Genomic DNA, 57257 nt, shown 5'->3' on the forward strand with positions numbered 1-57257 from the left:
CAGCCGAACGAGGCGTAACGTACGTCACGGACGCCGGCGACCCCAAGGCAACAGAAGGCTCCGTCGTCATCGAAGTCGGCGCAGCCTCCCTGTGCGGCACGGACCGTGAACTTTACGAATGGACCCCCTCCGCCCAGGCCTTCAACCTCAACCTCCCGGTCATCCTCGGCCACGAAGGCGCAGGAACCATCGTCGAGGTCGGCCCCGGAGTCAGCGGACTGAAGGTGGGCGACCAGGTCGCCCTCGAAAGCCACCTGACCTGCGGCCAATGCTTTCCCTGCCGCACCGGGGACGCCCACACCTGCGAACGCACCGGCATCCTCGGCATGCACATCGACGGCGTCTTCGCCGAATACGCCGCCGTCCCCCAGGACATCTGCGTCAAGCTCCCCACCGGCCTGTCCCTCGAATCCGGCGCACTGCTCGAAGCCGCCGGCGTCGCCGTCCACGCCATCCAGCGCGCCAACTACTCCGTCGCCGGCAGGGCAGTACTCGTCAGTGGCGCAGGCCCCGTCGGCCTCGTCGTCGTGAACCTGGCACTGCTCATGGGAGCCTCCCACGTCATCGCCGTCGACCCCAACCCCTACCGCCGCGCCCAAGCCGAAAAGCTCGGCGCGACCGCCCTGCACCCCAACGACGGCATCGTTGAGCGCTGCCGCGAACTCACCGGCCGCCGCGGCGGATTCGACGTTGCCTTCGAATGCTCCGGAGCCCCCGGCACCCTGACCACTCTCTTCGAAGCCGTCCGACGCGAAGCCACCGTCATCACCGTCGGACACCCCAGCCGCCCGGCAGAGGTCGACATCGCGGCCTACATCAACAAAAAGGGCATCACCCTGCGCGGCATATTCGGCCGCAGGCTCTGGGAAACCTGGGAACAGAGCCTGCTGCTGCTGAACTCCGGAAAGCTCGAGCTCGACTGGCTCATCACCCACCGCAAGAAGCTCAGCGAGATCGACGACGCAGTGGAACTGCTCACCGGCGACGCCTGCAAAGTCCTGCTCATCCCTGGCCTCGGCTAACCCCACAAGCAACGGAACTGACGGACCGAACCGCAGTTCCCAACCACTCAGCTATTCAATAGGAGAAATCAATGTCGATTCCCATCAAGAAAGCTCTGGAGAAGGTCCCCGGCGGCATGATGCTGGTGCCCCTCGGCATCGGCGCCGTCATCCACACCCTGGCCCCGGACGCTGGTAAGTTCTTCGGATCCTTCACCGGAGCCTTCTTCACCGGCCTGGCGCCGCTGCTCGCCGTGTTCTTCGTCTGCCTCGGCGCCACTCTCGAGGTCAAATCAACGCCCTACATCCTCAAAAAGGGCGGCGTGCTCCTCGGCTCCAAAATCCTCTTCGCGATCCTCATCGGCGTGATCGCCGGGCGCTTCCTCGGCGAGGCCCCCATCGACTCCGGAATCCTCGCCGGCCTGTCCACCCTCGCGTTGGTTGCTGCCCTTAACGACACCAACGGCGGGCTCTACATCTCCCTCATGGGCCAGTTCGGCCGCAAGCGCGACGCTGGCGCCTACTCCATCCTGTCCTTGGAATCGGGCCCCTTCCTGACCATGGTCACCCTTGGCATCGCCGGCCTGTCAGCCTTCCCCTGGCAGGCACTCGTCGGCGCCATCCTCCCGCTGGCACTGGGCATGCTCCTCGGGAACCTGGATAAAAATATGAGGAGCCTCCTGGCCCCACTGGTACCGGCCATGGTCCCGTTCCTGGGCCTGGCCCTCGGCCTGACCATCAACCTCAACGCAGTCGTTGAAGCAGGGCTGCTCGGCATCGCACTCGGCCTGTTCGTGGTCTTCGTCGGCGGAGCAGTGCTGCTCCTCGCCGACAAACTCACCGGTGGCGACGGCGTCGCCGGCCTCGCCGCAGCAACCACCGCCGGCAACGCAGCCCTCGTCCCCGCCATCATCGCCACAGCCAACCCTGTCTACGCCCCGGCCGCCGACCACGCCACCGTCCTCGTGGCAGCATCAGTCGTCGTCTCCGCTGTGCTCTGCCCGATCGTAACGTCAGCATGGGCAAAAAGGGTGCAGAAAAGGGCCCGTCTCCAGGAGTCAGACGACAACTCCCGCGAACAGGAGGCACCAACCCCCAAGCACGCAGGTAGTACTCCGGAACTGACCTAGCAGTACTAAAGGAAATGAGCGGGGCGTGCACAGAGCACGCCCCGCTTCCTTACATCCACATCTGTCACAAATGCCGCCAGCCAAGGCGGCAGTAGGGACGAAAGGCGTCCCACCTGAAGCTGAGCGCCAGGCGGAAACCAGTAAGAAAGGAACAACAATGATTGCGGACGCCCAAATGGCTGACCTGTCTACGGCGGCAGTCGGAGCCGGCCCATTGAGCTATCACAACTGGGTCCACTTAAACCCCGGCGACCGAGTGATTGTGAAACGACACGGATTCGCTCCCGAACAAGGCACCTTGGACGAAATCAGCGAGGACGCCAGCTACTTCTGGGTCTGGATCGACGGCCAAAGTCGAATCCTGATCTTCTACGGCGACGGATCCACCATCCACAAACAGCTTGGCTAGAGGTTCCCTTCGCATTCCTGGGTGAGTACCAAGGCGCGTCGGTTTGCCAGCTCACGGGGGAGGGTCATGGCTGCGACTGCTCGGCGCACCAGAGGAAGTCGCCCGGGCCATCCTTTTCCTGGCAAACCCGGACAACCTCACCGGCACATCCCTGGACGGGGCAGGCGGAGCCCACTCGGTTACCCGGGAGCGGCTCCGCGCACTGGGGCTCACGTCGTCAGCCCGGCAGTATGACCTGAACTTGGTCCGTGATGTGTCTTGACGTAGGAAGTTGCTGCTCTAGACGGATGCTCCATATGTACGTGAGGGTAGCTCGACAGCAGATGTCAGTTCGTCCAGGGTCGGCGGGTTCGCCCCAGGGCGCTGCACGGTGATCGCCGCTGCTGTGGCTGCGGTGCGTCCGAGTTGCTCCAGGACGGTGGGGGCGAAGCCCTCGGTGCCGCGGGTGAGGAGGCCCATGATGAGCGCGGCCATGAAAGAGTCACCGGCGCCTATGGTGTCCGCGACTGTGGCTTTGACGGCGGGGATGGTGATGCGTGCGTCCGGGGAGGTGAACTGGGAGCCTTCGGCTCCCTTGGTGATCACTGCCAACCCGGCGCCCAGTCGGAGGATGTGGTCAGCGGTTTCCTCCAATGTTCGCCGGGGGTAGAGCCAGCGGGCGTCCTCGTCGCTGAGTTTGACGACGTCGGTCAGGGAGACGAGTTCTTCAAAGATCCCTTTCGCTTCGGCGTGGCTGCCGAGCAGGGAGGGCCTGATATTCGGATCGTAGGTGATGGTGGACTGCGTGTGGGCTTGTTCGAGCAGGGCTTTGACCGCACCGGCCCCGGGGTCCAGGAAGGTGGCTATGGAACCGGTGTGCAGAATTTTGGGAAAGCAGGCGGGCGTAGTTGTTGGCAGGTCCCAGTGGATGTCGAAGTCGTATGCGGCGGATCCGCCGGGTGCAAGGGTTGCGGTTGCTGTTGCCGTGCGGGTGAGGGATTTTGATCCGGGCAGGAGAGCTACTCCTGCCCGCCGGAGGTGGTCCTCTATCGATACTCCCCGGGCGTCGGGTGCGATGGCCGTGAGCAGGCCGGTATGCACGCCAAGACGTCCGAGTCCGTAGGCCACATTGGCGGGAGATCCGCCGGGATGCTCCACCTGGCTGTCCGGGGTGGTGACCACGTCGATCAGTGCTTCACCGACAACGACGGCGTCAAGGGGCTTCTGGGCTTCTTGGCGGGCTGCTTTGGGATGTTCCATGCTTTGCCTCTCGGGGCAGGAGTCGGGGTCATTTGGCGGTCGTGGTCGGACTGCGGAAGGCGGCGCCGAGTCGTGGGTCTAAGGTCTGGCTGTGAGTTTCAAGGGCGGGTAAGGAAGGACTCGACCTTTTCCGGGTCCCTCTCGACCACGGGGCCGAGGATCCCATCGGCTTCTGCGAGCAGCTTCGGGTCCAGCCTTGCCCCGGACGCCTTCGTGTTGTCGACGAGTTGTTCGGGGCGTGAGGCGCCGACAATCGCCGCGGACACGTTGGGGTTTTGCAGTACCCAGGCGACGGCGAATGCCGACATGGACAGTCCGGCTTCCGCGGCCAGCGGCAGGAGTCGCTGGACGCGGGTGAGGATGTCGTGGCCAAGAAAGCGGTGGTCATCCTTGAGCTTTCCGTCGGGGCCGCGGAAACGGGAGCCCTGTGGAACTGCTTGCCCGGGTGCGTATTTGCCGGTGAGGACTCCCTGGGCGAGGGGAGACCAGCAGATTTGTCCAATCCCCAGGTCCTCGCTGAGGGGGGACAACCTGTGCTTCGATGACGCGCCAGAGCATGGAGTACTGGGGCTGGTTGGAGACGAGCTGAACGCCGTGTTCCTTTGCCAGGGCAGCCCCGGCGCTGATTTCGTCGGCCGTCCATTCGGACACTCCGATGTAGTGTGCTTTTCCGGCCCTGACGATGTCGGCGAAGGCCTGCATGGTCTCTTCCAGCGGCGTCTCGTAGTCGTAGCGGTGTGCCTGGTAGAGGTCCACGTAATCGGTCTGGAGCCGGCGAAGGGAGCCGTTCATTGACTCCATGATGTGTTTGCGTGAAAGGCCGCGGTCGTTTCGGCCTTCCCCGGTGGGGAAGTAGACCTTGGTACAGATTTCAACGCTCTCGCGCCTGACCCCTGCAAGTGCCTCGCCGAGAGTTGATTCCGCCCGGGTTCCGGCGTATGCGTCGGCGGTGTCGAAGGTGGTGATTCCCAGGTCCATAGCCTGCTGGACACAGGCTGTGGCGGTGTCCTGGTCGATTTGCTCCCCGTGGGTGTACCAGTTGCCGTAGGCGATCTCGCTGAGGTACATTCCGGACGAGCCAAGCTTGCGGTATTCCACTACGCGTTGTCCTGTCCGACGGCAACCAGCTGTAGAAGTGCCTCGGCTGAACCGTTGGCGGAGAACAGGGTGATGGCCGTTTGGGCCGGGTCCGGGAAGATCAACTCGGTAAGAGTCACGAGGCCGTCCTGCGCGAAGACCTCGACGGAGCAGTGGTCAATAAAGATCCGCAGCGAATAGGTACCGTCCAATGCCCGCAAGGGTGCTTTGCTGACAGAAGGAAATGCCGGGTGGAAGCCGGAGTCGCCGGAGTTCGTCCGGTCCAGCACCAGTTCGCCCGCTCCAGGGCTGATGCTGATCCGGGTACCGGAGGAACCGGCCGCTCCGTCAGTTGCGCCACGGACCACGAGACCGAACTCGTCGGCCGTTCCGGGCGTAAAGGTGACGTCGACCAGCTGCACTGCTGCGCCGCCGTCGACCGCCACCGTCCCGCTCAGGGACACCCACTGCGCCGGCCCGGGCAGCGACTCTGCGGTGCACTCGGGGGCTGGCTGTTGCACAAGCCGCGGCTGTCCGTCCACCATGGCCAAGGAAACTTCCCGGACAAGGCTCATGGGGCTGCGCCAGGGTGAGGTGGGAATCTGGTTGGCATATTGCCAGTTGTTCATCCAGCCGATCATGAGCCTGCGGCCGTCCGGGACGTTGCTGAAGGACACGGCAGCGTAGAAGTCCCGGCCCCAGTCCAGCCACTGGTACTGATCTACCAGCCCGGGGTCCTGCATGCCCTCGGTGAGGGTCGTTTCGGAACGGAAGCTCACGCCGTCGAACTCTCCCACGAAGTACTGTCCGGCGGAGCCCCCGTTGGGGCCGCCGGGATTCATGTTCACGGTAAGGACCCATTTTGTAGTCCCGGGAAGACCGTCGACCGGCAGCTCGAAGAGGTCGGGGCATTCCCAGATCCCGCCGGTGCCGTTTGCCGGACCGAATGTGCTCAGGTAGTCCCAGCTCCGGAGGTCGTCGGAGCGGTAGAGAAGCACGGCGAAATCGTGGGCTTCGACGGCGGCCATCACCCAGTAGCTGCCGGCGGGGCCGTTGTAGCGGAAGACTTTGGGGTCGCGGAATTCGGGGGAGTTCCTGGTCAGGACAGGGTTGCCCGAGTATTTGGTCCAGGAGTAGCCGCCGTCGATGCTCCAGGCGAGGGACTGGGCCTGGATGCCGGGATGGGCCGAACCGGGCTTGTAGGCACTGGTGTAGATGGCCACCAGTGGTGCAACGCCTCCCACGCCCAAACCAGAGGAATTCCCATGGTCCACCACGATGCTGCCCGAAAAGATCTCCTCGATGTCGTCACACGGGATGGCGACCTGATGCTCTTCCCAGTTGACGAGGTCGGTGGAGGTGGCGTGCCCCCATGACATGTTGCTGTGGACGTTCCCGAAGGGATTGTTCTGGTAGTAAAGGTGGTAAATGCCCTCATGGAAAACCAGGCCGTTGGGATCGTTGAGCCAGGTGTCCTTGGCCGTGTAGTGCATCGCAGGGCGATAAGCCTCAAGGGTGGGCGCAACGGTGTTCATGGAGCAGGTCTCATTTCATGGATGTGGCCCGTTCGCGTGGGGCCGGAAAATTTTAACGGGGCAGGCCGGGGACCGGGCACGGACGTTCCGTGCCCGGTCCGCTGTGGGAAATCAGATGGTCAGGAGTTGTCCTTGAACCGGTCGTATGCCTGCTGGTACACGTCGATCATTGTGTCGACGCCGACGTTCTTCAGCTGCGAAACGTAGCCGTCCCACTCCTGGTCGATGCCGCCGGAGACAATCCATCTAGCAGTGTTCTGCTTCACGAGAGTGGCAACGTCGGTCTCAATGGTGCTGATCTGCTGGAGTTCTTCGTTGGAGAGCGCCACTGGCGGGTATCCATCGTTTGCGGGGAACGGCTTGTAGTTTTCTTCAACCGTCTTCTGGCGTTCAGCGGCCCGGGGCTCGGGCGCTACGACTTTCTGGAAGTTTTCTGCGGTGTTGGCCTTGGGGCCTCCCGGTGCCACTTTTTGGCGTCGTTCGCCTTCACTCGTACCGGCCGGCGCAGGAATCTGGGTCAGCAGGCCGGTTGCCGGGTCTTTCTGCAGGGTCTCGCCGATGGGGCCCCAGTTGGCCTGGGCTGACTGGATGGGGTCATAGAGGTTGTCGGCCCAGCGCATGGTTGCGGCGGGGTACTTATCGGCCCGGGTGATAGCGAAGGCTCCGCGGGCAATTTCCTGGTTGTTGGACTGGCTGGCCAGCCTCTTGCCATCCACCCCCTCGAGCACGGGCAGCAGTTTGTAGTCGCCGGCGCGGTCAGCACCGACCATTTCCTTGATTTCCCACCAGACGAAGGAGCCGAGGTTTTCTGTTCCGGCCTTTCCCTTGGCCAGGTAGGCCTTGTCATCCTGCGAGAAGGATTCGGGATCGATCAGGCCTTCCTGGTACCACTGGTGCAGGGTCTGGATGGCTTTCTTGTAGCCGTCCTGGGTGGCCGTGTAGATGACTTTGCCGTCCTGGACGATGCGGTGGTCCATGTTGTCCGGAACCCCGCCAAGAGCTGCGATGAGGTCGACGATGTCCCCGCACCAGGAATTGGGCATGAAGCTCAAGGGGATGGTCTTGCCGGTGCCGGAGGCATCCTTGGTTTTGAAGGCGAGCAGGGCGTCGTGCAGTTCGTTTACGGTCTTCGGCATCGGGATGCCGAGCTTGTCCAGCCATGCGGTATTGATGGCCATCTCGTTGGGGAATTGGACCAGGCCGAGTTCCTCGATGGAGGGCAGCGAGTAGATGTGCCCGTCCGATGAAGTGATGGCGGCCTTGATGTCCGGCCGGGCTGCGAGGAGCTTGGAAAGGTTGGGTGCGTTCTTCTCGATCAAGCCTTCGAGCGGAATGAGTGTGCCGTTTGCCGAGTAGGTGCCGATTTCGGCGTCGGTGAGGCCGCTGTTGAAAAAGGCGTCAGGGAGGTCGCCGCTGGCGAGGATCAGGTTCTTCTTTTCCTTGAAGACAGTCTCCGGGAGGTTCTGCCAGTCGATGTGGATGTTGGTGTCCTTTTCCCACTGCTGCACCAGAGTCATGGTGCTGTAGTCGGGAGCGAGGGCGGTCTTTGTTCCGGAGAACTTCAGGGTCAGCTGGTTCTTGACGATGGGGAAGCCGGTTTCCTGGAACCCGGCTTCTGCCGAGGAGTCCTTGATGTCGCCGGTTCCCTTGGAGTTGCCCGAGCATGCGGTGAACAGCATCGTTCCTGCCATGAGGGTGCCGAGGATGGCGAGTTTGCGGCTTGTAGCCATGGGTCGTTTCCTTTTCTGGTTTGCGGGGGAGGGGGGATAACGGCGGAAGGTGGGTACCGCCGTCGGTCATTAGCGTCTGGTTCCGGGGCCTAGCTCTTGACGGCGCCGATCATGGTGCCTTTGGTGAAGTGTTTTTGCATGAAGGGCAACGCAATCATCAGCGGCAGGCTCGAGACGACGATCATGGCGTACTTGGTCAGCTCACCGATGCGCTGCGCGGCGGCGTAGGACTCGATGTCGCCGCCGGTGGTGCCGGCGGAGGAGACATCGGACTGGATGAGGATGTTTCGCAGCACGAGCTGCAGGGGGTATTTGGTGTCGTCGTTGAGGAAGATCAATGCGTCAAAGAACGAATTCCAGTGCGCCACCACATGGACCATGATCATGAGCATGATGAGCGGCTTGGACAGGGGGAGCACCATCTTGAAGAAGAAGGTGAAATCGTTGGCGCCGTCCATCTGGGCAGCTTCCCGGAGCTCCCCGGGGATGGTGTTCTCGAAGAAGGACCGGGCGATAATCAGGTTCCAGACTCCCACTGCCCCTGGCAGCACGACTGCCCAGACAGTGTCCAGCATGCCCAGGTCCCGCACTACCAGGTACTTGGTGATCAGACCGCCGTCGAAGAACATGGTGATGACGAAGAGCAGCATCAGGAACTTCCTGCCCGGCATGTCCTTGCGGGACAGCGCGTAGGCACCGAACAGGATGGTGGTCACGCTGATCGCCGTCCCCAGGACCGTGTAGATGACCGTGTTGCCCAGGCCATTCCAGATCCGGCTGTCCGCGAGGATCCGCTGGTATCCCTCCAGCGTGACCCCGGAGGGGAACAGCCATACTTTGCCTTCGTAAACGGCGTTGGGATCGCTGATCGAGGCGATGACGATGAAGTACAAGGGATAGACGACGGCGACGATGGACAGCGTCAGGATGGTGACGGACGCGACGTTGAAGGCGGAGTCGGCCCATTTGTCGCGGAACGACGTCGTCCGCCTGCGAAGGGGTTGGGGTTGATTGACGGGGGCCGGGGCGGCCACGGTTTCGGTGTTCAGGGACATGACGGCATCACCACAGGGTTGCTTGGTTGGCCCGGCGCGCTACCCAGTTGAAGGTCAGCAGCAACACGAGGTTGAGGACGGAATTGAACAGGCCAATGGCGGCCGAGTAGCTGAACTGCGCCTGCTGCAGGCCTGCGTGGTAGACGTACGTTTGGATGATTTCCGACGTCGGCAGGTTCAGGTTTGTTTGCATCAGCAGGGCTTTTTCGAATCCCACGTTGAGCAGGTTCCCGATGGCGAGGATGAACAGCACCGTTATGACGGGCTTGATGCCGGGCAGGTCGACGTGCCGGATGCGTTGCAGCTTGGAGGCGCCGTCAACCTTGGCGGCGTCGTGCAGTGCGGGGTCGATCCCGGACAAGGCAGCCAGATACACGATCATGGAAAAGCCCGCGTTTTGCCACACATCTGAAATGACGTAGACGGGCCGGAACCACTCCGGGGAGCCCATGAAGAAGACCGGTTGGCCGCCTGCCAGTTGAATGGCGTTGTTGACCAGGCCCGACCGCGGGGAAAGCAGGACGAACATGATGCCCACAACGACCACCGTCGAGATGAAGGCCGGCGAATAGAGCACGGTTTGGGTGAACTTCTTGAACCGTTCGCTCTGGAGTTGGTTGACCAGGAGCGCGAGGATGATCGGAATGGGGAAGGCCAGCAACAGGCCCAGGACAGCGATCCAGAGGGTGTTACCAACCACCTGGCTGAACTGGTAGGAGTTGACGAACCGAATGAAGTGCTGCAGTCCTACCCAGGGGCTTCCGGTGAATCCATCCACGGGGTTGTAGTTGCGGAAAGCTATTTGTACCCCGTACATCGGCCAATACTTGAAAACGGCGATGTAGAGGAGCGACGGGATTAGTAATACGTATAACTGCCACGCCCTCGCCACTCTCTTCAGGCGCAGCGAAAAGGCCTTCCGTTGGCGCGTTCGAGCCGGGGACGCCGGGGGCGCTGCCGGCGTGGGCCGAGCCAGGACGCGGCTCATGGCTTCTCCTTTGGATGTGTCACTGAGTTCCGTTCAATCAGCGGGCAGGTCATGAACTCGACCCGCCCGTCAGGTTCGGCGCCCTGCAGGATGAGGTCAACGGCACGGCGCCCCATCTCGACAAAAGGCAGCTCTAGAGTGGTGAGTCCCGGCCTCAGGTGCGGGGCCAGGGTCTCCTGGTTGTCGAAGCCGACGATGGATACATCGCCGGGGATCGAAAGGTGCAGCTCCGCGGCGGCCTGGTAGGCCCCCCACGCGGTGCGGTCATTGGCGCAGAAGATGGCGGTCGGAGGCTTGCCGGATGTCAGCAACTCCGTCGCATAGGTGAAACCGTCGTCTTCGTTGCCGGTGCCGAAGCGGACCAGCTCCGATGAAACCGGGATGCCGGCCTCGGTCATTGCCTTGGTGTAACCGTTGAAGCGTCCCACGGCTGCGGGGAGTTCACTTTCCAGGGTTTCGATGTTGATCATCGCTACCTGCGTATGTCCGGCTTCGATGAGGTGTCGGGTGGCGGTGTAACCCCCCAGTTCCTCATCCGGGGCGACGCTGGGAAGGCGCAGCTTTCGGTCCTGGGAATTCAGCACCACGGAGGGGACGGCCTCCAGCGCTTCGGGGACATCGAGCCGGCGGTGGTACATCCCCGCGTAAACGACGCCGGCAACCTTGTAGGAGAGCATGGAATCCAGCGACGCTGATTCCAGTGCCTTGTCTCCGCCGGTGTTCATGGTCAGCAGAAGCAAGCCGTCTTCCCATGCGCGTTCCTGTGCACCTTCAATGATCTTTCCTGCGAAAGGTGTGGTGGCAACGGCGTCACCAAGGAACCCGATGATTCCGGAAATGCCTTCCCGGAGGGTTTTGGCGTGGGCGTTAGTACGGTAGCCAAGCTGCTGCACCGCGTCCTTCACCCGCTGGCGGGTTTCGTCCGAGAACCTGGAGCCGGACGCTGAATTCAGGACCAGGGAGACGGTGGCCTGGGAAACTCCTGCGGCAGCCGCCACGTCATGCATGGTGGGTCCGGAGTGGGGGCGGGACCGGGCCATGGGCACCTCCTTGGGCCATTGGTTATTCGTATCAGTTATTCGTATAACCGACAGAAAGAACAGTAACGTGCACCACACGGCGGCGTCAAGATGTTACTTATTCAGCCTGCACGCGGTCCCAGTGGTTGCAGGGCATGGAATGTGGGAGGCGGCATACTCATCCCAAGCAGGCCCGACTCTCATTTCTGTGTGCGTTGGCGGTAGTGCCGCGGGGTTTCTCCCGTGTCGTTGAGGAAGTGTCGGTTGAAATTGGAGAGGTTGGTGAAGCCGACTTCATAGCAAATGTCTGACACCGCCTTATCGCTCCGCTCGAGCAGGCGCCGGGCATGTGCCAGGCGCAGTTTCCGGACCAGGTCACTGAAGTTCTGGCCGGTGGCGCGCTTGAAGTACTTGGAAAAGGTGGGCTCCGGCATCCCCACTAGGGCAGCAGCCTCGGACATCCGGACGCTGCCGGAGTGATTGCTGAACACGTACTCCAGGACAAGGTCGACGACGGCGGCGGCCTGTCCGTCCAGCTGCGGCCTGAACCATTCTTCCGCAAGATACCGGCGGTCACCTTCCGGCGCCGCGGCAAGGAGTGCGAACAATTCAAACAGGTGCTGGAGTCGCTCCAGGCCTGTGGTCTGGCCCATGGCCTCAATGGCCGCCGCCGCTGCCACTGCGGTTTGTCCCAGGAATTCGATGCCACGCGCTGACTGTTCGAGCAACGGACGGACCTCGGCCAGCTCGGGGACCACGCCGGCCGCCTGCTCCACCCACTTCCCGTCGAACTGGATGACAGCGTCCCGGTTCTCCAGTACTTCGCCGGGCTCAAGGTCGCTGACCCAGTCGTGCGGCAGGCCAGACCCCACGATCGACACGTGGCCGGCCTCAAAGGTGCCGATGTGGTCGCCGACGATGAATTTTCCGGTGCCTTTGCGGATGAGGTGGATCTCGTACTCAGGATGGTAGTTCCACCGCGCCAGCGGGCTTGGGTAGCTGTGCTGGTGCCACCGCACCGAGTGGTTGGGATCCGGGGGAATGACTTCGCGGTTGGCCCGCATCCCCAGAAGTCTTTCGGCCAGCCGGGCAGTCGCTTCCTCGGCATCATCCACTGTGGCCATGGCAGTCTCCGTGTATCCGGTGGTTATGAATTTTGGACAGCATCCCCTGCGCCCTCACCAGCGTACCGGCTGATGAGGCTTATCAAATCGGAAAATAAGTATCAGAAACGGGCAACGGTGACGCTAGTTGTGGCACATCCCGCACACCTACAGTTGAGGAACAAGAGCACGGCACCGGGATTCTGGAGGCCGGCCGCACACCAGACCGGCACCCTGACGCAGCAGTCGGGTGCATCTGCCCTGAATCTTCCTGAAGAACAAAGGAGTCCTTAATGCGCCCGAAAACGCGCGCTGCCGCCCTGTCCGCCGGAGCCCTCTGCATCGCTCTGGGCGCCACCGCCTGCACAGGTGCCGGCGGAGGCAATTCCGCCGGCAACCCCAACAGCATCAACGTCCTGATGGTCAACAACCCCCAAATGGAGGACCTGCAGAAGCTCACCGCAGACAACTTCACCAAAGAAACCGGCATCAACGTCAACTTCACGATCCTGCCGGAGAACGACGTCCGGGCCAAGATCAGCCAGGAGTTCTCCAGCCAGGCCGGTCAATACGATGTCGCATCGCTGTCCAACTACGAAATCCCGTTCTATTCCGCCAACGGCTGGCTGGCACCGCTGGACAGCGTGGCCAAGGACCCCGGCTTCGACCAGGCGGATATCCTCCCCGCTTACACTGCTTCCCTCACCGGTACGGACGGCAGGCTCTACGGCGAACCGTTCTATGGTGAATCGTCCTTCCTGATGTACCGGCAGGACATCCTCGAGGCCAAAGGTCTCACCATGCCGGACAAACCCACCTGGGACCAAGTGGCCGACATCGCGGCGAAAGTAGACGGCGCAGCACCCGGCATGAAAGGCATCTTCCTGCGCGGCCAGCCCGGCTGGGGCCAGGTCTTCGCGCCCCTGACCACAGTGGTGAACACCTTCGGCGGCACCTGGTTCGACAAGGACTGGAACGCCCAGGTCAACAGCCCGGAGTTCGCCGCCGCCACCGAGTTCTACACCAACCTGGTCCGCCAACACGGTGAAGCAGGAGCCGCCCAGGCAGGCTTCACCGAGTGCCTGAACAACATGAGCCAGGGCAAGACGGCCATGTGGTACGACGCAACCTCGGCCGCGGGTGCCCTTGAATCCGGCTCCTCTCCGGTCAAAGGCAAGATCGGCTACGCCCAGGCTCCCATTAAGGAGACCAAGTCCTCGGGCTGGCTCTGGACCTGGTCCTGGGCCATGCAGGCGGCCTCCAGGAAACAGGATGCCGCCGGGAAGTTCGTGGCCTGGGCCAGCTCCAAAGAGTACGAACATCTCGTGGCGTCCAAGCTCGGCTGGGCCAAAGTCCCCTCCGGCAAACGCGTCTCCACCTATGAAAATGCGGAATTCCAGAAGGCTGCCCCCTTCTTCACCGCGGAGCGGTTCGCCATCGAGAACGCCGATCCCAAGAACCCGGGCACCCAGCCGCGACCCGCCGTCGGAATCCAGTTTGTGGGCATCCCCGAGTTCGCTGCCCTGGGCGCCAACGTTTCGCAGGGCGTCAGTTCCGCCATCGCGGGGCAGACAACGGTGGCTGACGCTTTGGCCAAGGGCCAGGACGCCGCCCAAAAAATCGGCAACAAGTACAAGTAGCACCAACCGAACCGCAGGAGAATCCCATGACTACCGCAACGGCGCGTATCTCCCGATCGGGACACACCGCAGCCAAACCCACACGACGTGCGCCATCCCGTGAACGCGCCATGGCCTGGGCACGGCGTGCGCCGCTGCTCCCGGCCCTGATCTTCCTCATCGTGGTAACCCAGCTTCCTTTCGTGGTGACGTTGTTCATCTCGTTCCTGAACTGGAACAGCCTTAGCCCCAGCAAGACGGCCTTCGCCGGGCTGGAAAACTACATCACCGTCCTCACCGACCCGGACCTGCGGCAGGCGATCTTCACCACCATCGTCCTCACCGTCTCCGTGGTGCTCGCCAGCCTGCTCATCGGGCTGGGCCTGGCCCTGCTGCTGGACAAGAAGTTCCTGGGCAGGGGATTGGCACGAACCCTGCTGATCGCACCCTTCCTGGTGGTCCCCGTGGCTGCCGCGCTGATCTGGAAGCACGCCCTCCTGAACCCCGCCTACGGGCTGATTAACGGCATCCTCACCTGGCTCTGGTCGCTTTTCGGCAGCAGCGCCGCCCCGCAGCTGGACCTGCTGTCCCAAGCACCCCTGGCAGCCGTCGTCGTCTCCCTGGTATGGCAGTGGACGCCGTTCATGATGCTCATCCTGCTCGCCGGTTTGCAGTCGCGACCCATGGACACAGTGGAAGCGGCCCAAATGGACGGCGCCACACCTTGGGCGATCTTCCGGCACCTGACCCTGCCACATCTGCGCCAGTACCTGGAACTCGGCGGTCTGCTCGGCGCCATCTACATCGTGCAGAACTTTGACTCCGTCTTCACCCTCACCGCGGGCGGCCTGGGCACCGCCAACCTGCCCTACGCCATTTACCAGACGTTCTACTACGCCAACGAATACGGCCTGGCCTCCGCAGCCGGCGTCGTGGTGGTCATCGGCACCATCATCGTGGCGACCTTCGCACTCCGCACCGTCTTTTCACTCTTCAAGAAGGAGGCAGCACGATGAGCACCCTTACCCCCGCTGCACCGCAGAGCACCCCACCCCGGCCCACAGCGCTGACCACCGGTAACCGCAAGCGCGGTAAAACGAAGATGGACCCCACGCGCAACAACACCGCCGCCGGTGTCGCTGCGTGGCTGCTGGCCCTGCTCTTTGCATCCCCCGTGGTGTGGATGATCCTGACCTCCTTCCACTCCGAGACGGATGCGGCCACCAATCCGCCGTCGATTGCTGCAAGCCTGACGTTGGACGCCTACCGGGAATTCTTCGGCGAGACGTCCGGTGTCAGCCCGTGGCCGTCCCTGATCAACTCCGCCACCGCATCCATCCTGTCCACGGTCCTGGTCCTGGTGCTGGCCATCCCCGCCGCCTACGCACTCTCCATCCGGCCGGTGAAGAAGTGGACCGATGTCATGTTCTTCTTCCTCTCGACGAAGATGATGCCCGTGGTGGCTGCGATCCTGCCGCTTTACCTGTTCGCCCGCACTGTAGGGGCACTGGACAACATCTGGTTCCTGATCCTGATGTACACCTCCATGAACCTGCCCATCGCGGTGTGGATGATGCGGTCCTTCCTCGCCGAGGTTCCCGAAGAAATGCTGGAGGCGGCCCAAATCGACGGCGCCAACCTCCTGCTGATCCTGCGCAAGGTCATCGCCCCGGTCGCGATGCCGGGCATCGCCGCCACCGCCCTGATCTGCTTCATCTTCAGCTGGAACGAACTGCTCCTTGCCCGCGTCCTCACCGGCGTGGTGGCGGGCACCGCCCCGGTCTTCCTGACCGGCTTCGTGTCCGGGCAGGGGCTGTTCCTCGCCAAAGTCTGCGCGGCCGCCGTCGTCATTTCCCTGCCGGTGCTGTTCGCCGGTTTTGCCGCCCAGGACAAACTCGTCCCGGGCCTCTCCCTGGGCGCTGTCAAGTAACGTGCACGCCGCTTTCGAAAGGATCGCTCCGATGACAACTCCCACAACCCGGTTCCGCCCCCACGCCCACGCGAAACTGCCCGCGACCATGCGGGCCAGCGTCCTGAAGAGCCAGGGCGACATGTCCATGGAAACCTTGCCGCTCCCGCAACCCGATGCGGACCAGGTACTGGTGCAGGTCGCCGCCGTCGGTGTCTGCGGCAGCGACGTCCACTACTACGAGCACGGCCGGATTGGCCCCTACGTTGTGGACCACCCGCTCATCCTGGGCCACGAACTCTCCGGCCGGATCGCCGCCGTCGGCAGCTCCGTTGACCCCGCCCGCATCGGCCAGCGCGTCGCCGTCGAACCCCAACGGCCTTGCCGTACGTGCAAGCAGTGCAAGGCCGGCCGCTACAATCTATGCCCGGACATCGAGTTCTACGCCACCCCGCCGGTCGACGGCGCGTTCGCCGAGTACGTGACCATCCAGTCGGACTTTGCCTACGACATCCCGGACAGCGTCAGCGACGAGGCTGCCGCCTTGATCGAACCTCTCTCCGTGGGTCTCTGGGCTTGCGAACGCGCAGAGATCAAGCCCGGCAGCAGGGTCCTGATCGCCGGAGCCGGGCCCATCGGCATTATCGCCGCCCAAGCCGCCCGCGCCTTTGGCGCCACCGAAATCTACATCTCCGATATCGCCGAGGACCGGCTCGCGTTCGCCCTCCAGCACGGCGCCACGCGCGCGCTCCATGCGAAGACCGACAGTGTGGAAGGGCTCGACGTCGATGCGTTCATTGACGCCTCCGGCGCACCCCAGGCAGTCCGCGCCGGGATCAAGGCAGTGGCACCCGCCGGCCGCGTCATCCTCGTGGGGCTCGGAGCTGACGACGTGGAGCTGCCCGTCTCCTACATCCAGAACCGGGAGATATGGCTCTCTGGCGTTTTCCGCTACACCAACACCTGGCCGCTGGCCATCCAGCTCATTGCTGACGGGAAAGTGGACCTGGACATCCTCGTCACCGGCAAATTCACCCTCGCCCAGTCAGAAGAGGCACTCAAGGCCGGCAAGCAGCGTGGCCAGCTTAAAGCCGTGGTCTACCCGGGCCGCTAGATCCATGCTCCCGGGACTGATGAAGAGAACTGCGATGAAGCAAGCCATGACCGATACCGGACCCACACCTGCGCGCCTACCGGCTGAACGGGGAGCCATCGTCACCGTCATTGGTGAATCGCTTGTCGACGTCATCCGTGGAGCCGGACGGACAACTCCGGCCCGGGTACACGCGGGTGGGAGTCCCCTCAACGTCGCAGTCGGGGTGGCCCGTTTGGGCTTTGCCAGCAATTTGGTGACGCACTACGCCGATGATCAGTACGGTCTCATGATCGAAGAGCACCTCCAGTCCAACGGCGTCGCGGTGATCAGGGGCGGCAGCGCACCGACGTCGACGGCCACCGCAACGTTAGGTGCCGGCGGTGCCGCCGCTTATGCGTTCGACATCAGCTGGGACCTGGCGGGGGCAACACTGCCTGCATTGGCCGCCGTCGAGACTTCCTCCCATGTGCACGCAGGATCAATTGGGGCTCTACTGGGGCCAGGGGACCAGGCCGTCCTTGGCCTTCTCGAGGCGGCGGGGGAGAGGGCAACGATCAGCTACGACCCCAACTGCCGGCCGGCCATCAGCCCGGATGTCACCGCAGCTCGTACACGGGCGGAACGGTTTGTGGCGGCGAGCGACATCGTTAAGGCCAGCGACGAAGACCTGGCCTGGCTGTACCCCGACCGCAGCCCGGAGGAAAGCCTTGCAGCCTGGCTGGAACTGGGACCGTCCTTTGCAGCCCTGACCCGGGGCGCCGCTGGCCCGGTCATCATCACCCGGCGGGCGCGCATTGAAATGCAAGCAGAACCCGTCACCGTGGCTGACACCGTGGGCGCCGGCGACTCTTTCATGGCCGCTGTCATCGCCGGCCTTGCCCAGCTCGGAACGCTTGGGGCAGCCGGAAGACACCGCCTGCAGACTCTGGGCACGGACGAGCTCCATGCCCTGGCCGCATATGCCAACCGGGCCGCCGGGATCACCTGCTCCCGGCCGGGAGCCAACCCTCCCCGTACCACTGAACTGGGACGGCTGTCAGCCGCAGCACCAGTGCAGTGACTTGGGCTGTGCGTGTGAGTGTAAGCGCAGAACCGCGTCCCTTTAGGCGGTGGGGGTTTTGAGTTGCGGGTAGAGCTCTACGATGCCGGCGCTGAGGCCGGCTTTGACGCGTGCTGATGCCTCGTCGGCGAGCACCTCGTATTCACCGGCTTCGAGGGCGTCGAAGACTCGGCTGACCATGACTGCGGGCGGGAGCTTGGGGTCGGTCGTGTGCGCGGCCATCGCGGTGTCCACCCATCCGACGTGTACACCGAGGACGTGCACGCCTTCGGGGGCGAGTTCGAGCCGCAGGGCGTTTGTGGCTGACCATAGGGCTGCCTTGGAGACGCTGTAGACGCCAGCCGTTGCATACCAGCTCAGGAGCGAGTGGATGTTGACCATCGCTGCTGCTTCCTGTTCTTTGAGCAGGGGTGCGAAGGCGCGGGCCAGGCGGAGCGGGCCGAAGAAGTTGGTTTCGACGTTGGAGCGGATCTCGTCTTCCGGCAGGGTGAGCAGGCTGGCGCTGGCGGGGGAGGCGCCGGCGTTGTTGATGAGCACCGTAATATCCTGTGCTGCTTCTGCCGCTGCCCCGATGGAGGCAGGGTCTGTGACGTCCAGGGCGAGGGGGATGATGCGGTCGTCGTCCCAGGTGCGCGGGTGGCGGGCGGTGGCGTAGACCTTGGAGGCGCCGCGGGCGAGAGCTTCGCGGACGAATTCTCTTCCGATCCCACCGTTTGCGCCAGTGATGAGGACGACTGCGTTGTTGAGGGAAGTCATGGCTGGTTGCCTTTTCTATGAGGGTGCCCGGGTACTGAGGAGTTGTGCCGCCTAAGGCAGCGGCCAGTAGGGCGGTCAGGCAGGGAGGATGGCTGCTACTTGGTCCCGGATGTCGAGGATCAGGTCGTCGGTGGACCGGGACGTGTTGGTTGACGCTGCCATGGTGAGGAACATGATGGCGGAGACGGTGCGGGCAAGTGTGGCTGCAGTTTCGGGGGACCTGCGGCCGTCGCGCTGCAGCACGTCGGCGATGGCTGCCTCAGTCCCAGCAGCGAGGGTGAGTGCGGCATGGTGGTGCGGCTCGTTTGGGTCGCCGAAGACCATCTCGCGCAGGTAGGTGCGTCCGTTATGGACCTGGGTCCGGTTGCATTCCACCACGGGCCGGACGATAGCCATGACGGCGTCCAGCGGGGCGCTGACCTCGGCGGCGCCGGCCGTGCCCTTGGCGAGGGCATCGGCATAGGCGGAGTTCTGGACGAGCAGCAGCAGCTCGCCCTTGCTCTTGGCGTACAGGAACAGGGTTCCCGCGCCGATGTCGGCTTTCTCCGCGATTTGCTGGGTGGTGACATCGTCGATGCCATGTACGGCAAAGAGTTCACGGGCCGCCGCCGTGATGCGGTCAAGCTTGGCCTGCTTGTTCCGCTCCCGCCGGGAGACGGGCTGGGAAGCGGGATGCATTGAGTGAGGTTCTCCTGGACGGTCATGGTGACGGGCTGACTTCGAGTGTAGCCAACGGCGCGCATGGCCGTCAGCGCTGCAGGAACTTGGCGGCAACAGGAACGAACTGCTCGTGGAACTGGAAAATGCTGCCGTGGCCGGAGTCCGGGTACATGACCAGCTCTGAACCTGAAATGCGGCGGTGCAGGTCCTCTGACAGGACCGAGGGAACCATGCGGTCGTTGTCGCCGTTGGCGATCAGCGTTGGCTGCGTGATGGTGGACAGGTCCGCTGGCTCGGCGCGGCCCCAGTTCCTGATTGCTTTTAGCTGCGTCCGGAACGCCTGGATCCGTACCGGAAGGTCACGTCCCGCACTGCGCTCCTGGACACGCCCGATGAACTCCTTTGCCGCACGCTTGCCGGACGAGTTGCGGTTGAAGAACAGGAACTCCTTCGGATCAGCCCGGACCAGGGTGGCCCGCAGTATGTCCCAGTACGTGACCCGGGCAACCTTGTCCATCCCTTTCCCGCCCCTGGGGCCCGTGCCGGCGAGGATAAGTTTCCGGACCAGGGAGGGGTGCTTGCCGACAAGGGCCTGGGCCACCATCCCGCCCAGGGAAAAGGCGAAGACATCCACCCTGTCCAGCCCCAGGGCGTGAATGAAGGCGGCTGCGTCGTCGGCCATTGCCTCGATGGTGGCCGGCACCTTGCCGGTGGTGCCGCCGAGCCCACGGTTGTTGAAGGTGATGACGTGGTGTTCTTTGGCAATGGGGTCGATAATCCGCGGATCCCAGTTATCCAGGTTGCCGGCAAGGTGGAGGAAGAAGACCACAGGAACGCCGCCGGTTGGCCCCAGTTCACGGTAAGCGTAGGTGACGCCGCCAGCCGTGATGCTGCGGGTGGGCGCCTCGGCATAGGAAGAGGCGGCGGCGCTCATGCCCGGTCCCCAAGATCGTGCCGGCCCACTGCTTCGCCCCGGGCCTCCCCGCCAGGTGGATTGATGACCACCGCCTTACCGCGCAAACCCCCGTTTCCCAGCGCCTGCAAAGCTTCCGGGAGCCGGGCAAACGAACTGGTGCGTCCGACGACGGGACGCAGCACGCCGTCGTCGACAAGCCCTGCGATGCGCCGGAGTTGCTCTCCGCTGGCGTGCATGAAGAGGAATTCGTAGCGCACGCCGAGGCGGCGTGCGTGGCGGCGGACATTGAGGCTAAGGACGGCGATAGCGAGCCGGAGCAACGGGTTAAGGCCCAGTTCCCGGGCGAAGGCGGGGTCCGGCGGCCCCGCGATTCCGATTGCCAAACCGCCGGGCTTGAGGATGCGGAGCGACTTCTCCAGGTTTTGCCCGCCGAGGCTGTCCAGGACCAGGTCGTAGCCGCTGAGGATCTCCTCGAAGTCTTCGTTCCGGTAGTCGATGACGACGTCGGCGCCGAGACCTCGGACGAACTCTGCGGTGGCGGCGCTGGCCGTGGCAGCCACCGTTGCCCCCAGGTGCTTCGCCAGCTGGACGGCAATGGAACCAACACCGCCGGCGCCCGCATGGATGAGCACTTTCTGCCCCGGCTGCACCTTGCCGCGCTCCACCAGGGCCTGCCACGCCGTCAAAGCCACCAGCGGAAGGGACCCCGCCTCGGCCATTGTGATGGATGCAGGCTTCAGAGCTACATCAGCCTCGGCGACCGCAATGCGTTCGGCGAACGTGCCGATCCGGTCCTTGCCTGGCCTGGCGAATACCTCGTCGCCCGGACTGAAGCCACGCACTTTCGTCCCCACCTGGAGGACCGTTCCCGCCAGGTCGTGCCCCAGCACCAGCGGCAGCGGGTAAAGGAGGATCTGCTTGAACTCGCCGAGCCGGATCTTCTCATCCAGCTGGTTAAGCCCCGCTGCCTCGACCCGGACCAGGACATCATGCTCTCCAACCGTCGGCTCAGGGACTTCGGCCATCCGAAGCCCGACCTTGTACTCATCAATAACAAACGCCTTCATGGCGGTACTCCTTATAAGTGACTGAAATCAATTATGAGTACACTCAACTTTTACGTCAAGGTGCGCTTGCCACGCGATACGGCTGCGTGAACAGAAGCCTCTGATAGAAGAGCCACGCTGCTGGCCCGAGGGACTGAAGCCCGACTGGTGAACCGGCCTCCGGATCGGAAACTTCGCAGGTATCACCTCGCCGTTCAGAACGACGCCAAGCAAGTAGGCAGCGACATGCTGCCCTGGAGTAAGAGTTGGCCGGGGTGTTCGGGCTCTGCTTATAGGGCTAGCCTGTAGGTGAGTCGGCAAGTTCGTTCGCTTTTTGACAGGTGCCTGAATGCTGGGTACCTGTTCTCCCTTTTCACGGTGGGGCCAGAGTGGCAGCAGGAGACCAACAACCGCCTTTGGAGTTTCGAAGGGCGAATGAACGGAACGAATATGGCCACTGGCCATGAGCCTGGTTTGGCGTCGTCTTCCTTCGGGAGCGTTTGCGTCGTGACTGGTGAAGAGCTCGTTGGGCGGGGCTTGCGGGGACTGTTGCTGGCTAATGGGTTCAAAGTTGCCGGTGAGTCGGGGTCTGTCCGCCAGGCTGCCCGGCGGATCCCTGCGTTGCGCCCGGATCTGGCCATCATCGATGACGACCTTCCCGATGGTTCGGGCGTCGGGCTTTGCCGAACTATCGCAGCTGCCGATGCCAACATCCGGTGTGTTTTGATGACGGGTGAAACTGACGAATCGGTGCTGATCGGGGCTATCCTGGCCGGCGCCTGGGGGTGCTTGTCACAACAGGATGACAACGAGGAGCAGCTCAGGCTGATCCGGCGGGCAATGCACGGATACACCGCTTATAGCCGTCGTTTCCAGACCGGTATCCTGGCCCCGATCCAGGCTGACGGGACGAATGGGCCCGACGGCCGGTTGGGAATGCTTTCAAAACAGGAAATGAAGGTGGCGGCCGGGGTTGCCCGGGGGTTGACCAACGGCCAGATCGGCCAGGAAATGTTTTTGGCCGAAAAGACTGTGAAGAACATGGTTTCATCGGTGCTGATGAAATTTGACATGGCACGAAGGACTGAGGTCGCTGTGTTCGTCTCTGGGGCACTTAAGCACACGGGGGACCTTGCACAGGAATACCGAAGCAGTCGTGACACCGACCTGATCGCGGAAGTCACCGCGGCGCTCGTTGTCTGCACCAGCGAGGCGGGCAGCGTGCCGCTGTCCAACAGAATGCTGTTATTGGACGCCATGCGGCTTGCTGATGCCTTGGCGGTTACCCGGACCCGGCCTCACTTAGCGAGGCACCTGCAAGAGCCAGGGATGAAGTTTGAAGGCCCTGAGCCCCGCAAGCCAGGGCCGGTAAATCCGCGCGGCACAGACGGTGTCCTTGGGCCCGGCCGGCGCTAAGGGGCCGCGGCAGATGTGCCCTTAGTGCTGTTTTTTGGGGGAATTGAGGGGAACTTGCGGGGCAGGCCTGGTGCTCCTATATCCAAAGCACTGTCACCACCACGGGCGATATGGCATACCGGACAGCATGCTCCGCTAGGCTCCGGACTATGCCCTCTTCGTGGACCCTTTTGATCTCACTCCATGCAATCGCCGCCAGCTATTCATTGATCTTCGGCGCCGTGAACCTGTTGCGTCCAACCAAGGGCGGCAGTGTTCATCGCCTCGTGGGAAAAACCTGGGCTGTTTCGATGTATGTCGTGGTACTGACCTCTTTCGGTATCAGAACCATCGACGGGGGGTTCAACTGGCTCCACGCGCTCTCGGTACTGACCTTCTGCACACTGACAGCGGGCCTTTGGGCAATCTGGAAGAGAAACCTAAGAGCTCACCGCAGTTTTATGACCGGCAGCTACTTCGGCCTGCTCGGAGCCTTCGTGGGCGTTTTGGCAGTGCCATCGCGCCGCATTCCGCAGCTCGCCATCCACGAGCTCCCGCTTCTGGGCCTGGTGATCGTGGTCCTGTTGGTCACCGCCACACTCACTGTCATCGGCATTGCCCAGCTCGGTAACGCCCGGACGATCCGCAGCGGCCGTTAGCGGATCCTTTCCGGACATCATTGCCGCGATCGCAGAGGTCCGCGCTGCAGCCCGGGCTGAGGACGACGAACCCCGCGCGGCTGCACGGGCCGACGACCTCGACAAACAATTCGCCGGCCTCACGGACGCCCGCGCTCTCCGGGAGGCCGCTGTTGATCCTCTTTCGTTGTACGGCGGGTGGGGCTCCTTTTCGCGGAAGCCTCGCTGCCTCACCTCGGGTTGGGATGTGGTTTCATCGGAAAAGCAGGTACGACGAGAAACAGTCATGGTGAGTTCCGACTTGTACGCGGAGTAGTGGGAACGGACGTCCTGCGCGTATGGGCTTAGGTTTTGGAGCAGCTGACTTTGAAGTGGAAGCCGGTGCGTTCTTCGGTAGCCCAAGCATTGTAGAAGTCGGCCCTTTCGTAGAGCCGTCGCCCTTCGACGGGAGAGTAGAGCCAAAGAATTCGGCCGTCCTTCGTTACGTCGTCGACAATTCCCCTTTCAACAATTGTGCCTTGTTGCCGGATTTCAACGTGGGCCCCTCTCAAGGTGCACCAGTCGTCAACTCGTCGGGGCGGCATGTCCGTGGTCGTGCTCATGTCAGTAGTCGGCCTTCCATGGTTTGCCCCCTACGAAGCCTTCGGGGAAGGGATCCGGTCGAGGACTAGTTGCTTGATGGCTTATCTGGAACAAGGAACGCCGTCGGCGCTCAGCGCACGTAATCGGCGCCCGTGATGTCGATGGTGGCACCGGTGGTGTGGCGGGACTTGCCTGAGGCCAGGAAGGCGATGACTTCGGCGACGTCCCCGGCGGGGTGACTTCCCTGAGGGGCAGGCCAGCCAGCAATGCGGGGTCCGTGGCGATGTCACCGGCGATGTCGGTGGCCACCCAGCCCGGGGCGACGGCGTACGCAAGGATGTTCTCCCTCGCGTAGCCGCGGGCGATTCCCTTGGTCAGGGCAAGCAGCCCGCCCTTCGCGGCACCGTAGGTGAGGTGTTCTGCGTCGTCCCCGCGGTGGGTTGAGCGGCTGGTGACGTTGATGATGCCGCCACCGCGCTCCCCAAATTCGAGTATGGCTTGCCGGCACAAGTCCGCCGGGGCGAGTAAATTCAGTTCGCAGTTCGCCTGCCAGCCATGTTGCCACTCGCCGTCGCATCAATGCGTGAGGCCAGCCAGGCGCCGGCGTTGTTGACCAGCACGTCGACGCCGCCGCGCCAGGCGACCGCCTCCGTCCAGACGCGCCGACGCTCAGCCGGGTCACGGAGGTCGCCTTGGACCGGGTGGACGCGGTCCCCGAGACGGTCGGCGGTGGCCTGGGCGGAATCCTTGTCATTCCCATAGTGCAGGACGACGTAGGCGCCATCGCGGTGCAACACTTCGACCGTGGCGCGGCCGATGCCGCGGGAGGCGCCGGTCACCAGGACGGTCCTTCCGCCCAGCAGGCTGCTCATGCGACGGCCTGGGCGCCGGTGATTTCGATGACAGAGCCGCAGATGTAGGGGGCCTCGTCGGAGGCGAGGAAGGCAACCAGGGCGGCGATTTCCTCCGGCTTGCCGATGCGGCCGAACGGGACCAGGGCGTCGAGGTCCGCGACGGTGCGCTGGCGGGGCGATAGCCACGGTTGAGGCCTCGCGGGTCGCCCGGGGCCGAAAGAACTCGCTGAGGATCGAGGTCTACGGCTCCGCCGGTTCCCTGGCGTTCGACCTTGAGCGGCTGAACGAGCTCGAGTTCCTGGACGCGACCAGCCCCGCTGAAGGGCAGGGCTTCCGGAGGATCGTCGTCACCGAACCTGAACACCCCTACGTTGATGCGTGGTGGCCGCAGGGACACGTGATTGGGTGGGAGCATACTTTCACCCACCAGGTCAGTGACTTCCTGTGCGCCATACGTGACGGTCAAGCCCCGTCGCCATCGTTCGAGGAGGGGTTGCAGGTCCAGCGGGTCTTGGCAGCCATCGAGGAATCAGCGGCCGCAAAATCGATTGTCGTTCAGATCTGAAAGAGCGGGCAACCGCGCCCGACCCGGTGGCCGTGGCCGTACGGACAGCGGGACAGGGCAAAGAGAGGGAGAGCGGGGCATGTATCCATGCGCCGCTCTCCCTTGGTGTATCTAGTTCTTTCGGCCGGGCAGGAGCAGGAGCGCGTCACCGACGGGGCGTTCGCCGGTGGCGTCCGACGGTGAGTTCATGACCTGGCCACCCTCGACCATGGTGGTGGATCCGCCGCCGTCGAGGTTCATGGCGTTGACCATGCCGAGCGACTTGGCCACGTGTGCTTCCTCGTTCAAGCTCAGGCCCAGGGAGGTGGTTTGGCGGCCGTCGGCGGTGACCAGCAGGGTGCGGCCCTGGGCGTCCACGCCGGCGAAGGTGCGGGGGTTGCGCTTGTGGACCCAGCCGTAGAAGAAGCTGTTGCTGTCATTGGTCCGGACCATGCCGTCGCGCTTGGCGGTTACGTCCACCTGGCCGTTCCGGACCAGGGCCGGGCCGCCGTTGACAACGTCCGTGGTCGGCGTGGTGGTCAAGGTTTTGCCGCTTTCATCGAGCAGGTCCGTGTCGACCTTCAGCTTCTTGCCCGGCACTGCCAGGGCGGCGAGCTTGTCGACGTCCGAGCCGATCGCCTGCAGGGTCTGTCCGCCGGCGGGGACGGTGGCGCCTCGGGTGTGGTTGACCGCGGTGACGGTGCCCTGCGCGTCCAGGACGGCCTCGAGTCCGGGGCCGGCCGGGGTGGTGGGGCCGTACTCGGGGGTGAAGGCGACGATTTCGTTGGCGTCCGTGCAGGTGAAGTCGTGCAGCGGAAGGTTGGTCGGGGTGTCGTCGGTGCCGCCGCAGTTGCGGATGAGCCCGGGCACGCGGTCGATCCCGTCCAGGGGGACTTCTGCCGAGCCGGGCGCGGTGACGGTGCCGTGCCAGTGCAGGCGCTCGATAGTGGTGCCGTTCTTGTCCAGGACCAGGGACGGCCGGTCGCCGACGGGTTCGCTGAGGACCTTCCCGTCGTGGACTGCGGCTCCGGCCGGGTCCCCGGGGGCGCCTGCTGCCGGGTCCATGGTGAAGAATCCGCCGTTCACCGCTGCCAGCGCACCGGAAGCAGCGGAGAGCTGGCTTGTCGCTTCGCGGTCTTCGAGGTTGGGGCCGAAGGAGGAGGTGAGGTCTCCGTGGAATTCCTTCGGGTCAATGGTGAGGACCTGCAGGTTCCAGGGGCCGCGGTCGTCCTCGCTGGTACCGGCATCGCCGTCCCAGCCTGTGTAGATCACCGAGGCTTTGTAGCCGGCGGCCTTGATCTGGTCGATGGTGGGGGAGCCGTCCGTCTTGGACCCGAACTGGCCCACGCGGACCCGGTAGCCGAGGTCGCCGCCGGCGTCGGCCAGCTGGGGTGACTGGACGTGTTCGACCCGGGCAGTAAGGCCGGCGGCGTTGAGCTTGTCGGCGACCATCTGGGCCTGCGAGTGGGTGGAGAGCGCGGAGGCGGGGGCGTCAGGGTCCGGCGACGTGGAGGGGACCGCGACTTCGGCGGTCCAGAAGAAGTCCTTGTTGGGGGTGCCGCGGGTGATTGTGGTCCGGGTCAGGCCCGGGGCCAGGGTAGTCACGTTGCGGGTCTCGGGGAGGTCCTTGGCGCCGAGGTCCAGATGGGTGGACGACGGCGCGGCGGCCTTCTGATCGGGAGCCGGTGCCGTGGGTGCCGCGGTGGAGGGGCCTGCGGGGGTGAGGAAGGCGAAGGGGAGGGACACGGCCAGGGCGGTGATGACCGCACGGCGGTGACGATGATTGGGGGTGATCATGGTTACCGACCTTAGGGTGCCTCGAAGTCAGAGCGGGCTCCCACGCGTCGGGGTTAAACATGCTTTCGGCAAGTGTTCATCACGCGTTGGGAAGACCGTGTCCGGATGTTCCGTGCGGCTGTGACGCCGATGAAGTTCCTCGACTCCCCACGCGGCGGCACAGATGCTGTGGATTTCGATCAGTTCCTGGCCGGGGCCAGCGCCGCCCTTCGGTGTCGGCTCCACTGGCCGTCCGCTTTGTAGTGGTTGGTCCAAAGATCACCGGCATGGTGGTGGCCTCGCTACAAAAAGGCCGGAGGCAGGGCTGTGTAGCCTTCTTCGCAGGACACCGCCCAACACCACAGGAGGAACCATGACCCGACCGACGACGCCGAGCCCGGCCCCGGCCCAGTCCCCGGCCCAGGCACCGCGCCCCGCGGCCGGGACCGGACCCCGCACGGCCCGCCGGATATGGGATGCGCAGTCACTGGCCCTTATTTCCGTGTTCGCCGCGTTGATCGCAGCCTCGGCGATCGTCCCGGGCATCCCTGTCGGCGGCTTCGGGGTGCCCATCACCCTGCAGACCCTGGCCATCATGGTGACCGGCCTCGTCCTGGGCGGACCGCGTGCCGCAGCCGCTGTAGCGCTGTACCTCCTCCTGGCGTTCGCTGGCCTGCCGATCTTCTCCGGCGGCCGGGCGGGACTGCAGGTCCTCGCCGGCGGATCGGCCGGATACATCGCGGGCTTCATCCTCGCCGCCCTGCTTGTCGGCCTGGCCGCGGAGCAGGTCATCCGGCGCGTCCCGGCCAAGCGGCGCGGCCTGTGGTTCTTCCTCTCCGCCGTCGTGGTTACCGTGGTGGCATCGCACCTGCCCGGCGTGCTCGGCATGATGGTCAACCTGAAGCTGTCGTGGCCGGCTGCCTTCGCCAGTGACCTGATCTTCTACCCGGGCGACATTGTGAAGGACGCGGTGGCGTCCGCAGCAGCGGTGGCCGCGCACCGAGCCTTCCCGGACATCCTCGTGCGCCGGGTGAAGTGAGCGGGGCCGGACCCATGATGATCTTCGGCAGGACCGTGGACGACCAAACCCGCTGCATTCACTACCACACCCAGGAAGACGTGATAGCCATCAAGTTCAAGTGCTGTCGTCGGTACTATCCCTGCCATCTATGCCATGAGGAGGCAGATCACCGGGCCCAGACGTGGCCGCGGAACGAGTGGTCCGAGCCGGCAGTTCTCTGCGGTGTCTGCAAAGGTGAGATGTCCATCCACACCTATCTGGCAACCTCATCGTGCCCCAACTGCGGCGCGCGTTTTAGCGAACGGTGTGCCGCCCACACGCACTTGTACTTCCAAACGACGTAACGCCGGGCAACCGGGATGGATTCAAATCTGGCGACTCATGTGCGAGAGGGCCATGATGCAGATCCCGCCGCCAAGCAGGATGAAAATCCCGAGGCCAAAAAGCAGGCCCGCGCCCGTACAGGGCAGGAGTCCCCAGTAGGATTCCGAGCAGCATGGAGCCACGCCGCGGCTCAGGGGACGGCTCCCCGGGTGGGGGCGTGTTTTGCGGAACATCGGGGTCGTTCCCGCTCATGCTTGCCGGCGGCCCGGGGCCGTCTGGCCTCAGGGCTGGAACCGGTAGCCGATGCCGGCTTCTGTCAGCAGATGGCGGGGATTGCCGGTATCGGGTTCGAGTTTGCGTCGTAGCTGGGCCATGAAGACTCGGAGGTAGTTGGAGTCTTTGGCATAGGCGGGGCCCCATACGTCGGTCAGCAGTTGCCGATGGGTGATCAGTTTTTCCGGATTCCGGACCAGGATTTCCAGGATTTTCCACTCGATGGGTGTCAGCCGGACGTCCGCCCCGTCCCGGGTGACCCGGTGTTTGGCCAGGTCGACGGTGAAGTTGTCAGTGATGACAACCGGTTCGGGTGCCTGCTGGTCCGCGGACCTGCGCAGGAGCGCCCGGATGCGGGCCAGCAGTTCGTCTGGTCCGAACGGTTTGGTGAGATAGTCGTCGGCGCCGGCGTCAAGGGCTTCCACTTTGTCGTCGGAGGTATGCCGCGCGGAAAGCACCAGGATTGGTGTCCGGCTCCATTCCCGCAGTTCCTTGATCACGGTGGTGCCGTCGATATCCGGCAGGCCGAGGTCCAGGATTACCAGGGCCAGCGGGTTTTGGGAGGCGGCCAGGAGCGCTGACCTTCCGTCAACGGCCGTGCTGACCGTGTATCCGTTGGTTTCCAGGGCCAGTTTTAGGATCCGCAGCAGGTGCGGGTCGTCATCCACTACCAGGACGCTGGTCATCGCTGCTCCGTCGGGGAGGTTTGAAGCGGCGGATTGTGGACGCGCCGGGTCAGGAAGGACTGGGGTACGAGGGGTGCTTGTTCATGAGCGTCGGTGCTCGGCGTGCCGGTGGAAAGCGGCAGCCGGATGACCATGGTCAGCCCGCCTCCCGGGGTCTGCTCGGCGGTGAGGGTGCCGCCCATGGCCTCGGTGAATCCTTTGGCCACGGCGAGGCCAAGGCCAACGCCGGTGGTTTGGGGTATGTCATCGAGCCGTTGGAACGGCCGGAACATTTCGAGAACTCTTTCTGCCGGGACGCCTTGGCCGTGGTCAATGATGCGCAGTTCACCTGCCGGTCTTCCGGCCAGCGTTTCGTTGCTGAGCCCGCCGGTGCTTCCTGCGACCGCGATGTCTGAGCCGGGTGCGTATTTGACGGCGTTTTCCACGATGTTGGCAATCACGCGTTCCAGCATGCCTGGATCGGCTTCAATTTCGGGCATGTTGGGTGGCAGGTCGATGCGCACCCTGCCCGTGGGGATGGAGCGGAGGGCTGCGGGAATGACCTCGTACCAGCGCAGGGGGCGCAGGAGCGGCTCCCCGCCGGGGGTGCTGATCCTGGACATGTCCAGGAGGTTGCCCACCAGCTGGTCCAGCCGGTCTGAGCATTCGTCGATGGTCTGCAGCAGTTCGTGCTCCTGTTCCGGCGCGTAGTGCCGGCCCTTTTGCAGCAGCATCCCCACCGAGAGTTTGATCCCGGCGAGGGGCGTGCGCAGGTCGTGCGAGACCGCGGGGAGGATGGACGTGCGCATGGTGTTGCCTTCGGCAAGGCGCAGCACTTCGCGGCGGCTGTCCGCCAACTGCCGGCGCTCCATGTGCCCTGCGAGGTGGACGCCGAAGGCGCCGAGCAGCCTGCGGTCACCTGCGGGAAGCGCACGGCCAAACAGCACCAGCCGTGTGCTGGGATCGATCTGCTCAGTCGTTTCCGTGCCCGTGTCGGGCGCGGGCTGCCCGCGGCCGGAGCCCTTCGCGTCACCCAGCGCGGGAATTTCACCCGCGCTGGCAACCAGCTGCCAGTCCGCCGTCGCCCGTTCGCTTCCGTCCCCGGCGGTGTAAAGGGCTGCGCCGCGGACGCTGAAAACGTCCAGGGCCTGCTGCAACAGGCCTGCCACGCTGTCCTCCGACCGTGCGGCGCCCCGGGTGAGATCGGACAGCGTGGTGGCCTCGGACCGGGCCCGTGATGCTTCCTTGGCGCGGCGGGCCGAGAGGTCGACAACGACGGCGACGGCGGCCGACACAGCCACGAACACCAGCAGCGAAAACACATTTTGGGGGTCGCTGATGGTCAGGGTTCCCACCGGAGGAGTGGAGAAGTAGTTCACCAGCAGGCTGCTCCACAGGGCAGCGAGCACGGCCGGCCAGAGGCCGCCCACCAGCGCAACCGTCACCGCGCCGGTCAACTGAACGAGTTCGGCCGTGGCCACGTTAGGTTCCGGGTTCAGGCCCAGGAGCAGTTGCAGCAGGATGGGCAGCGCGGCGGCGAGCAGAAAGCCCACGGTAACCCGGCGGCGGCCCAGGTCGCGTTCGCGCCGTCTGCCCGCCCCGCGGCCGACGAACGGGTGGGTCACCATGTGAACGTCGATGTCGCCGGAGTCGCGGACGACGCGGGTGCCGATCCCACCGCCCAGAAGTCCCCCAAAGATCCCCGCGATTCTGCCCCTCCGGGAGATGCCCACCACGATTTGTGTGGCGTTGACGCTTCGCGCGAAGTCCAGCAGTCCTCCGGCCGGATCCTCGCCGGACACGATGTGGTAGCTTCCGCCGAGATCCTGGATCAGCCGGCGCTGGGCCTCGAGGGCTTGGGGGGATTCGTGCACCACTCCGTCCGCGGCGCGAACGTGAACCGCGAGCAGGTCCCCGCCGTTGACCCGGTTCAGGATCCGGGCGCCACGGCGGATCAGGATTTCCCCCTCGGGACCGCCGGTGAGCCCGATGACCACCCGCTCGCGGGCCGGCCAGGTTGCCTGGATGTCGTTCTCCGCCCGGTAGCGCGCCAGGCCTTCGTCGACCCGGTCTGCAAGCCACAGCAGCGCGAGCTCGCGCAGGGCGGTCAGGTTTCCCATCCGGAAGTAGTTGGCGAGGGCCGCGTCGATCTTCTCCGGCGCGTAGATTTTCCCTTCACCGAGCCGCTGCCGCAGCAGCTCGGGGGAGATGTCAACCAGGTCGATCTGGTCCGCACGGCGCACCACCTCATCAGGCACGGTCTCCGCCTGGCGCACCTCGGTGATGGTCGCCACCACGTCGCCCAGGGAGGACAGGTGCTGGATGTTGACCGTGGACAGCACGTTGATGCCCGCGTTGAGCAGTTCATCAACGTCCTCCCACCGCTTGGCGTGGCGGCTGCCGGGCACGTTCGAATGGGCGTATTCGTCCACCACGGCGACGGCCGGGGCGCGCTGGAGGACAGCGTCCAGGTCCATTTCCTCGAATTCCGTTCCACGGTAGGGCAGGACCCGGGGAGGGATGCTTTCCAGGCCGGCCATGAGAGACCGGGTATCGGCACGGCCATGGTCCAGGGCGAACGCGATCACCACGTCCTCGCCCCGCCCGGCGAGCCGGTGGGCTTCTTCCAGCATCTCGTAGGTCTTGCCGACACCGGGTGCCGCCCCGAGGAAAATTCGCAGCGTTCCACGTGCCATGGCGCTATTCTTCCACTCCGCCTACGGGCCCTGGGACGGCCGCGGGGATGCGGATGCCAGGTCCAGGTTCAGGGCCGTGACGTTCACCGTCGGCTGTCCGAGGAACGCTTCCAGGCCGCTGCTGGTGTTCTTGTCCACCAACGCCTGCACCGCCTCCGCACTCATCTGGTGCGCGGCGGCAACGCGTGGCACCTGAAGCCGGGCGTACGCGGGGGAGATGCCGGGATCCAGGCCGGAACCGCTGGCCGTCACGGCATCAGCGGGAACATCGGCCGGCTGCACTCCCTCCGCAGCGGCAACAGCGGTCCGGTTGGCGTTGACCGAATCGGTCAGCCTGGGTTCGTTGGGGCCCAGGTTGGAGGCCGACGACGACGCCGGGTCCCAGCCGACGGCGGACGGACGTGCGTGGAACCAGGCAGGGTCCTGGGTGCCGGCGTCGGCCTTTACCTGCGAGATAAGTGCCGACGCCGCAGGTGCGCCGCTGCCGTCTTTGAGGATGGATCCGTTGGACTGGTAGGGGGCGATGAGCTGGCCCGCGCCGAAGACGGCGGCCGGGTAGGCGATCCCCAGGATCAGGGTTGCGAGGAACAGGAAGCGGATGGCAGTTCCGGCCTGCCGCAGATAGCCGATGAGGGAATTCATGGTGGGTCCTAGCCGATGCCGGGGATGAGGGAGATGAGCAGGTCGATGAGTTTGATGCCGATGAACGGTGCGATCAGGCCGCCAAGTCCATAGATCAGCAGGTTCCGGGCCAGGGCCCGGTTGGCGGTGATGGCCCTGTATTTGACGCCGCGGAGGGCCAGGGGCACCAGGGCGATGATGATCAGGGCGTTGAAGATGACCGCGGACAGGATGGCCGACGCCGGCGTGGCCAGGCCCATGATGTTCAGCAGCCCGAGGCCGGGGAACGTGGCGGTGAACAGGGCCGGGACAATGGCGAAGTACTTGGCCACGTCATTGGCCACGGAGAAGGTGGTGAGCGCGCCGCGGGTGATCAGCAGCTGTTTGCCGATGCCCACGATGTTGATCAGTTTGGTGGGGTCCGAGTCCAGGTCCACCATGTTGGCCGCTTCCTTCGCCGCGGGCGTTCCGGAGTTCATGGCCACCCCTACGTCCGCTGCGGCCAGTGCAGGGGCGTCGTTGGTTCCGTCCCCCGTCATCGCCACCAGCCGTCCGGCTGCCTGCTCCTTCTTGATGACAGCCAGTTTGTCCTCGGGCGTGGCCTCGGCCAGGAAGTCGTCCACCCCTGCCTCAGCCGCGATGGCTTTGGCGGTGACCGGGTTGTCTCCGGTGATCATCACGGTCCGGATCCCCATCCTCCGGAGTTCAGCGAAGCGCGCCTGCATCCCGGGCTTGACCACGTCGGCCAGGTGGATGGTGCCCAGGACCCTTGCGCTGGTGCCGTCCGCCGAGGCGACAAGCAGGGGAGTGCCGCCTTGGGCCGAGATGTCCTGGACCTGCTGCTCCACCTCGGCGGGGGTGCCGCCGCCCATGCCGGCCGCGAACGCCCCGACGGTGGAGGCGGCGCCCTTGCGGATCATCCGGCCGTCCAGGTCAACGCCGCTCATCCGGGTGCTCGCCGAGAACGGGACCACCGCCAGCTGGGCGTTTCCCCGCTCAAGGTCTGCCAGGTCGGGGCCCTGCACGCCGTGCTCGGCTGCCAGGTCAATGATGGAGCGCCCCTCCGGGGTTTCATCCGCCAGGCTGGAGAGCCGCGCCGCTTCAATCAGTTCGGTCCGGTCCACACCGTCAGCCGGGTGGAAATGCACCGCGCGCCGGTTGCCGAACGTAATGGTGCCGGTCTTGTCCAGCAGCAGCGAGGTGATGTCGCCTGCCGTCTCCACGGCCCTTCCCGACGTGGCCAGGACGTTGTGCTGGACCAGGCGGTCCATCCCGGCGATGCCGATGGCCGGGACCAACGCACCGATGGTAGTCGGAATGAGGCACACCAACAGGGCAACGAGGACAATGGGCGACGGCGCCGCGCCGGCCAGGGCAGCGAAGGGCGCCAAGGCCATGGTCACCGCCAGGAACACGATGGTCAGGGACACGAGCAGCACATGCAGGGCAATCTCATTGGGCGTCTTTTGCCGGACTGCGCCTTCGACAAGCTGGATCATCCTGTCGATGAAGGTTTGTCCCGGTTCCGCGGTGATGCGGACCACGATCCGGTCCGACAGGACCCTTCTACCGCCTGTCACCGAGGACCGGTCGCCGCCGGACTCCCTGATCACCGGCGCGGACTCGCCCGTGATGGTCGATTCGTCCACGCTGGCCAGGCCCTCGATGATCTCGCCGTCGGAGGGGATCACGTCACCCGCTTCACAGATGACCACGTCATTGAGCCGCAGTTCCGTGGCGGGAACCTGCCTGGTGCCCCCATCCGGCAACCGGAGCCGGGCCTCGAGGCCCTTGCGGCCCGCACGCAGGCTGTCCGCCTGGGCTTTGCCGCGCCCTTCGGCGATGGACTCGGAGAGTGTGCCGAACAGCACGGTCAGCCACAACCAGGCCGTGACGGCAATGCCGAACGCGGATGGCCGGAACACGGAGATACCGGTGCACAGGGCGGCGCCCACCAGCACTGTAAACATGACCGGCGAATGGACCATCTGGCGCGGCGCCAGTTTCCGGACGGCGAGAGGCAGGGCTGAGATCACCGAGGAGAGCGTGAGCTTCGCAGGTGCCTTGGTGTGGTGCTTGTGCTCTCCGGGGGTGCCCAGGGGTTGCCGTCGGCGAAGGTCTGGGTCGCTGTGCCGGGATGGGTGTCCATGATGGGCCGGGTCATTTGAGGAGTCCTTCTGCGAGGGGGCCCAAGGCGAGGGCCGGGAAGTAGCTCAGGGCGGTCAGAATGACCGTTACGCCCAGCAGCAGCGAGCCAAACAGCGGGCCGTGGGTGGGGACGGTGCCGGCGGAAGCGGGAACCTTGCTTTGCCGGGCCAGGGACCCGGCGAGGGCCAGGACCAGGGCTATCGGCAGGAAACGGCCGATCAGCATGGCCACGTCCATCATGGCCGAGAGATACGGGCCGGAGGTGGTGATGCCGCCGAATGCGGAGCCGTTGTTGTTGGCCCCCGATGTGAAGGCGTAAAGGACTTCGCTGAACTGGTGTGGTCCCGTGGCCGGAGCGTTGGACGTGGCGTCGGGGAGCAGGACGGTGATCGCAGCAAGGGTCAGGACCAGCAGCGGTGTGACCAGGATGTAGAGGGCGGCCAGTTTCATCTGGGTGGGCCCGATTTTCTTGCCGAGGTACTCCGGCGTCCGGCCCACCATGAGGCCGCCGATGAACACCGAAATGATGGACAGGATCAGCAAGCCGTACAGCCCCGAACCGGTTCCACCCGGCGCCACTTCGCCCAGCATCATGTTCACCATCGCCACGCCGCCGGCCAGGGGAGGCAGGGAGTCGTGGGCCACGTTTACGGCACCTTGGAGGTCAAGGTGGTGGAGGCCGCAAAGATGGCACTCGGAGCGCCGCCAAACCGGCTTTCGAAACCTTCGCCCAGCCCGCCGGCCGCCGCCGTCGCCGTTCCCTGCGCGGAGGCCACCGCCCAACCTGTCAGCGCAGTGGAGGTCAACCAGAGCACGCCCATGACCCCGGCCACGGTGAAACCTTGCTTCTGGTCGCCCACCATCCTGCCGAATGTGTAGGGCAGCGCTGACGGGATCAACAGGAGCAGGAACACCTGGAACAGGCTGACCAGGGCGCTGGGGTTCTCAAACGGATGGGCCGAGTTGGCGTTGAAATAACCGCCACCGTTTGTGCCCAGGATCTTGATCGCTTCCTGGGAAGCCACCGGGCCACCTGGAATGACCTGTGAAACCCCCGTGGCGCTGTTAGCCACATCGGTGGCGGCGAAGTTCTGCACCACGCCGCCCACCACCAGCACCAAAGCCGCGATAAATGCCATCGGAAGCAGCACCCGGAACGATGTCCTGGCCAGGTCCACCCAAAAGTTTCCCAGCCGGTCCGTTCGCGTACGGGCAAGGCCGCGGATCAGCGCCACGGCCACGACAATGCCTACGGCCGCGGAGAGGAAGTTCTGCACCGCCAGCAGGAGCATTTGCACCACGATGCCCACCGTTGACTCAGGGGCGTAGGTCTGCCAGTTGGTGTTGGTCACGAAGGAAATGGCCGTGTTCATGGCCACCCATGCATCCACCCCCGGCAGTGAAGGCATGCCGGGCAGCAGCCCCTGCGCCCGCTGCAAACCGAAAACAGCCAAAACTGAGACGGCAGAAAACACCAGGACGCTGCGCAGGTATACAGGCCAGGTCTGCTCAGTGCCGGCGTCCACCCCCGCCAGGCGGTAGAACAGCCGCTCGGGCCGGCTGGAGCTGCGGCCCTCGAAGACGCCGGCCAGGTAGATGCCCAGCGGCTTGTGCACCCCGGCAAGGGCAATGACCAGCGCGGACACCTGGACGAGAAACGAAGCCGTGTTAAAAACCACCGACCGTTCACCACTTCCCGGGGTTGATCAACGCGGCCAGCAGGTAGCCGAACAAGCCCAGTCCTGCCAGCAGCAGGATCAGCCACATGAGCGCATCAGCATTCACTGGGCGCTCTCCGCTCCATCTCGCCCGGCCACGCCGGTCAAAAGATGACCTATCCACATCACGAAGCCCATGCAGGCCACAAAAATTCCAACTACGGCCACGTCAGCCATCAGGATTCCTTTCGAACACACCCCGACGAGGGGATGCTTCCAGTCAAGACCCCGACTGAGCGCCAAAGTCTGGGCCTAACGAATCCTTAACGCCACGGCCGGCATTCTTAACGCAGTCCTAACGGGCATGGCAGTCGCCGCCTTCGCCGATGACAAAGCCATTCCTGGTCTCCTGAGTCCTAGAATGGCGTGAAGGCTTGATCCCGCACCACTGACCGAAGGGTTCATCAGCGTGAGTAATGAAAATGTAACGCCGGCCGCCACCACTGCGGCCCGTACCCTGTTCCGTGCCGCGCTTGGCGGTGTGCTCGTCGCACACGGGTCGCAGAAACTCTTCGGTTGGTTTGGCGGCGGCGGTATTGAGGAGACCAGCAAGGGCATGGATGCCATGGGCTTCCGCCCTGCGAAGACCAGTGCCATGTTGGCTGGTCTCGGTGAAGCGGGTGCCGGGCTGGCGCTTGCTCTGGGTTTCGCCACGCCCGCGGCCGGGGCGGCCGCTGCTACCACCATGGGGGTGGCGGCCAGTGTGCACGCGCCGAACGGCTTCTTCGCCATGGACGGCGGCCTGGAATACCCCGCAGTGCTCGGGCTCGCGGCCACGTCCTTCGCGATTGGGGGACCAGGGCGGGTTTCCCTGGATGCCCTCACCGGTCATGTTCTGGACAGGCCGTGGATGCGGGCAGTCGCCGTCACTGCCATACCGGTGGCTATCGGTATCCAGATCTACCGTCGCCGCCAGGCCCTTGCTGCAGACCACGCGCCTGCATCGAGCGCCACGCCGGCGGAGGACGGGTCCTCTCAACCGGCCTGAACCAGCATGCCGGTGCGCCACGCCGGCCCCTCCCTTCTAGCGGCGTGATCCGGCTGCAGTAGTTATCAGGCAGCACGGCAGCCCGGTTGGCACTGGATTCTTGAAGGTCACGGCTACTCCTTGCGCGTCGTAGCCTCACCAAGGGTGGGCCGTCCCCGCCGGAGTTTTCCGGCAGGAATACCGGGCCAAGTCTGACCCTCGTTGTATTTGCGTTGGAGTCGCTTGACTTCCTCCATCGTCGCGGCAACCACGAGATCAGAGAGCGAGGCGTACCCTTCCCCGGGTCCGGCGGCCTGAAGGGCCGCCCGGACCTGGTCAGCCTGGTCGGCGGTGAAATATGGGTTGATGTGAGCAGCCGATTTCGCCTTTGGAAATGAACACGGTCCCCACTCGGTCGCCCCCGCGGGGTTAGGTTTGGGCTGGCGTGTCCCCGGCTCTTGCTCGGAACGACGTACCACCTGGGCGGGCGGCGTGTATTGCAGGGCGCGCATCGCTTCCCTTACTTTCTCGCGGGTATCCGGAGCGACAACGTCCGGCTGGTTGAGGACGTTGGAAACGGTCGCCACTGAGACGCCTGCTGCCACGGCCACATCTGCCATGCGTGCTGTAGTCGGCAATTGGTCTCCATCGTGAGTTTTTGATTGAGAGCCGGTCGTAAGAACGGCCGGTAAGGCGGAGGACCCGAGTGTCCGGCCCTCCGCCTCCCGATGCTCCGACAAGTTAGCCCTTGCCGTCCTGCTTCGAGGCCTCAAGGAGGACCCGTACGTCCCAGGCCCCCAGCTCGATCTTGGTGAGGCTGGTCTTCTCCGCATCGAGCAGGTCGTCCATGGAAGCCGGCGCGGCAATCGTGGCTGGTTCCCAGCCCCAGTTGTGCACGAAGTGGAGACGGCCGCCGTCAGCACTTGTCGCGGAGTGGACGGTGACAGTCTCGGGCAAGTCTTCCCAGCCTGAGGCGTTTTCCGGGGCCAGCCAGCGCACCAGGTCCGCCGCAAGTTCCGTATTGGGCAACGTGCCGACGCTGGTGATCCTGCCGGCCCCCGCCGTCGTCGTGGTGATGGCAGGGTAGCGGCCAAATTGCGGATGGACGTAGCTGGCAAGGGCTGTGCCATTCTGCTGCTCGAGGTAGTCGATCCACTGGGTCGCGAGGCTTCCCGTTGAAAGATGGAATCCTTCCGCCGCTTCCAGTTTGAGCGGGTCGGCGAGCTGTGAGAATTCCTGGTAGCTGACCCCTGCTTGTTCGGCGAGGCGGGAAGGTTTGGTTTCGAGCCGGGCCCGGGCTTCATGGTCCGCGTACGCGGTGCGCATTCCCAATACGAGGTGGCCGCCCGCTTCGGCGTAAGCCCGCAGCCAGTCCAGGAGTTCGTCGTCCGCAATGTACAGGCCCGCGGCAATCAGGACTGGCAGTTCCTTAGCCACGTGGGCAGGGTCCATGCTCTGGCCCTCCGTGCCGGTGATCTGGCGGTCGTGCAGGATCCGAACGGGAGTTCCCGCCCGGAAGGCACCCTGGTAGAAGGCTTCGAAGATCTTCTGGTAGGAGCGTTCGTCTCCCGTCATGGGCGGCTCGGACAGGAAGCAGGGCTGGCCGGCCAGGCCCCACTTGGAGTCGTTGGAGTAGATCATGCCCACTTTCGCATCCGGTGTGAGGCCGACCAAGGCTTTGTCTGCAGTTTTGAGCTCGGCTCCGAGCTGGGCAAGTTCCCGATAGACGCGTCCGGGTTTCTGGTCGTGTGGAAGGACACCGACCCAGTAGGTTTCAGCGCCGTAGTGGTTGGTGGCCCAATGCCAGTATTCGATCATTTCGGCGCCCCGCGAGATGAACGCATAAGCAGCCTGTCGCCACTGCCCGTCAAACGCTGGGTACTGCATTGCTGATCCGCCGATTGCTCCTGCGTTGGTCTCGGTAACCAGGAATGGTGCCTGCTTGGATGAGTACATACGGTCACCGCTCTGGAAGAGCGTCCAGGCGCCGCTGGTCGCCCACCCCTGGGGTGAGCTTTTCGACGGCGGGATGGCGAACGCGTCCTGCATGGCGTAATAGGGGTTACCGGCCGTGACGTCGAAATCCCGGGTCATGTCCTGATCGTGCTGCGAGGGACGGTCGTACGCGATGCAGGTGGTGACAAACTGCTCCGGGGTGGAGTACTCCCTCACGATGGCGGCCTGCCATTGAAGGAATTCGGTGGTGAGCCGCGCTTGAAACCGGCGCCAGGCCAGATCGTATTGCGGTTGGGCGTTGTTGTCCGGTGTCCAGAGGTCCGCCCACGTGGAGAGCTGATGGGACCAGTAGACCAGGCCCCATTCCTTGTTGAGGTTCTCCACCGTTCCGTACTGGTGCCGGAGTTCGTCTGTAAAGCGTTGGAAGACGCCGCGGTTGTGGAATGCGAGGAGGCCCGGCTCGTTGTCGACCTGGTAGCCGATTACCGCCGGGTGCGTCGCGAAGCGTTGGACGATTTTGCGGATGATCCGTTCGGCGTGGAATTTGAAAGCGGGATGGGTGTAGTCCACTTCCTGCCGGGCACCCCATCCCAGTTGCTGGCCGGTCTTCGGTTCTCCTGCGATTTCCGGGTAGCGGCGGGCAAGCCACATCGGAATGGCGTAGGTCGGGGTACCCAGGACCACGGAGATGCCGCGTTCGTGGGCTCCGTCCAGGACCGGGGCCATCCATTCCAGGGCAAATTTGCCGTCCTCGGGCTCCCATTGGGACCAGGTGGATTCACCAACGCGGATGACGGTCATGTTGGCCGCTGCCATGAGGTCGAGGTCCTCCTGAAGACGGGGGGAGGGCTGGTATTCGTGGTAGTAGGCGGCGCCGAAGAGTACTTTGCGGGGTCGTTCAGTCATGGATTTTAACTTTCGTGGAGGAGGAGGGGTGCGTCACGCTTTGACGGCACCGGTGCCGAGGCCGGACTGCCAATACCGCTGAAGGAACAGGAACGCGGCCATGAGGGGGAGTATCGAGACCAGTGACCCGGTGATGACGGTGGAGAACAGTGCCTGGGATCCGGAACCGGCTGCCGATGCTGCCTGCCATTGGGCAAGTCCGACCGGAAGAGGGAACAGTTCAGGGCTGTTGAGCATGATCAGGGGGAGGAAGTAGTTGTTCCAGGAGGCGACGAGTGCGAACAACAGCACCGTGATCGAGCCGGGTACGAGGAGCCGGAGGACGATTTGGAAGAAGATGCGCATTTCACCCGCCCCATCGACGCGGGCGGCTTCGATGAGTGAGTCCGGGACTGCGTCGGCGGCGTAGACCCTCATGAGGTACACGCCGAACGGGCTGACAAGGGACGGCAGGATTACTGCCCAGGGGGTGTTGGTCAGGTTTGCCCCGGCGAAGAGCAAGTACGTGGGGATGGCGAGGGCCGTCATGGGAATCATCACGGCGCCCAACACGAGGGTGAACATCGCGTCACCACCGGGGAACTTGTATTTAGCGAAGGCGTACCCCGCGGCAGTAGCCAGAGATGATGCGCCCAGGCCACTGACGACGGCGTAGACCAGGCTGTTGATCATCCAGTGGATGAAGACGCCGTTTTGGAAGGTGAAGACATTGTGCAGGTTTTCGGCCAGGTTCATGTGGGAGAACCAGAGGCCGAAACTGCTGAACAGGTCTTCGTTTGCCTTGGTGGAGGCAACGACGAGCCAGAAGATCGGCAGGAGGAAATAGACCAGGCACAGCAGCATGGCGACGGTCAGGAGCGTGCTCCGGCCCGAGCGTCTGTGCCGCGCCGGCGCCGTAGCCTGGGTTCCTGTTGCGGGTCGGTCGGCGACTGTAGCCGTCATAATGCCTTTTCCCTTCTGTTCGCGGTCAGTTGAACCCCATAGCTGACGGCCATAATCACGATTCCAAGCAGGAAGGCGATGGCCGCTGCATAGTTGGCATCCTGGTTGACGAAGGAAAGCTGAAAGGCGTACATGTTCGGCGTGTAATCCTGACCGATGGCTGCGGGGGCGATCACCCGCAGGAGGTTCGGTTCATTGAAGAGCTGGAATGATCCGATGACGGAGAAGATCGTGGTCAGCAGCAAGGCACCTTTGATGGCGGGTATCTTGATGGACCACGCCACCCTCCACTCACTGGCGCCGTCGACCCGTGCCGCCTCGTACAGTTCGGCGGGGATGGACCTGAGGGCCGCATACATCACGATCATGTTGTAACCGACGAATCCCCACGTCACGATGTTCATGATCGAGAAAAGGACGTTACCCCCGGCGAGGAAGTCCGGCGCCGGAAGCCCAAGAGACTTGGCCAGTTGCGCGAAGGGGCCGAAGTCTTTCCCGTAAAGGTAACCCCACATCAGTGTGGCGATCACGCTGGGAATCGCGTACGGCAGGAACACCCCGAGACGAATGAACTTTTGCAGGCGCAGCATCCCGCTGTCCAGGATGAGGGCGAAGAGCAGCGACAGGCCAAGCATGACCGGAACCTGGATGACAAGGAACAGCGCCATACGGCCGACTCCACTCAGGAAGGACGGGTCAGTCAGTGCGCGGGCGTAGTTGTCCATGCCGACAAACGAGATGCCTCCGATGAGTTGCTTCTTGAAGAGGGAGAGATAGCCTGCATAGCCGAGAGGTACCGCGACCATCAGAATGAAGGTGACCATGAAGGGCATGGACAGCGCGTAGGCCGCCACGTACTGTCGCCGCCGCGCGATGTTCGCCGTCTTCCTGCGCGGGGTCCGCTGTGCTTGCCGGGGAGCGGTTTCAGCTTGCAACGGTGAAGCCCTGTCCCTTGGCGTATTGCACCAGGTCATCCTGCCAAGCGGACAAGGCCGCGTTGAGATCGCCCCGGTCGCCGATGGCTTTGCCCATGGTCTTGTCGTAGCTGCTGGCGGCGTAGTCGTTGAACGGCAGGAACTGGAAGCCCTCCTGCACGGTCGAAGCGATGTCAGTGAACTCCTTGTTGACCTTCTGGCCACCGTAGAAGCTTGCTGCGGCATCCGCGAAGGCGGGGTTCTTGAGGGTTTTCGTCGACGGCGGGAACAGGAACTGTTCGTTGGCCAGGGTCAGTGCCGCCTTGTCATCGGTGTTGACGAAGCGGGCCAGCATGGCAGCGGCAATGGGGTTCTCGCTTGACTTCAGGACGGCGTCGGTTGAACCGCCGTAGTTGCCGCTGGCGGCCTTCGAGGGGTCCCACTGCGGCAGTGGTGCGGCGCGCCATTTGCCGGCCGTGCTCTTCGCGGTTCCCTGCAGGAAGACCGGGCCCCACGCACCTGTCAGCCATGCCGCGTACTTTCCGTTGTTCAGGCCCTGGTACCAGGCGTCGGCAAAGTCGGGCTCGTTACCGATGTTCCCGGAACGGAAGAGATCGTTCCAGTAGGCGGTGACCTTCTTGCACGCGGCGTCGCCGGTGAGGTTGATTTTGACGTTCTTTGTTCCGTCGTATGAGAAGGGCCGGCCCCCGGCCTGCCAGAAGAGGCCCAGCATGTTCGCCTCGGAGCTGGGTGCCCAGTTCACGAGCATGCTCGATGGGTTCTTGCCCCGATAGTTCGAAACTGCGGCCGCGAAGTCGTCCCACGTCTTGGGGATGGCGATTCCGGCGGCCGTGAACAGGTCCTCGCGGTACAGCATCCCCATGGGGCCGGTGTCCTGCGGAACGCCGTAGATACCCTTGCCACCGGGCGTCACGCCGTCCCAAACCCAGGCCGGGTAGTCGGCCTTCAGGTCACCGATGCCGTACGGGGACAGGTCCAACAGGTTGTCTGTAAGGGTGAACGAAGGAAGTTTGTCGAACTCCATCTGCACCACGTCCGGTGCACCCTTTCCAGCCTGTATCGCTGCCCGCAGCTTCTGGTAGTGCGCCCCGCCCTGGCCGACGTTCACTACCTCGACTTTGACGGCAGGGTACTTGGCCTGGAACAGGTCGACTTCTTTTTGGATGTCCGGCACCCACGTCCAGAAGGTCAGCTTCGTGTCCTTTTTCATTGCCGCATCAATATCAGCCTGGGATACGGGGGAGGAGGGGCCGCCCGACGCCGGGGACGTCCCACCGCCACAAGCGGTGAGAGCGCTAACACTTAGCGCAGCCAAAGGGAACGCGGCCAGGATGGAGCGACGTGAAATATCTCGTGACATGACTTCTGCTTTCTATTGGGAGGGTGACGTGGGTGCGGCAGCTCGCCCGTAAGGTCGGCGCGCCGCTGCGCCAGTGAACGTGGGTGGTGTTCGTTCCTACGGGAGGTGGTGAAGCTGACCAGTCAGGCCAGACTGCCGAAGTAGGGTGCGGTGGATGCCCGCACGATCAGTTCGGTGGGAAGGTGAATGCTGGTGTCTTCCGCCTCGCGTCCCTCAATAAGATGAATGAGTTCGCGGACGGAACGTTCTGCGACGGAGGAAAAGTTTTGGCGAACCGTCGTGAGGGGAACCATTTGGTAGGCGGCTTCGGGAACGTCGTCGAAGCCGATCACTGATATGTCATTCGGGATGCGCATGCCCTGCTCGGTGAAGGCGCGGATGGCGCCCATCGCCATGTGATCGTTGGCGACAACGATGGCAGTCGCGGCCGCCCGATCGAGGGTCAGTGCCGCTTCGTATCCGGACTTGGGTGACCAATCACCTTCAAGGAGGGGGCCGGGGTTTAGTCCCAGGTCCTCCACTTCCTGCAGCCATCCGTCGCGGCGCTGGGCTGCTGAGTCCCAACTAAGCGGTCCGGCAAGGTGCGCAATCCGACGATGCCCGGAGTCGTAAAGATGGCGGACGGCAGTCCTCGTGCCTGCCACCTGATCCGAGTCGACCAGCACGTACTTGGCTGACTCGGTCGTTATGGGGCTGGTGGTGACCAGGGGCATGTCAGTCAGGGCGGACGCTTCGAGATGGAGGGCTCCCGCCACACCGGAAACAATCACTCCCTCAACGCCACGCACCATCAGATAATGAATGGCTTCTTCAAGTTGCGCCTCGGACGCCTCTCTGACCGTGGTGAGTGTCAGGCCGTAGCCGGCCTTCCAGGCAGCCTGTTCCAGGCTGAACAATCCCGCGGTGGGCCCGTAAAGAGAGCTTGCGGTTGCGATTAGCCCGATTTGATGGGTCCGTTGCGTAACCAGGGCACGGGCAGCTGCGTTCGGGCGATAACCCAAGGCCGCCACCGAACGCAGGACCTGGGCGCGGACCTGGGGCCGCACATTGGCTTCGTTGTTGACGACGCGGGACACCGTCTTGGCGGAAACCCCGGCATGAGCTGCGACGTCCGCAAGTCGGGGCAACGCCTGTTTTGCTGCTTCTTTCGGTGATGCTCCGACAGCGCTGTCATTCATGAGTGTGATCTAACTCGCTTACTGACAGCGCTGTCAATGATAAGGCGACTCTTCGTGACCCATTCGTTATAGTCCGACGTTGCGCGGATTTCAAGGAGGTGAGTGGCGCTGGCTCCCGGCACGCCGGCGTCGGTGCACTCGGGACCCTCTCCACCTTCCGGGTCGAAGCATGTCAGGGCAAAGAAGCCACTACAGGAGTGCTCCCGTGGGTTTGTTCTGTTGCGGGTCTCGATGTTGCGGAACCAGGTGCTTCGACTGCACCTTTCAGTTCGTCCAAAGTCGGCGGGTTGGCTCCGGCTCGCTGTACGGTGATGGACGCCGCTGCGGCTGCAGTGCGTCCCAGCTGCTCCAGGACAGCAGGGGCGAAGCCTTCAGTTCCGCGGGTGAGGAGACCAAGGATGAGCGCGGCCATGTAGGAGTCCCCGGCGCCAATGGTGTCCACGACCGAGGTCCTCACCGCAGGGATTGTGACGCCTGCGGCAGCGGAGGTGAATTGGGACCCTTCGGCCCCTTTTGTTATGACCGCCAGGCCTGAGCCGAGCCGGAGGATATGGTCGGCAATTTCCTCAAGGGTCTTCTTGGGATAGAGCCAGTGGGCGTCTTCGTCGCTGAGTTTCACGACGTCGGTCAGGGATACGAGTTCTTCGAAAATCCCTTTCGCTTCTGCATGGCTGCCCAGCAACGAGGGACGGATGTTCGGATCGTAGGTCACGGTGCACTGTGCGTGGGCTTGTTCCATCAGGGCTTTGACCACGCCCGCCCCCGGGTCCAGGAAGGTGGCTATGGAACCCGTGTGGAGGATTCTCGGCAAGCAGGCAGGCGTTGCTGGTGGCAGTTCCCAATGGATGTCGAAGTCGTACTCCGCGGAGCCGTCAGGCCCAAGGATTGCTGAGGCCGTTGCCGTGCGCGCGAGAAGCTTTGATCCCGGCAGGAGGGTCACTCCTGCCCGGCGTAGGTGCCCTTCTATCAGCGTGCCGCGTGCATCCGGGGCGATGGCCGTCAGCAGCCCGGTGGCGACGCCCAAAAGCCCTAGGCCGTAGGCGACGTTGGCCGGCGATCCACCGGGATGCTCAACCTGGCCGTCCGGAGTGGTGACCACGTCGACGAGTGCTTCGCCGACAACCAGGACGTCCAGGAAGCGTTGGGTGTCATGGGGAGTTGTTTTGGGGTTTGCCATGATCTTCTCTCCGGCAGGTGATGGTAGGGGAGCGGGCAGGCCATTCGGCGGCCGATGGCAGAATGGCCTGCCCGCAGCGTTTTGCGTTGGGCTATGGCAGCGCGCTGATTTCGTTGATCGTGAGGTTGCCGAAGGTGGCAGTTCCCTCGCGTGCGTAAAGACGGATGCCATTGTCCCCGTCAAGGGGGAACACCCGGTGTGAGTGCACTACCCGTCCGTCTCCTACGAACAGTTCGACGCTTGTCCGGTCAACGAGGATACGGAGCGTTAGGCGCCCTGCCGAGGGGTCGAAGGGCGTCTGGCTTTCCCCTCCCGTTGGGTTGATGGTGGGTCGCCGGTTCACGTACACGAAGGGGCCGCGGAGGAATGCGCCGGCTGCGACGTGCCGGCCCCCGCCGGCTGCACGGCAGATCTCAAGGCCAACGTTGGCGGGCGGGCTGGCTGGATCCCACCTCAGCTCACAGTTCAGGTCATAGGCCAGTGAGTTGATATCGAGATCCCGGGTGCCGGTGACAGTGACGTCACCGAGGCGGTGGCTTTGCTTAATGTGGTCGCTCAGGCCGGCTGTCGGGGCTGAGACGAGGTGGTAGCTGGTGCCTTCCTTCTTCAGCCGGACATCGCGCACGATCATGTCGTCGCCGTTGTATGCGTCAGTCGCCAGGGTCGGGGTGTTGTGGGGGTAGTCCCAGAAGTTCGCCCATCCGAGCGCCCGGCGCAGGGTGGCATCCTCTGCTCCGGAGGTGTCGTGGTGGGGGTAGGTGACTGCTCCGTAGAAGTCATAGCCGTAGTCCAGCCATTCCGGCTCGGCCTGGTCGGGAACAAAGGAGGTGCCGTTGAATGACCCGATCCAGTATGCGTAGGTTGCGGGCAGGCCGCGGCCTTTGCCGTTGGCGCTGGTGCCGAGGACCCAGTGCGAAGTACCGTCGTCGGCGGTCATTTGAAAAAGGTCGGGGCACTCAAGCAGCCCCAGATCAGTGCGGATGAACTCGCCGACCCGCTGCCAGGAGCGCAGGTTGGGGGATGTGTAGAAGCCGAGCTTCTGCCCTTCGGCGTTGACCATGAACCACTGACCCCGGTCGGCGTCCCAGATCACTTTGGGGTCGCGGAAGTCCTGTACTCCGGGGTTGGGCAGGACCGGGGCCGGGTCACCGGGCTGGAACGAGCGCCCACGGTCCGTGGAGTACCAGAGGTATTGGGCCTGGCGGCCTTGGGGCGCCTGCGTTACGAGGGCAATCACGGCGTTCTCGCCGTATCCGGCAGTGTTTCGTTCGTCGATGACAAGGCATCCTGACCAGCAGTCGCCGTTGTCGTTGCTGAACTTTGGAATGGCGACGCCGCGGTCGCGGAAGGAGACGTGGTCGGTGGTGGTCGCGCGGCGCCACGATGTGCCTCCACCACCCTGCAGGTAATCGCCGTTGTAGAGGTAGTAGTAGTGGTATTCGCCATCGATGTAGATGGGCCGCTGGGGGTCGTTTTTCCAGTTGTCGGGGACGCTGAAGTGATAAGTCGGGCGCATGCGGGTCGGTCCTTTAAGGGGCGGCTTGGCCGGAGTGGCGCTTGGGGTCTCTGGTGGTGCTGCTCCTGCCGGCTGGGCCAGCGAAGCTGAGAGTGCGAGCGATCCTGTGAAGGCAACCGCTCCACTTCCGGTGAGGAGGGCACGCCGGGAGACAGGGGGTAAATTTTGCATGGGTTCCCTTTCGGTAGACAGCTTCGGTGCTGCTACAGCATGGATATTGATGTTTTCGGGCAGCGCAGGGCGGTGCTGCTGTCGTATTCGATGTACCGTGCACCTGCCAGGACAGACGGGACGGGTAGCCCGTTTGTGAAACAGGAATTTCAGGTTGCAGGCTGCGGTTCCGTTGAAAGTGCGTGGCCGCCGCCGGCGCCTGGCCGGTACAGGTGGCAGCGGACCCAGTGGCGGTCCAGCGGATCGCCCACCTGGTGCCGGACGGGTTCCTCGGCTGAGCAGCGCTGATCCGGATCGCCTTCGAAGGCGCAGGTGGTGGAAGCCATGACAGCCTGCCGGAGCCGGGCGCGGTGAACGGGGTCGTAGGAGCCGGCACGGGCCGGATCCGGAACAGCCGAGACCAGCAATTGGGTGTAGGGGTGGGCCGGGTTGGCCAGCAGGTCCAGGGATTCGCCCTCTTCCACGATTTCGCCCGCGAACATGACAGCCGTCCGGTCCGCGAGGTACCGGGCTGAGGCGAGGTCGTGGGTGATGTAGAGCATGGAGATGCCCTGTTCATCGCGTAGTTTCCGCATCAGGTTCAGCACGCCGATGCGAACTGAGACGTCCAGCATGGACGTTGGTTCGTCGGCCAGGATGACTTGAGGTTCGACGGCGAGCGCGCGTGCGATGGCGACCCGTTGACGTTGCCCGCCTGAGAGTTCGTGGGGGTAGGAGTTGAGCATGTCAGCCTGCAGCCCGACGGTGGTCATGAGCTCCTCGAGACGATGCCGGGTCTGCTCTTCGGTTCCGCGCCGGCCGGAGCCGCCTTTGCCGTGGATCACGAGTGACCGTCGCAGGAAGTGCTCGACCCGGTGTACGGGGTTGAGGGAGCCGAAGGGGTCCTGGAAGACCATCTGAAGCCGGGAGCGGAACGTGCGTGAGGCCTGGAAGCGGTCGCGTTTGAGGACGTCGACGCCGTCGAGCAGTATGGCGCCTTCGCTGGGTTTCTCAAGCCTCGCGACACAGCGGGCCAGGGTGCTTTTGCCGGAGCCTGATTCCCCGACGAGTGCCACGATTTCTCCGCGGCCGATGGTGAGGTCTACATGGTGCAGTGCCCGGACGGTCTGGCTGGAGAACAGGCCGCCGGTGTGGAATGACTTTCCCAGTCCGCGCACCTCCAGGGCCGGGGTCCGGGTGGAAACATCCGGCCGTGTTGGGGAGTGGACGGTGTGGCTCATTGTGCTGCTCCTTCAAAGACGGCGGCTTCGGCGTCAAACGGTGCCACGAAGTGGCCCGGCGCAATTTCGGTAAGGTCCGGGATGTTCTGGAACTTCACGCCTTCGGGCAGGCCCTTGAGCGGGACCCGCGGGCCCGTAAGCGGCGGGAAAGCGCCCATGAGGGCCTGGGTGTAGGGGTGCCCGGGGCAGGTGTAGATGTCGTGGGCTTTGGCGGTCTCCACGATCCGGCCGCCGTACATGACGGCCATGCGGTGGGAGAGTTCCACCATCAGGGACATGTCGTGGGTGATGAACAGGACGGAGAAGCCCAGTTCGCGCTGTAGGTCCTTGATCTGCGCCATGATCTCCTGTTGCACCACCACATCCAGCGCGGTGGTGGGCTCGTCGAGGATCAGAAGTGACGGCTTCAGGGCGACGGCCATGGCGATAACGGCGCGTTGCCGCATCCCGCCGCTGAGTTGATGCGGATACGACTTGAGGCGGCCCGGATCGATTCTCACCAGCTCCAGTAGCTGTGCCGCGCGTCGAAGGGATTCCTGGCGCGAGTAACCGGCGTGCGTGGTGAAAATGTCGGCCATCTGCTCCCCGATGGTCAGCACCGGGTTCAGCGAATTCATGGCTGACTGGAACACCATGGCAACGTCCTGCCAGCGAAAACGGCGCAACTCGTCCTGGTTCATCGCCAGCACGTTTCTTCCTCCGAAGGAGATGCTGCCGGCAGCGATCTTCGCCGGGTCCTTGAGCAGCCGCATGATTGAGTTGGCGATGGTCGACTTTCCACAACCCGATTCGCCGGCCAGCCCGAACACCTCACCGGCGCCGATGCTGAAGGAGACGTTGTCCACGGCCGTGGTCGAGCGGGTGTCTCCGATGTACTTGACGGTGAGGTTCTTGACGTCGAGGACTGGTTCGTGGGAGCCGAAGGAGGTCTGGGAGACGGTCACTGTGCCGCGCTCCTTTCGGTGGGTGCGGGTTTGCGGATCTTCCGCAGCCGCGGGTTGGTTACTTCGTCGACTGCGTAGTTGATGAGCGCCAGGGCGAATGCCACCAGGGCGATGCAGAGGCCGGAGGGGACAAAGACCCACCAGCTTCCGGTGAGCAGGGCACCTTCGTTTCCGGCCCAGAAGAGGTTGTTTCCCCAGGAGACGGTGCTGACGTCCCCCAGGCCAAGGAATTCGAGGCCGGCCTGGGCCCCGATGCCGTAGATGACGCAGGCAAGCAGTGTCCCCATCACGATTGATGCCATGTTCGGCAGGATTTCGCGGAACATGATGCGGCCGGCTCGCTCACCGGACACGACGGCGGCAGCTACGAAGTCCTTGGAACGGATGGACAGGGCCTGTGACCGGAGAACGCGCGCTGATCCGGCCCATCCGGTGACGGTGAGTACCAGGATCACGGTGCCCAGTCCCGGGGGCAGGAAGGCGGCCAGGATGACGAGCAGCGGCAGGCCGGGAAGGAGGAGGAAGACGTTGGTCAGCAGCGACAGTGTTTCGTCGACGAATTTCCCGAAATAGGCCGATGCCAGCCCGACGAGGATACCGACGAAGGTTGACGCAAACCCGACAGTAAGGCCCACGAACAGGGAACTCCGGGCGCCGTGGACGGTCAGGGCGAGCACGTCCTGGCCCTTGGCAGTGGTTCCGAGCCAGTGCTCGCCGTCCGGTTCCAGTGAGGCCATGCCGGTGATCCTGGAGGGGTCGCCCGGGAACAGCATGGGCGCGGCCAGCGCCAGGACGATGAAGACGAACATGATGGCCATGCCGGTCATGGCCTTCTTGTTGGTGGTGAGTCCGTGGATGAAGCCGCGGTTGGTTTTGCGGGCAGCTTTTGCTTCCGTTGGCTGCTGGAGGATAACGCTGGTCATGGTCGGTCCCTTGGTTACTGGGTACGCAGTGCTCAGTTGCTGCGCACGCGGGGGTCGAGGCGGACGTAGAGGATGTCCACCAGGAAGTTCGCCAGCAGCACGGCGGCGGTGATGGTCAGGAACAGGCCCTGCATGAGTGGGTAGTCAAGGCCCTGGACGGCGTTGAGGAGCTGGTAGCCGACGCCGGGGTAGGCGAACACCACCTCGGTGAGAAGGGCCCCGCCCACGACGAAGCCCAGGCCCATGCCGAAGCTGGTGACGGACGGAAGCATCGCGTTCCGGGCGGCGTACCGGAGCATGATGCGGGCCGGGCGGAGGCCCTTTGCTTCGGCCATGGTGATGTAGTCCTCGGAGTTGGTGGCGATCATGGTGTTCCGCATGCCAAGCATCCAGCCACCGATGGAGACCAGCACGATGGTCAGCGCCGGCAGTACGAGGTGGGCGGCGACGTCTCCGAGGAACTCGGTGGTGAACGCCGGCTCCAGGCCGTCCGTGAACGCGTGCCGGATCGGGAACCAGCCCAACACCACGCCGAACAGGTACAGCGCGCCCATCGCGAGCCAGAAGTATGGAAACGAACCGATGAAGACCAGCACGGGAGGCAGGGCTGAATCGACCGCGCCGCCGCGGCGCCACGCTGCCAGGATGCCCAGCAGGTTACCGACGACGGCGGCAATCACCAGGGCGGTGCCGCCGAGCAGCAGGGTCCAGCCGATCTGGGACGAGATGACCTCGGTGACCGGGGTGGGGAACCGTGAAATCGATACCCCCATCTGCCCGGTGAAGATGTTCTGGAGGTAGCCGGCGTACTGTTCCCAGATGGGCCGGTCGTCGACGCCGAGCAACTTGCGCAGGGCCTCAATCTGTTCGGGCTGCATTCGGTCCTGGGAGCGGGCGAACATTCGGGAGACGGGGTCCCCGGGCATGAAGCGGGGGAGCAGGAAATTCAGGGTGATGGATGCCCAGAAGGCGATCAGGTAGAAACCCAGGCGGCGCAGGATGAAGCGCACGGTTTCCCTCCAATTCGGGAGTGGTGAAAGTGTGGGGGCTGGCCGCCGGATAGTCCGGCGGCCAGCGGTGTCGCGCGGTGGGCGGCCAGGCCCTTACTTGCGCGGTTCCAGACTGGTCAGCACCAGAACCGTGGTGGGTGCGCGAACCGAGAGGGTGGCGTAGGGATTGTCCTGGGTGGGCCAGCCAATGAAGCGGGTGTCGTTGTAGGCACCCCACTCCGGGCCGGAGAAGAGCGGCACCAGCGGTGCTGCGTCGTTGTACTCTTCCTGCAGCTTGTTGGCAATATCCTTCTGCTTGGACTGGTCCGTGGCGGTAGCGAACTCCGTCAGCAGGGCATCGGCTTTGGGGTCGCCGAAACGGTGGTAGTTGTCGAACGTCTTGGTACCCACCGGCTTCACCGTGGAGGAGCCCATGGAGGTGTTGAAGTACTTGTACGGGCTGGGGTCGTTGGCGCTCCAGACGATGCCGGAGTCAAAGTCACCGGTTTCGTAGCCTGACACAACAGCGGCCCAGTCCGGGGAGTCCACTTTCGCGGTCACACCGACTTCTGCCAGGTTCTGGGAGATCACGTTCGCAACCGAGAGCCAGTCGGACGAGCTTGAACCCACGGAGATCTTGAACTCGAACGGCTTGCCGTCCTTGAGCGTGCGCTTGCCGTCGGCGCCCTTGGCGTAGCCCGCCTTGTCCAGCAGCTCATTGGCTTTCTGGACGTCGTGGTTGGTCCAGGTGCAGTTGTCCTTGACCTGGGTGTTCTTCCAGGTCTCGTAGTTGCCGGAGAGCCCGGTGCAGTCGGCCGGCTGGGCGTAGCCGCTCATACCGATCTTGGTGACCTGGTCCCGGTCCACGGCCATGCTCAGCGCCTTGCGGACATCAACATCGTTGAAGGGCGCTTTGGTGGTGTTGAGCTGCCAGTTGATCATGGCACCGGTCGGCGGGAACCAGTAGTGCCGGTGGTCCTTGTCCTTTGAGACGAAGGTCTTTTCGATGTTCGGGATGTACTGGGGCGCCCAGTCAACGTCGCCGTTTGCGGCGGCGAGGTTGGCGCCGTCGTTCCCGGCGAAAGCGAGCATCTTGATGCCGGCGATCTTCTGCTTGTCCGGCTGCCAGTAGTTGGGGTTCTTCTTCAGCACGAAGGATTGTGCCTGGAAGTTGTCCACCTCGGTGTAGGGTCCGGTGCCTACCGGTTTGGCGTTGGCGTCCTTTTCCGGATCGGCCAGTGCGGACCAGATGTGCTTGGGCAGGATGCTGAGTTGGCCGACGTCGTAGAGTGCGGGGGACCAGGGCTTGTTGAAGTTGAACGTGACCTTGTTGCCTTCTGCGCTCACGCCGTCGAGGTACTCGTAGCCGCCCTTCAGCTTCTTCTGAAGCTCGAACGTGTAGGCCACGTCGTCGGCAACCAGGGGCTGGCCATCGGACCACTTCACACCATCACGCAAGGTGAAGGTTATGGACCTGCCGTCGTCGGCGGCCTTCCAGTCTGTGGCCAGCCACGGCACGGTGTCTCCCTTGGCAGGGTTGAAGATCAGGAGTGACTCGTAAATGGACTGCTGGATGCTTCTATATTCGTCAACCATCGGTTGGGTTGGCTCCGGGCCGAAACGTAGGCCCCAGTACCCCCGTATCTTGCGGAGGCTAAGCTTTGCTTCAAGCGATCTGCGAACTGCAGCAAATCTGGGGGGATAGGCATGGAAAGTGGGCAGTACGAAAACATTGGTTTCCGTGAGGTGATCGGTGAAGACGGTATGACACCAGATGACATAACTGCCGAAACCACAAAAGAGGGCGCACTCCCGCGGCGGCTAAATCCGTTCATCCTAGTTCTGTGGGCGTTGTCCGGGGTCTTTATCCTGGGAGGGATATTGGCACTCCTGAATGGCTCCTTGGAAGTGAGCATGACGGATCAGGTCAGCATGGCCTACGTTCTCTTCACCTTCGCGCCCACCAGCGTCTTCATCGGCGTTGCCACCGTTCTCGCACTCATGTTCTGGCACGCTTGGCACTGGCAACGCTTAAAGGGTTAATCCCGGGGGTGGAAATTCGGTAGAAGATCAACGGCCCGCGCAGGGGCGAGATTCTTCTCCTAATAACACTCTTCAAGATCAAGGAAGAGTGAGAAAGTTCCTCTTGACTTACAGGAAGGTGCCGATAAGCGTTTATCACTTCGCAGGACAAACCTCTTAAAAAGGCTCCGATAAAGGTCTCATTTCCGGAGAAGTCTCGTGAGGAGCATCATTGCCATGTAAGGTCCATTTCAGCCTGGGGGAATAATGAAAAATGTAATCACACGTGCCGCTGCCGTTGTCGCAATTGCCGGAGGAGCGGCATTTTCCGGCATGGCGGCCGCTAGCGCCGCTACGCCTTCTCCGGATGTCGTAGGAGTCCTGCAGACCGAAACATTCAGGGCCGAGCGCAATTGCCAGGATAGGTACCAACAGTTGCTGACTTATAACGCGGTGATCGTCAAACCCTGCACGCACGTAGGTGGGGCGTTCGGCGAGTACTACCTACAGTTCCGGATGACGTAACTCTAGACTCGACCACGGTTTGGGGTGCCTCACGAGTGCTCCAAATCGTGGCACGTGTCAGCTCCTTTCCACCCCCAGGCGACCTGAGACGTAACCGCCGCAGCTGAACAAACCTAGATTTCTCTTAGAATTGGGACTAAGCTCTACTTAATAAATAGGGGGGTACATGCTGAGTCAATTGAACCTTTTACCTGCGTGGGCGAAGATTACATGTCTTTTGTGCCTTGCATGTGGCCTGGCATTTGTTATCGTCACCGTGGTTACACTTAGCCGCGGTTCGAACATTACCGATATACTCTTCAATCTTCTTCTGATCGCCGCCTTCGTTGGCCTTGCGGCTGCAGTCGCTTCGAAGGCTAAACCGTCTCTTAGAGGAGACGGCAACGAATCAGGAAAGCGGCGAGGACCTCTTTTCTTTTGAGCATTCGGCAGATCTAGAACCTCCTTGCCACAATCAACCCGCTGAAAGTACGGCTTCCGGCGCCCCACTCAGTGTTCGATAAAGTTGCCGTGTTATGTAGCGCTTGAGGCTTCGGATGATTTCCTTCTTGGTTTTTCCCTGGCTTGTTCGCTTCATCACGTAGCCTCTGGTAATTGGGTCCCGGTTCATTCTGATGAGGGCGATCGTGTAGATGGCTTTGTTGAGTTGGCGATCGCCTCCGCGATTTAGCCGGAACCTCTTGGTGCCGCCGGACGAGGCTGGAATCGGACAGGTGCCGGCAAGAGCTGCGAATGCGGCTTCAGATCGTACTCGCCCGGTGTGTGACCAAGCGGTGAGGATGATGGCGGCCAGGACTGGGCCGATGCCGTAGACCTGCAAGAGCCCCGGTTGTACTTGCAGGACGAGTGTTTCGAGTTCTGTATGGTTCTTGGCCATTTGTTTCTGGAGGGTCAGGATTTGCTGAGCCAGCCTGACCGCTTCGCGGCGGCATGTTTTGGTTCCGAATTCCTCGTCTCGTTCTCTCCAACCTGCGACGGTTTTGATTTGGGTGATGGTCAAGGGCTTGCGCGCATCCAGGCCAAGGTCTACGACGCGCAGAAGTGCAGTTAGGGCGTTGATGGCCGCGGTGCGTTCTCGTGCCATCGTCCGGCGTGCGTTGGAGAGGATCCGTAAGGCCATGTGATTCTGGCCCGAGCGTGGTTCCGGCAGGTGCTCTACCGGGATGCTGAGAACAGCTCGTGCTGCACGGGTCGCATCCATGGAATCGGATTTACCCTGGTAGCGCCCAAGCCGCTGGTTCGGAACAGGGGCTTCGGTGACTTGGAAGCCCGCGTCGGAGGCTTGTTGCCGTAGCTTCGCACCGTAGGATCCAGTTCCTTCCATGGAGAGGAGAACGTGATCCTGCGGCACACCCGTGTGCCGAAGGATCCAAGTTAATGCGCGGTTGCCTCCGGTTGAGGTGGCCGGGAATGTTTCATTTGCGATCTCTCCGCCGCTGGCGGTGTTGATGATGGAGAGAGTGTGGGTTTTGGCGTGAGTATCAATGCCGACGACAAAGGCAAAGTGTTCTGCAACGATCATTAGTTCCTCCTCGATACCGGGAAACGAAAGCGCATCAGCGGGTAACGGCGTGGCAGGTCTGTAATGGGCCACACCCGGTTCGGGTGGGCATGCTTCTAATCAGGCCAGCGCTGTAGACAGAACCGATGCCGGGCCCCACTAGGGCGGACATATCCAAGAAAGCGCACTCCGAACAGCTCACACCGGAGGCAATACCATGGGTGAGTCACGCCCAAGCCGGACCACAGCACCAGCCTGCCAGCTGCTCACAGAGCAACCGGGTAAAGAGTTACAGACCATGGGGTTGACGGTCGGTGCGAACGGGTTGAAGTTCTGCACGAACGTGCCCATGTCTTCGCGGGGTATGGTGAGGAACGCGCCGGCGTTGGCTGCGGCGTCGGTGCCGCCGGGCTTGTTGCCCGTGGCAGAGCAGCCGGTCAGCAGCATCGCGCCTACGGCCAGTCCGGCCGCGGCAATGCGGGCAGACGTGAAGAACCTGGTTTGTGTCATGATGGTTTATCTCTTCCTGTCTTCATCAGCAAGGTGAAGGGTGGGTGGGGGATGTGCTCTTCGACGTTGATTTCGCGGTCAGACCGAAGAGCGTTCTAGCAGCGGACAGTCGACCAACTGCTGGCCGGCAGTGATCGGCTGTCCTGCTGTAAGGGCGGCAAGCGTCTGGACTCCCAGAGCGCCCATCTGTTCGAACGGCAACGCAACCGTGGTCAGCTTGGGCCTGAGGTAGGCCGCGATGAGTTCCTGGTTGTCGAAGCCGATCACGGCGATGTCACCGGGGATGGCCAGGCCACGTTCCTTTATGGCGTCGTAAGCGCCCATGGCCATGCGGTCATTGAGGCAAAAAAGAGCGGTTGGCCTCTCCTTGGCCGGGTACCGGTCAAGGATTTGGCAGGCAGCGTCGTAGCCGCCGTCTGCCGTTGCATACCCGGCCACCACCAGCTCCGGATCGAGCTCAAGGCCTGCGTCGGCCAGGGATTCCCGGACCCCCTGCAGACGCCCGACAGCTGCAGGGATGCCCGGGTCCAGGTTGATCACACCGATCCTGGTGTGGCCGGCCTGGAGGAGGCGTTCGATGGCCACCCGTCCGCCGGCCCTTTCGTCGGGGACGATCGAGGGCAGCTTTCCGTCCAGGTCGAAACAGTTGACGAGCACCGTGGGCACTTCGTGCGCGCTTGGGGGCACATGTACACCGCGGTGGTGCGTTGCCGCGTACAGCAGGCCTTCCACCCGCTGCTCCAGCAACTTCTCAACGGCAGCCTCCTCCATACCTTGGTTGGGGCCGGCCGTATCGCCCTGGTCCGACGGGGCAATAAGGAGGAATCGATGGTCGATCCAGGCCTGGTCCTGGGCGCCTTTGATGATGTCCACTGCGAAGGGTGCGGTCACGATCTCGGTGACAATCCCATA

Annotated in this window: 50 protein-coding genes and 3 pseudogenes (2 of these 53 only partly in view); 15 read left to right on the plus strand and 38 right to left on the minus strand. The window is 63.6% G+C overall.

What is annotated here, in order from left to right:
* From AB0280_RS01770 to AB0280_RS01780, 3 genes are all read left to right on the plus strand, one after another.
* A protein-coding gene (locus tag AB0280_RS01770; protein WP_366366096.1) for a zinc-dependent alcohol dehydrogenase crosses the window boundary here: on the plus strand, positions 1-1022 show its 3' portion. The gene continues 22 nt to the left of window position 1, outside the view; only the last 1022 of its 1044 coding nucleotides appear in the window; its start codon lies beyond the left edge, outside the window; the stop codon is at positions 1020-1022.
* Positions 1023-1093: 71 nt separating this feature from the next.
* Positions 1094-2131, plus strand: coding sequence for a 2-keto-3-deoxygluconate permease (locus AB0280_RS01775; RefSeq protein WP_307489891.1), 1038 nt, complete (start codon positions 1094-1096; stop codon positions 2129-2131).
* A 452-nt stretch (positions 2132-2583) separates the two neighbouring features.
* Positions 2584-2802 (plus strand): hypothetical protein, encoded by a 219-nt coding sequence (locus AB0280_RS01780; RefSeq protein WP_307489893.1) that lies wholly within the window; start codon positions 2584-2586, stop codon positions 2800-2802.
* A 17-nt stretch (positions 2803-2819) separates the two neighbouring features.
* On the opposite strand, the gene AB0280_RS01785 is transcribed toward AB0280_RS01780, so the two are convergent.
* From AB0280_RS01785 to AB0280_RS01820, 8 genes and pseudogenes are all read right to left on the minus strand, one after another.
* Positions 2820-3779, minus strand: a complete 960-nt coding sequence (locus tag AB0280_RS01785; protein WP_307489895.1) for a PfkB family carbohydrate kinase — start codon at positions 3777-3779, stop codon at positions 2820-2822.
* Positions 3780-3877: 98 nt separating this feature from the next.
* A pseudogene (locus AB0280_RS01790) lies at positions 3878-4877 on the minus strand (aldo/keto reductase family protein).
* Positions 4877-6391: a glycoside hydrolase family 32 protein gene (locus AB0280_RS01795; protein ID WP_366366097.1), complete on the minus strand. Its 1515-nt coding sequence runs from the start codon at positions 6389-6391 to the stop codon at positions 4877-4879. The pseudogene AB0280_RS01790 and the gene AB0280_RS01795 overlap by 1 nt, the downstream one beginning before the upstream one ends.
* A gap of 119 nt (positions 6392-6510) precedes the next feature.
* Positions 6511-8121 (minus strand): ABC transporter substrate-binding protein, encoded by a 1611-nt coding sequence (locus AB0280_RS01800; RefSeq protein ID WP_366366098.1) that lies wholly within the window; start codon positions 8119-8121, stop codon positions 6511-6513.
* 89 nt (positions 8122-8210) lie between these two features.
* The gene (locus AB0280_RS01805; RefSeq protein ID WP_307489902.1) at positions 8211-9176 is read right to left on the minus strand and encodes a carbohydrate ABC transporter permease; all 966 of its coding nucleotides are present in this window, start codon (positions 9174-9176) and stop codon (positions 8211-8213) included.
* Between the two features lie 7 nt (positions 9177-9183).
* Positions 9184-9993, minus strand: a complete 810-nt coding sequence (locus tag AB0280_RS01810) for an ABC transporter permease (RefSeq protein ID WP_307489904.1) — start codon at positions 9991-9993, stop codon at positions 9184-9186.
* A gap of 167 nt (positions 9994-10160) precedes the next feature.
* On the minus strand, positions 10161-11204 hold the full coding sequence (locus tag AB0280_RS01815) for a LacI family DNA-binding transcriptional regulator (RefSeq protein WP_307489906.1): 1044 nt from the start codon (positions 11202-11204) through the stop codon (positions 10161-10163).
* A 179-nt stretch (positions 11205-11383) separates the two neighbouring features.
* Positions 11384-12307 (minus strand): AraC family transcriptional regulator, encoded by a 924-nt coding sequence (locus AB0280_RS01820; RefSeq protein ID WP_307489908.1) that lies wholly within the window; start codon positions 12305-12307, stop codon positions 11384-11386.
* Positions 12308-12579: 272 nt separating this feature from the next.
* On the opposite strand from AB0280_RS01820, the gene AB0280_RS01825 reads away from it, so the two are divergent.
* From AB0280_RS01825 to AB0280_RS01845, 5 genes are read left to right on the plus strand one after another with little or no spacing between them, the layout of a single operon-like run.
* On the plus strand, positions 12580-13926 hold the full coding sequence (locus AB0280_RS01825) for an ABC transporter substrate-binding protein (protein ID WP_366366099.1): 1347 nt from the start codon (positions 12580-12582) through the stop codon (positions 13924-13926).
* A 26-nt stretch (positions 13927-13952) separates the two neighbouring features.
* A complete protein-coding gene (locus AB0280_RS01830; RefSeq protein WP_307489912.1) occupies positions 13953-14921 on the plus strand; it encodes a carbohydrate ABC transporter permease in 969 nt (322 codons plus the stop codon).
* Complete coding sequence (locus tag AB0280_RS01835) at positions 14918-15835, plus strand: carbohydrate ABC transporter permease (RefSeq protein WP_307489914.1); 918 nt, start codon at positions 14918-14920, stop codon at positions 15833-15835. The genes AB0280_RS01830 and AB0280_RS01835 overlap by 4 nt, the downstream gene beginning before the upstream one ends.
* A gap of 31 nt (positions 15836-15866) precedes the next feature.
* Positions 15867-16928: an NAD(P)-dependent alcohol dehydrogenase gene (locus AB0280_RS01840; protein WP_366366100.1), complete on the plus strand. Its 1062-nt coding sequence runs from the start codon at positions 15867-15869 to the stop codon at positions 16926-16928.
* 46 nt (positions 16929-16974) lie between these two features.
* On the plus strand, positions 16975-17970 hold the full coding sequence (locus tag AB0280_RS01845) for a PfkB family carbohydrate kinase (protein ID WP_307489919.1): 996 nt from the start codon (positions 16975-16977) through the stop codon (positions 17968-17970).
* A gap of 42 nt (positions 17971-18012) precedes the next feature.
* On the opposite strand, the gene AB0280_RS01850 is transcribed toward AB0280_RS01845, so the two are convergent.
* From AB0280_RS01850 to AB0280_RS01865, 4 genes are all read right to left on the minus strand, one after another.
* Complete coding sequence (locus tag AB0280_RS01850) at positions 18013-18726, minus strand: SDR family oxidoreductase (protein WP_307489920.1); 714 nt, start codon at positions 18724-18726, stop codon at positions 18013-18015.
* Positions 18727-18801: 75 nt separating this feature from the next.
* Entirely contained in the window at positions 18802-19404 is a 603-nt protein-coding gene (locus tag AB0280_RS01855) for a TetR/AcrR family transcriptional regulator (RefSeq protein WP_307489922.1), read from the minus strand.
* Positions 19405-19474: 70 nt separating this feature from the next.
* Positions 19475-20320, minus strand: a complete 846-nt coding sequence (locus AB0280_RS01860; protein WP_307489924.1) for an alpha/beta fold hydrolase — start codon at positions 20318-20320, stop codon at positions 19475-19477.
* Positions 20317-21369 carry an NADP-dependent oxidoreductase gene (locus tag AB0280_RS01865; RefSeq protein WP_307489926.1) on the minus strand — a complete coding sequence of 351 codons (1053 nt, stop codon included), beginning with the start codon at positions 21367-21369 and terminating at the stop codon, positions 20317-20319. The genes AB0280_RS01860 and AB0280_RS01865 overlap by 4 nt, the downstream gene beginning before the upstream one ends.
* 486 nt (positions 21370-21855) lie before the next feature.
* Here AB0280_RS01865 and AB0280_RS01870 point away from each other — a divergent pair, with 486 nt between their 5' ends.
* The gene (locus tag AB0280_RS01870; protein ID WP_307489928.1) at positions 21856-22764 is read left to right on the plus strand and encodes a LuxR C-terminal-related transcriptional regulator; all 909 of its coding nucleotides are present in this window, start codon (positions 21856-21858) and stop codon (positions 22762-22764) included.
* Positions 22765-22913: 149 nt separating this feature from the next.
* A complete protein-coding gene (locus AB0280_RS01875) occupies positions 22914-23402 on the plus strand; it encodes a DUF2306 domain-containing protein (RefSeq protein WP_307489930.1) in 489 nt (162 codons plus the stop codon).
* A 582-nt stretch (positions 23403-23984) separates the two neighbouring features.
* On the opposite strand, the gene AB0280_RS01880 is transcribed toward AB0280_RS01875, so the two are convergent.
* The 3 genes from AB0280_RS01880 to AB0280_RS01890 are packed head-to-tail and all read right to left on the minus strand — an operon-like array spanning position 23985 to position 24960.
* On the minus strand, positions 23985-24473 hold the full coding sequence (locus AB0280_RS01880) for an SDR family oxidoreductase (protein WP_307489934.1): 489 nt from the start codon (positions 24471-24473) through the stop codon (positions 23985-23987).
* A gap of 20 nt (positions 24474-24493) precedes the next feature.
* Positions 24494-24835 carry an SDR family NAD(P)-dependent oxidoreductase gene (locus AB0280_RS01885; RefSeq protein ID WP_307489936.1) on the minus strand — a complete coding sequence of 114 codons (342 nt, stop codon included), beginning with the start codon at positions 24833-24835 and terminating at the stop codon, positions 24494-24496.
* A complete protein-coding gene (locus tag AB0280_RS01890; RefSeq protein ID WP_307490275.1) occupies positions 24832-24960 on the minus strand; it encodes an SDR family oxidoreductase in 129 nt (42 codons plus the stop codon). Before AB0280_RS01890 ends, AB0280_RS01885 begins: the two co-directional genes overlap by 4 nt.
* 23 nt (positions 24961-24983) lie before the next feature.
* On the opposite strand from AB0280_RS01890, the pseudogene AB0280_RS01895 reads away from it, so the two are divergent.
* Positions 24984-25382: pseudogene (locus AB0280_RS01895) on the plus strand (Gfo/Idh/MocA family oxidoreductase); the annotation flags it as partial.
* Between the two features lie 111 nt (positions 25383-25493).
* Here AB0280_RS01895 and AB0280_RS01900 read toward each other — a convergent pair.
* Positions 25494-27158, minus strand: coding sequence for a phosphodiester glycosidase family protein (locus tag AB0280_RS01900; RefSeq protein ID WP_307489938.1), 1665 nt, complete (start codon positions 27156-27158; stop codon positions 25494-25496).
* A gap of 352 nt (positions 27159-27510) precedes the next feature.
* On the opposite strand from AB0280_RS01900, the gene AB0280_RS01905 reads away from it, so the two are divergent.
* Together AB0280_RS01905 and AB0280_RS01910 are read left to right on the plus strand one after the other, a co-directional pair.
* Positions 27511-28176, plus strand: a complete 666-nt coding sequence (locus tag AB0280_RS01905) for a biotin transporter BioY (RefSeq protein ID WP_307489940.1) — start codon at positions 27511-27513, stop codon at positions 28174-28176.
* Between the two features lie 17 nt (positions 28177-28193).
* Entirely contained in the window at positions 28194-28502 is a 309-nt protein-coding gene (locus AB0280_RS01910; RefSeq protein ID WP_366366239.1) for a CHY zinc finger protein, read from the plus strand.
* Positions 28503-28763: 261 nt separating this feature from the next.
* Here AB0280_RS01910 and AB0280_RS01915 read toward each other — a convergent pair whose 3' ends face one another.
* The 6 genes and pseudogenes from AB0280_RS01915 to AB0280_RS01940 form a co-directional block, all read right to left on the minus strand.
* Positions 28764-29441: a response regulator gene (locus AB0280_RS01915; RefSeq protein WP_307489943.1), complete on the minus strand. Its 678-nt coding sequence runs from the start codon at positions 29439-29441 to the stop codon at positions 28764-28766.
* Positions 29438-32116 (minus strand): DUF4118 domain-containing protein, encoded by a 2679-nt coding sequence (locus tag AB0280_RS01920; protein WP_366366101.1) that lies wholly within the window; start codon positions 32114-32116, stop codon positions 29438-29440. Before AB0280_RS01920 ends, AB0280_RS01915 begins: the two co-directional genes overlap by 4 nt.
* 21 nt (positions 32117-32137) lie before the next feature.
* Positions 32138-32758: a K(+)-transporting ATPase subunit C gene (kdpC, locus tag AB0280_RS01925; RefSeq protein ID WP_307489947.1), complete on the minus strand. Its 621-nt coding sequence runs from the start codon at positions 32756-32758 to the stop codon at positions 32138-32140.
* An 8-nt stretch (positions 32759-32766) separates the two neighbouring features.
* Positions 32767-34725 carry a potassium-transporting ATPase subunit KdpB gene (gene kdpB / locus AB0280_RS01930; protein WP_307490279.1) on the minus strand — a complete coding sequence of 653 codons (1959 nt, stop codon included), beginning with the start codon at positions 34723-34725 and terminating at the stop codon, positions 32767-32769.
* Positions 34726-34897: 172 nt separating this feature from the next.
* Positions 34898-36564: pseudogene (gene kdpA / locus AB0280_RS01935) on the minus strand (potassium-transporting ATPase subunit KdpA).
* 7 nt (positions 36565-36571) lie between these two features.
* A complete protein-coding gene (locus tag AB0280_RS01940) occupies positions 36572-36670 on the minus strand; it encodes a potassium-transporting ATPase subunit F (protein WP_307489949.1) in 99 nt (32 codons plus the stop codon).
* Between the two features lie 342 nt (positions 36671-37012).
* On the opposite strand from AB0280_RS01940, the gene AB0280_RS01945 reads away from it, so the two are divergent.
* On the plus strand, positions 37013-37591 hold the full coding sequence (locus tag AB0280_RS01945) for a DoxX family protein (protein ID WP_307489951.1): 579 nt from the start codon (positions 37013-37015) through the stop codon (positions 37589-37591).
* A gap of 113 nt (positions 37592-37704) precedes the next feature.
* On the opposite strand, the gene AB0280_RS01950 is transcribed toward AB0280_RS01945, so the two are convergent.
* The 13 genes from AB0280_RS01950 to AB0280_RS02010 form a co-directional block, all read right to left on the minus strand.
* Entirely contained in the window at positions 37705-38403 is a 699-nt protein-coding gene (locus AB0280_RS01950) for a ParB family protein (RefSeq protein ID WP_366366102.1), read from the minus strand.
* Positions 38312-40432: a beta-galactosidase gene (locus AB0280_RS01955; RefSeq protein WP_307489955.1), complete on the minus strand. Its 2121-nt coding sequence runs from the start codon at positions 40430-40432 to the stop codon at positions 38312-38314. Before AB0280_RS01955 ends, AB0280_RS01950 begins: the two co-directional genes overlap by 92 nt.
* A gap of 33 nt (positions 40433-40465) precedes the next feature.
* On the minus strand, positions 40466-41374 hold the full coding sequence (locus tag AB0280_RS01960) for a carbohydrate ABC transporter permease (RefSeq protein ID WP_307489957.1): 909 nt from the start codon (positions 41372-41374) through the stop codon (positions 40466-40468).
* Positions 41371-42309 carry a carbohydrate ABC transporter permease gene (locus AB0280_RS01965; RefSeq protein WP_224025969.1) on the minus strand — a complete coding sequence of 313 codons (939 nt, stop codon included), beginning with the start codon at positions 42307-42309 and terminating at the stop codon, positions 41371-41373. Before AB0280_RS01965 ends, AB0280_RS01960 begins: the two co-directional genes overlap by 4 nt.
* Positions 42299-43519 (minus strand): ABC transporter substrate-binding protein, encoded by a 1221-nt coding sequence (locus tag AB0280_RS01970; RefSeq protein ID WP_307489960.1) that lies wholly within the window; start codon positions 43517-43519, stop codon positions 42299-42301. Before AB0280_RS01970 ends, AB0280_RS01965 begins: the two co-directional genes overlap by 11 nt.
* Before the next feature lie 272 nt (positions 43520-43791).
* Positions 43792-44847: a LacI family DNA-binding transcriptional regulator gene (locus tag AB0280_RS01975; RefSeq protein ID WP_307489962.1), complete on the minus strand. Its 1056-nt coding sequence runs from the start codon at positions 44845-44847 to the stop codon at positions 43792-43794.
* Between the two features lie 172 nt (positions 44848-45019).
* The gene (locus AB0280_RS01980) at positions 45020-46024 is read right to left on the minus strand and encodes a carbohydrate kinase family protein (RefSeq protein WP_307489964.1); all 1005 of its coding nucleotides are present in this window, start codon (positions 46022-46024) and stop codon (positions 45020-45022) included.
* Between the two features lie 91 nt (positions 46025-46115).
* Complete coding sequence (locus AB0280_RS01985) at positions 46116-47540, minus strand: glycoside hydrolase family 32 protein (protein ID WP_307489967.1); 1425 nt, start codon at positions 47538-47540, stop codon at positions 46116-46118.
* Positions 47541-47860: 320 nt separating this feature from the next.
* Entirely contained in the window at positions 47861-48931 is a 1071-nt protein-coding gene (locus tag AB0280_RS01990; RefSeq protein WP_307489969.1) for an ABC transporter ATP-binding protein, read from the minus strand.
* Positions 48928-49875, minus strand: coding sequence for an ABC transporter ATP-binding protein (locus AB0280_RS01995; protein WP_307489972.1), 948 nt, complete (start codon positions 49873-49875; stop codon positions 48928-48930). Before AB0280_RS01995 ends, AB0280_RS01990 begins: the two co-directional genes overlap by 4 nt.
* On the minus strand, positions 49872-50798 hold the full coding sequence (locus AB0280_RS02000; protein WP_307489974.1) for an ABC transporter permease: 927 nt from the start codon (positions 50796-50798) through the stop codon (positions 49872-49874). The genes AB0280_RS01995 and AB0280_RS02000 overlap by 4 nt, the downstream gene beginning before the upstream one ends.
* A gap of 32 nt (positions 50799-50830) precedes the next feature.
* Positions 50831-51808, minus strand: a complete 978-nt coding sequence (locus AB0280_RS02005) for an ABC transporter permease (RefSeq protein WP_307489976.1) — start codon at positions 51806-51808, stop codon at positions 50831-50833.
* 93 nt (positions 51809-51901) lie between these two features.
* Positions 51902-53383 (minus strand): ABC transporter substrate-binding protein, encoded by a 1482-nt coding sequence (locus AB0280_RS02010; RefSeq protein ID WP_307489978.1) that lies wholly within the window; start codon positions 53381-53383, stop codon positions 51902-51904.
* Between the two features lie 111 nt (positions 53384-53494).
* Here AB0280_RS02010 and AB0280_RS02015 point away from each other — a divergent pair, with 111 nt between their 5' ends.
* Positions 53495-53830, plus strand: coding sequence for a hypothetical protein (locus tag AB0280_RS02015; protein ID WP_307489980.1), 336 nt, complete (start codon positions 53495-53497; stop codon positions 53828-53830).
* Positions 53831-54788: 958 nt separating this feature from the next.
* Here the strand turns inward: AB0280_RS02015 and AB0280_RS02020 are convergent.
* The 3 genes from AB0280_RS02020 to AB0280_RS02030 form a co-directional block, all read right to left on the minus strand.
* Positions 54789-55856, minus strand: a complete 1068-nt coding sequence (locus AB0280_RS02020; protein ID WP_366366103.1) for an IS110 family transposase — start codon at positions 55854-55856, stop codon at positions 54789-54791.
* Positions 55857-56033: 177 nt separating this feature from the next.
* On the minus strand, positions 56034-56345 hold the full coding sequence (locus tag AB0280_RS02025; protein ID WP_307489984.1) for a hypothetical protein: 312 nt from the start codon (positions 56343-56345) through the stop codon (positions 56034-56036).
* A 78-nt stretch (positions 56346-56423) separates the two neighbouring features.
* Positions 56424-57257, minus strand: the 3' portion of a protein-coding gene (locus AB0280_RS02030) for a LacI family DNA-binding transcriptional regulator (protein ID WP_425328572.1). Its footprint extends 180 nt past the window's final position; the window shows 834 of its 1014 coding nt (coding positions 181-1014); its start codon lies beyond the right edge, outside the window — the gene reads right to left on this strand; it ends in the stop codon at positions 56424-56426.

Source organism: Pseudarthrobacter sp. 902506025, from assembly GCF_040702325.1.
Taxonomy (GTDB): Bacteria; Actinomycetota; Actinomycetes; order Actinomycetales; family Micrococcaceae; genus Arthrobacter.

Coding starts and splice junctions, on each gene's coding strand:
- AB0280_RS01775 (WP_307489891.1), top strand. CDS start 1,094: ATGTCGATTCCCATCAAGAAAGCTCTGGAGAAGGTCCCCGGCGGCATG.
- AB0280_RS01785 (WP_307489895.1), bottom strand. CDS start 3,779: ATGGAACATCCCAAAGCAGCCCGCCAAGAAGCCCAGAAGCCCCTTGAC.
- AB0280_RS01795 (WP_366366097.1), bottom strand. CDS start 6,391: ATGAACACCGTTGCGCCCACCCTTGAGGCTTATCGCCCTGCGATGCAC.
- AB0280_RS01800 (WP_366366098.1), bottom strand. CDS start 8,121: ATGGCTACAAGCCGCAAACTCGCCATCCTCGGCACCCTCATGGCAGGA.
- AB0280_RS01805 (WP_307489902.1), bottom strand. CDS start 9,176: ATGTCCCTGAACACCGAAACCGTGGCCGCCCCGGCCCCCGTCAATCAA.
- AB0280_RS01810 (WP_307489904.1), bottom strand. CDS start 9,993: ATGTACGGGGTACAAATAGCTTTCCGCAACTACAACCCCGTGGATGGA.
- AB0280_RS01815 (WP_307489906.1), bottom strand. CDS start 11,204: ATGGCCCGGTCCCGCCCCCACTCCGGACCCACCATGCATGACGTGGCG.
- AB0280_RS01820 (WP_307489908.1), bottom strand. CDS start 12,307: ATGGCCACAGTGGATGATGCCGAGGAAGCGACTGCCCGGCTGGCCGAA.
- AB0280_RS01825 (WP_366366099.1), top strand. CDS start 12,580: ATGCGCCCGAAAACGCGCGCTGCCGCCCTGTCCGCCGGAGCCCTCTGC.
- AB0280_RS01830 (WP_307489912.1), top strand. CDS start 13,953: ATGACTACCGCAACGGCGCGTATCTCCCGATCGGGACACACCGCAGCC.
- AB0280_RS01835 (WP_307489914.1), top strand. CDS start 14,918: ATGAGCACCCTTACCCCCGCTGCACCGCAGAGCACCCCACCCCGGCCC.
- AB0280_RS01840 (WP_366366100.1), top strand. CDS start 15,867: ATGACAACTCCCACAACCCGGTTCCGCCCCCACGCCCACGCGAAACTG.
- AB0280_RS01845 (WP_307489919.1), top strand. CDS start 16,975: ATGACCGATACCGGACCCACACCTGCGCGCCTACCGGCTGAACGGGGA.
- AB0280_RS01850 (WP_307489920.1), bottom strand. CDS start 18,726: ATGACTTCCCTCAACAACGCAGTCGTCCTCATCACTGGCGCAAACGGT.
- AB0280_RS01855 (WP_307489922.1), bottom strand. CDS start 19,404: ATGCATCCCGCTTCCCAGCCCGTCTCCCGGCGGGAGCGGAACAAGCAG.
- AB0280_RS01860 (WP_307489924.1), bottom strand. CDS start 20,320: ATGAGCGCCGCCGCCTCTTCCTATGCCGAGGCGCCCACCCGCAGCATC.
- AB0280_RS01865 (WP_307489926.1), bottom strand. CDS start 21,369: ATGAAGGCGTTTGTTATTGATGAGTACAAGGTCGGGCTTCGGATGGCC.
- AB0280_RS01875 (WP_307489930.1), top strand. CDS start 22,914: ATGCCCTCTTCGTGGACCCTTTTGATCTCACTCCATGCAATCGCCGCC.
- AB0280_RS01885 (WP_307489936.1), bottom strand. CDS start 24,835: ATGAGCAGCCTGCTGGGCGGAAGGACCGTCCTGGTGACCGGCGCCTCC.
- AB0280_RS01900 (WP_307489938.1), bottom strand. CDS start 27,158: ATGATCACCCCCAATCATCGTCACCGCCGTGCGGTCATCACCGCCCTG.
- AB0280_RS01905 (WP_307489940.1), top strand. CDS start 27,511: ATGACCCGACCGACGACGCCGAGCCCGGCCCCGGCCCAGTCCCCGGCC.
- AB0280_RS01910 (WP_366366239.1), top strand. CDS start 28,194: ATGATCTTCGGCAGGACCGTGGACGACCAAACCCGCTGCATTCACTAC.
- AB0280_RS01915 (WP_307489943.1), bottom strand. CDS start 29,441: ATGACCAGCGTCCTGGTAGTGGATGACGACCCGCACCTGCTGCGGATC.
- AB0280_RS01920 (WP_366366101.1), bottom strand. CDS start 32,116: ATGGCACGTGGAACGCTGCGAATTTTCCTCGGGGCGGCACCCGGTGTC.
- kdpC (WP_307489947.1), bottom strand. CDS start 32,758: ATGAATTCCCTCATCGGCTATCTGCGGCAGGCCGGAACTGCCATCCGC.
- kdpB (WP_307490279.1), bottom strand. CDS start 34,725: ATGGTCCATTCGCCGGTCATGTTTACAGTGCTGGTGGGCGCCGCCCTG.
- AB0280_RS01950 (WP_366366102.1), bottom strand. CDS start 38,403: ATGCGGAGAAGACCAGCCTCACCAAGATCGAGCTGGGGGCCTGGGACG.
- AB0280_RS01955 (WP_307489955.1), bottom strand. CDS start 40,432: ATGACTGAACGACCCCGCAAAGTACTCTTCGGCGCCGCCTACTACCAC.
- AB0280_RS01960 (WP_307489957.1), bottom strand. CDS start 41,374: ATGACGGCTACAGTCGCCGACCGACCCGCAACAGGAACCCAGGCTACG.
- AB0280_RS01970 (WP_307489960.1), bottom strand. CDS start 43,519: ATGAAAAAGGACACGAAGCTGACCTTCTGGACGTGGGTGCCGGACATC.
- AB0280_RS01975 (WP_307489962.1), bottom strand. CDS start 44,847: ATGAATGACAGCGCTGTCGGAGCATCACCGAAAGAAGCAGCAAAACAG.
- AB0280_RS01980 (WP_307489964.1), bottom strand. CDS start 46,024: ATGGCAAACCCCAAAACAACTCCCCATGACACCCAACGCTTCCTGGAC.
- AB0280_RS01985 (WP_307489967.1), bottom strand. CDS start 47,540: ATGCGCCCGACTTATCACTTCAGCGTCCCCGACAACTGGAAAAACGAC.
- AB0280_RS01990 (WP_307489969.1), bottom strand. CDS start 48,931: ATGAGCCACACCGTCCACTCCCCAACACGGCCGGATGTTTCCACCCGG.
- AB0280_RS02000 (WP_307489974.1), bottom strand. CDS start 50,798: ATGACCAGCGTTATCCTCCAGCAGCCAACGGAAGCAAAAGCTGCCCGC.
- AB0280_RS02010 (WP_307489978.1), bottom strand. CDS start 53,383: ATGGTTGACGAATATAGAAGCATCCAGCAGTCCATTTACGAGTCACTC.
- AB0280_RS02015 (WP_307489980.1), top strand. CDS start 53,495: ATGGAAAGTGGGCAGTACGAAAACATTGGTTTCCGTGAGGTGATCGGT.
- AB0280_RS02020 (WP_366366103.1), bottom strand. CDS start 55,856: ATGATCGTTGCAGAACACTTTGCCTTTGTCGTCGGCATTGATACTCAC.
- AB0280_RS02025 (WP_307489984.1), bottom strand. CDS start 56,345: ATGACACAAACCAGGTTCTTCACGTCTGCCCGCATTGCCGCGGCCGGA.